The 57,671-nt window shown below is 54.7% G+C and carries 50 protein-coding genes (2 of these 50 cut by a window edge); 27 read left to right on the top strand and 23 right to left on the bottom strand.

The window, feature by feature from the left end:
* The 3 genes in view from mtnN to K5E19_RS13975 are tightly spaced (at most 30 nt apart) and all read left to right on the top strand, a layout consistent with a single transcriptional unit that may run on beyond the window.
* Positions 1-545: the 3' portion of a 5'-methylthioadenosine/S-adenosylhomocysteine nucleosidase gene (gene mtnN, locus K5E19_RS13985; protein ID WP_221551754.1), read on the top strand. 154 nt of this gene lie to the left of the window's left edge; the window shows 545 of its 699 coding nt (coding positions 155-699); its start codon lies beyond the left edge, outside the window; its stop codon occupies positions 543-545.
* Positions 538-1,338: a vitamin B12 ABC transporter substrate-binding protein BtuF gene (gene btuF / locus K5E19_RS13980; protein WP_221551753.1), complete on the top strand. Its 801-nt coding sequence runs from the start codon at positions 538-540 to the stop codon at positions 1,336-1,338. Before mtnN ends, btuF begins: the two co-directional genes overlap by 8 nt.
* A gap of 30 nt (positions 1,339-1,368) precedes the next feature.
* Positions 1,369-1,992, top strand: coding sequence for a TRIC cation channel family protein (locus K5E19_RS13975; RefSeq protein WP_221551750.1), 624 nt, complete (start codon positions 1,369-1,371; stop codon positions 1,990-1,992).
* 71 nt (positions 1,993-2,063) lie between these two features.
* On the opposite strand, the gene erpA is transcribed toward K5E19_RS13975, so the two are convergent.
* Both erpA and clcA read right to left on the bottom strand, forming a co-directional pair.
* Entirely contained in the window at positions 2,064-2,411 is a 348-nt protein-coding gene (gene erpA, locus K5E19_RS13970; RefSeq protein ID WP_010426752.1) for an iron-sulfur cluster insertion protein ErpA, read from the bottom strand.
* Between the two features lie 86 nt (positions 2,412-2,497).
* Positions 2,498-3,898 carry a H(+)/Cl(-) exchange transporter ClcA gene (clcA, locus tag K5E19_RS13965; protein ID WP_221551748.1) on the bottom strand — a complete coding sequence of 467 codons (1,401 nt, stop codon included), beginning with the start codon at positions 3,896-3,898 and terminating at the stop codon, positions 2,498-2,500.
* A 175-nt stretch (positions 3,899-4,073) separates the two neighbouring features.
* Between clcA and hemL the strand changes: the two genes are divergently transcribed.
* Positions 4,074-5,354 (top strand): glutamate-1-semialdehyde 2,1-aminomutase, encoded by a 1,281-nt coding sequence (gene hemL, locus K5E19_RS13960; protein ID WP_221551746.1) that lies wholly within the window; start codon positions 4,074-4,076, stop codon positions 5,352-5,354.
* Positions 5,355-5,447: 93 nt separating this feature from the next.
* Here the strand turns inward: hemL and fhuB are convergent, their stop codons facing one another.
* The 10 genes from fhuB to hrpB form a co-directional block, all read right to left on the bottom strand.
* Positions 5,448-7,430, bottom strand: a complete 1,983-nt coding sequence (gene fhuB / locus K5E19_RS13955; RefSeq protein ID WP_221551744.1) for a Fe(3+)-hydroxamate ABC transporter permease FhuB — start codon at positions 7,428-7,430, stop codon at positions 5,448-5,450.
* On the bottom strand, positions 7,427-8,317 hold the full coding sequence (gene fhuD, locus K5E19_RS13950) for a Fe(3+)-hydroxamate ABC transporter substrate-binding protein FhuD (RefSeq protein WP_221551743.1): 891 nt from the start codon (positions 8,315-8,317) through the stop codon (positions 7,427-7,429). The genes fhuB and fhuD overlap by 4 nt, the downstream gene beginning before the upstream one ends.
* Entirely contained in the window at positions 8,317-9,114 is a 798-nt protein-coding gene (gene fhuC, locus K5E19_RS13945) for a Fe3+-hydroxamate ABC transporter ATP-binding protein FhuC (RefSeq protein ID WP_221551742.1), read from the bottom strand. Before fhuC ends, fhuD begins: the two co-directional genes overlap by 1 nt.
* A gap of 50 nt (positions 9,115-9,164) precedes the next feature.
* Entirely contained in the window at positions 9,165-11,414 is a 2,250-nt protein-coding gene (gene fhuA / locus K5E19_RS13940; protein ID WP_221551741.1) for a ferrichrome porin FhuA, read from the bottom strand.
* A 203-nt stretch (positions 11,415-11,617) separates the two neighbouring features.
* Entirely contained in the window at positions 11,618-12,622 is a 1,005-nt protein-coding gene (locus K5E19_RS13935) for a fimbrial protein (protein WP_221551740.1), read from the bottom strand.
* A gap of 12 nt (positions 12,623-12,634) precedes the next feature.
* Positions 12,635-15,112: a fimbria/pilus outer membrane usher protein gene (locus K5E19_RS13930; protein ID WP_221551739.1), complete on the bottom strand. Its 2,478-nt coding sequence runs from the start codon at positions 15,110-15,112 to the stop codon at positions 12,635-12,637.
* Positions 15,113-15,132: 20 nt separating this feature from the next.
* Positions 15,133-15,846, bottom strand: coding sequence for a molecular chaperone (locus K5E19_RS13925; RefSeq protein WP_221551738.1), 714 nt, complete (start codon positions 15,844-15,846; stop codon positions 15,133-15,135).
* 42 nt (positions 15,847-15,888) lie between these two features.
* Entirely contained in the window at positions 15,889-16,461 is a 573-nt protein-coding gene (locus K5E19_RS13920; protein ID WP_221551736.1) for a fimbrial protein, read from the bottom strand.
* A gap of 344 nt (positions 16,462-16,805) precedes the next feature.
* Positions 16,806-19,328 (bottom strand): bifunctional glycosyl transferase/transpeptidase, encoded by a 2,523-nt coding sequence (mrcB, locus tag K5E19_RS13915; protein ID WP_211449817.1) that lies wholly within the window; start codon positions 19,326-19,328, stop codon positions 16,806-16,808.
* 189 nt (positions 19,329-19,517) lie between these two features.
* Positions 19,518-21,947, bottom strand: a complete 2,430-nt coding sequence (gene hrpB / locus K5E19_RS13910) for an ATP-dependent helicase HrpB (protein ID WP_221551734.1) — start codon at positions 21,945-21,947, stop codon at positions 19,518-19,520.
* Between the two features lie 73 nt (positions 21,948-22,020).
* Here hrpB and thpR point away from each other — a divergent pair, with 73 nt between their 5' ends.
* From thpR to K5E19_RS13830, 16 genes are all read left to right on the top strand, one after another.
* Entirely contained in the window at positions 22,021-22,575 is a 555-nt protein-coding gene (gene thpR / locus K5E19_RS13905; RefSeq protein ID WP_221551733.1) for an RNA 2',3'-cyclic phosphodiesterase, read from the top strand.
* Positions 22,565-23,269, top strand: coding sequence for a DNA/RNA nuclease SfsA (gene sfsA / locus K5E19_RS13900; RefSeq protein WP_221551732.1), 705 nt, complete (start codon positions 22,565-22,567; stop codon positions 23,267-23,269). The genes thpR and sfsA overlap by 11 nt, the downstream gene beginning before the upstream one ends.
* 176 nt (positions 23,270-23,445) lie before the next feature.
* Positions 23,446-23,901, top strand: a complete 456-nt coding sequence (gene dksA / locus K5E19_RS13895) for an RNA polymerase-binding protein DksA (protein WP_001155232.1) — start codon at positions 23,446-23,448, stop codon at positions 23,899-23,901.
* Between the two features lie 57 nt (positions 23,902-23,958).
* Complete coding sequence (gene gluQRS, locus K5E19_RS13890) at positions 23,959-24,849, top strand: tRNA glutamyl-Q(34) synthetase GluQRS (protein WP_221551731.1); 891 nt, start codon at positions 23,959-23,961, stop codon at positions 24,847-24,849.
* A gap of 42 nt (positions 24,850-24,891) precedes the next feature.
* The gene (pcnB, locus tag K5E19_RS13885) at positions 24,892-26,289 is read left to right on the top strand and encodes a polynucleotide adenylyltransferase PcnB (RefSeq protein WP_221551791.1); all 1,398 of its coding nucleotides are present in this window, start codon (positions 24,892-24,894) and stop codon (positions 26,287-26,289) included.
* Entirely contained in the window at positions 26,286-26,765 is a 480-nt protein-coding gene (gene folK, locus K5E19_RS13880) for a 2-amino-4-hydroxy-6-hydroxymethyldihydropteridine diphosphokinase (RefSeq protein ID WP_221551730.1), read from the top strand. Before pcnB ends, folK begins: the two co-directional genes overlap by 4 nt.
* 123 nt (positions 26,766-26,888) lie before the next feature.
* A complete protein-coding gene (gene panB / locus K5E19_RS13875; RefSeq protein WP_221551729.1) occupies positions 26,889-27,680 on the top strand; it encodes a 3-methyl-2-oxobutanoate hydroxymethyltransferase in 792 nt (263 codons plus the stop codon).
* A gap of 11 nt (positions 27,681-27,691) precedes the next feature.
* A complete protein-coding gene (gene panC / locus K5E19_RS13870; RefSeq protein ID WP_221551728.1) occupies positions 27,692-28,543 on the top strand; it encodes a pantoate--beta-alanine ligase in 852 nt (283 codons plus the stop codon).
* Positions 28,544-28,574: 31 nt separating this feature from the next.
* Complete coding sequence (gene panD / locus K5E19_RS13865; RefSeq protein ID WP_006810068.1) at positions 28,575-28,955, top strand: aspartate 1-decarboxylase; 381 nt, start codon at positions 28,575-28,577, stop codon at positions 28,953-28,955.
* A gap of 435 nt (positions 28,956-29,390) precedes the next feature.
* The gene (locus K5E19_RS13860) at positions 29,391-30,005 is read left to right on the top strand and encodes a fimbrial protein (RefSeq protein WP_221551727.1); all 615 of its coding nucleotides are present in this window, start codon (positions 29,391-29,393) and stop codon (positions 30,003-30,005) included.
* A gap of 85 nt (positions 30,006-30,090) precedes the next feature.
* Entirely contained in the window at positions 30,091-30,834 is a 744-nt protein-coding gene (locus tag K5E19_RS13855; RefSeq protein ID WP_221551726.1) for a fimbrial chaperone, read from the top strand.
* Between the two features lie 79 nt (positions 30,835-30,913).
* Entirely contained in the window at positions 30,914-33,508 is a 2,595-nt protein-coding gene (locus tag K5E19_RS13850; protein WP_221551724.1) for an outer membrane usher protein, read from the top strand.
* 39 nt (positions 33,509-33,547) lie between these two features.
* Positions 33,548-34,114: a fimbrial protein gene (locus K5E19_RS13845; protein WP_221551723.1), complete on the top strand. Its 567-nt coding sequence runs from the start codon at positions 33,548-33,550 to the stop codon at positions 34,112-34,114.
* A gap of 26 nt (positions 34,115-34,140) precedes the next feature.
* Complete coding sequence (locus K5E19_RS13840) at positions 34,141-34,707, top strand: fimbrial protein (protein ID WP_221551721.1); 567 nt, start codon at positions 34,141-34,143, stop codon at positions 34,705-34,707.
* A gap of 13 nt (positions 34,708-34,720) precedes the next feature.
* Positions 34,721-35,326, top strand: coding sequence for a fimbrial-like protein (locus tag K5E19_RS13835; protein ID WP_221551719.1), 606 nt, complete (start codon positions 34,721-34,723; stop codon positions 35,324-35,326).
* Positions 35,327-35,350: 24 nt separating this feature from the next.
* Positions 35,351-36,448 carry a fimbrial protein gene (locus K5E19_RS13830; RefSeq protein WP_260411800.1) on the top strand — a complete coding sequence of 366 codons (1,098 nt, stop codon included), beginning with the start codon at positions 35,351-35,353 and terminating at the stop codon, positions 36,446-36,448.
* A gap of 3 nt (positions 36,449-36,451) precedes the next feature.
* On the opposite strand, the gene K5E19_RS13825 is transcribed toward K5E19_RS13830, so the two are convergent.
* The 4 genes from K5E19_RS13825 to K5E19_RS13810 all read right to left on the bottom strand — a co-directional run bounded on the left by K5E19_RS13825 (position 36,452) and on the right by K5E19_RS13810 (position 40,002).
* Entirely contained in the window at positions 36,452-37,699 is a 1,248-nt protein-coding gene (locus K5E19_RS13825; protein ID WP_221551789.1) for a polysaccharide deacetylase family protein, read from the bottom strand.
* 63 nt (positions 37,700-37,762) lie between these two features.
* Positions 37,763-38,203 (bottom strand): PTS sugar transporter subunit IIA, encoded by a 441-nt coding sequence (locus K5E19_RS13820; protein WP_221551717.1) that lies wholly within the window; start codon positions 38,201-38,203, stop codon positions 37,763-37,765.
* A gap of 105 nt (positions 38,204-38,308) precedes the next feature.
* The gene (locus K5E19_RS13815; RefSeq protein ID WP_216358001.1) at positions 38,309-39,079 is read right to left on the bottom strand and encodes an ABC transporter permease; all 771 of its coding nucleotides are present in this window, start codon (positions 39,077-39,079) and stop codon (positions 38,309-38,311) included.
* Positions 39,076-40,002 (bottom strand): ABC transporter ATP-binding protein, encoded by a 927-nt coding sequence (locus K5E19_RS13810; protein ID WP_221551715.1) that lies wholly within the window; start codon positions 40,000-40,002, stop codon positions 39,076-39,078. The genes K5E19_RS13815 and K5E19_RS13810 overlap by 4 nt, the downstream gene beginning before the upstream one ends.
* A 107-nt stretch (positions 40,003-40,109) precedes the next feature.
* Between K5E19_RS13810 and can the strand changes: the two genes are divergently transcribed.
* On the top strand, positions 40,110-40,772 hold the full coding sequence (can, locus tag K5E19_RS13805; protein WP_010426907.1) for a carbonate dehydratase: 663 nt from the start codon (positions 40,110-40,112) through the stop codon (positions 40,770-40,772).
* A 100-nt stretch (positions 40,773-40,872) separates the two neighbouring features.
* Here can and hpt read toward each other — a convergent pair whose 3' ends face one another.
* Positions 40,873-41,409 (bottom strand): hypoxanthine phosphoribosyltransferase, encoded by a 537-nt coding sequence (hpt, locus tag K5E19_RS13800; protein WP_010426909.1) that lies wholly within the window; start codon positions 41,407-41,409, stop codon positions 40,873-40,875.
* 208 nt (positions 41,410-41,617) lie between these two features.
* On the opposite strand from hpt, the gene K5E19_RS13795 reads away from it, so the two are divergent.
* Positions 41,618-44,008 (top strand): glucose/quinate/shikimate family membrane-bound PQQ-dependent dehydrogenase, encoded by a 2,391-nt coding sequence (locus tag K5E19_RS13795; RefSeq protein ID WP_221551713.1) that lies wholly within the window; start codon positions 41,618-41,620, stop codon positions 44,006-44,008.
* Between the two features lie 85 nt (positions 44,009-44,093).
* Here the strand turns inward: K5E19_RS13795 and cueO are convergent, their stop codons facing one another.
* A complete protein-coding gene (gene cueO, locus K5E19_RS13790) occupies positions 44,094-45,662 on the bottom strand; it encodes a multicopper oxidase CueO (RefSeq protein WP_221551711.1) in 1,569 nt (522 codons plus the stop codon).
* A 145-nt stretch (positions 45,663-45,807) separates the two neighbouring features.
* Between cueO and K5E19_RS13785 the strand changes: the two genes are divergently transcribed.
* The 3 genes from K5E19_RS13785 (at position 45,808) to speD (ending at position 47,922) form a co-directional block, all read left to right on the top strand.
* Positions 45,808-46,155 (top strand): YacC family pilotin-like protein, encoded by a 348-nt coding sequence (locus K5E19_RS13785; RefSeq protein ID WP_010426912.1) that lies wholly within the window; start codon positions 45,808-45,810, stop codon positions 46,153-46,155.
* A gap of 102 nt (positions 46,156-46,257) precedes the next feature.
* A complete protein-coding gene (gene speE, locus K5E19_RS13780) occupies positions 46,258-47,127 on the top strand; it encodes a polyamine aminopropyltransferase (RefSeq protein ID WP_221551710.1) in 870 nt (289 codons plus the stop codon).
* Positions 47,128-47,922 (top strand): adenosylmethionine decarboxylase, encoded by a 795-nt coding sequence (gene speD, locus K5E19_RS13775; RefSeq protein ID WP_032649781.1) that lies wholly within the window; start codon positions 47,128-47,130, stop codon positions 47,920-47,922.
* 31 nt (positions 47,923-47,953) lie between these two features.
* On the opposite strand, the gene yacL is transcribed toward speD, so the two are convergent.
* Positions 47,954-48,316, bottom strand: a complete 363-nt coding sequence (gene yacL / locus K5E19_RS13770; protein WP_023310423.1) for a protein YacL — start codon at positions 48,314-48,316, stop codon at positions 47,954-47,956.
* A 176-nt stretch (positions 48,317-48,492) separates the two neighbouring features.
* Positions 48,493-51,090 carry a bifunctional aconitate hydratase 2/2-methylisocitrate dehydratase gene (gene acnB, locus K5E19_RS13765; protein WP_221551709.1) on the bottom strand — a complete coding sequence of 866 codons (2,598 nt, stop codon included), beginning with the start codon at positions 51,088-51,090 and terminating at the stop codon, positions 48,493-48,495.
* An 893-nt stretch (positions 51,091-51,983) separates the two neighbouring features.
* Between acnB and K5E19_RS13760 the strand changes: the two genes are divergently transcribed.
* Both K5E19_RS13760 and K5E19_RS13755 read left to right on the top strand, forming a co-directional pair.
* Entirely contained in the window at positions 51,984-53,525 is a 1,542-nt protein-coding gene (locus K5E19_RS13760) for a DUF3300 domain-containing protein (protein ID WP_221551708.1), read from the top strand.
* Between the two features lie 10 nt (positions 53,526-53,535).
* The gene (locus tag K5E19_RS13755) at positions 53,536-54,327 is read left to right on the top strand and encodes a DUF2950 family protein (protein WP_221551707.1); all 792 of its coding nucleotides are present in this window, start codon (positions 53,536-53,538) and stop codon (positions 54,325-54,327) included.
* A 44-nt stretch (positions 54,328-54,371) separates the two neighbouring features.
* Here the strand turns inward: K5E19_RS13755 and traT are convergent, their stop codons facing one another.
* From traT to aceF, 3 genes are all read right to left on the bottom strand, one after another.
* Positions 54,372-55,103, bottom strand: a complete 732-nt coding sequence (gene traT / locus K5E19_RS13750; protein WP_089599168.1) for a conjugal transfer complement resistance protein TraT — start codon at positions 55,101-55,103, stop codon at positions 54,372-54,374.
* 196 nt (positions 55,104-55,299) lie between these two features.
* Positions 55,300-56,724, bottom strand: a complete 1,425-nt coding sequence (lpdA, locus tag K5E19_RS13745) for a dihydrolipoyl dehydrogenase (protein WP_221551788.1) — start codon at positions 56,722-56,724, stop codon at positions 55,300-55,302.
* A 175-nt stretch (positions 56,725-56,899) separates the two neighbouring features.
* Positions 56,900-57,671, bottom strand: partial view of a pyruvate dehydrogenase complex dihydrolipoyllysine-residue acetyltransferase gene (gene aceF / locus K5E19_RS13740; RefSeq protein WP_221551706.1) — the end only. It continues 1,127 nt past the right edge of the window; 772 of the gene's 1,899 nt are visible here — the last part of the coding sequence; its start codon lies off the right edge, out of view; it ends in the stop codon at positions 56,900-56,902.

Genomic DNA, 57,671 nt, shown 5'->3' with positions numbered 1-57,671 from the left:
AAGTTGCGGCTGCGCTGGGTGCGACCCTGCTGCTCGAACGCTGCAAGCCGGACGTGATCGTTAACACTGGCTCTGCGGGCGGCCTGGCGCCGACGCTGAGCGTGGGTGATATCGTCGTTTCCGACGAAGCGCGTTACCACGATGCCGACGTCACCGCGTTCGGTTACGAGTACGGTCAGCTTCCGGGCTGCCCGGCCGGGTTTAAAGCCGACGACAACCTGATTGCCGCGGCAGAAAGCTGCATCGCAGAACTGAACCTCAATGCGGTACGCGGCCTGATTGTCAGCGGTGATGCGTTCATTAACGGCTCCGTGGGTCTGGCGAAAATCCGTCATAACTTCCCGCAGGCGGTTGCCGTTGAGATGGAAGCGACCGCGATTGCTCATGTTTGCCATAACTTCAGCGTACCGTTCGTGGTGGTTCGCGCGATCTCTGACGTGGCAGACCAGCAGTCCCACATTAGCTTTGACGAGTTCCTTGTTGTGGCGGCAAAACAGTCCACCGTCATGGTGGAGCGTCTGGTGCAGAAACTGGCTCGTGGCTAAACATATCGTCAGGGCGCTGGCCGCCCTGCTTCTCCTCGCACCGGCATGGCTTTTCGCCGCGCCGCGTGTGATTACTCTCTCCCCCGCGAATACCGAACTGGCCTTTGCTGCCGGTATCACCCCTGTTGGCGTGAGTAGCTTTTCGGATTATCCCCCCCAGGCCGCCAGCATTGAGCAGGTCGCGACCTGGCAAGGAATGAACCTCGAGCGTATTGTGGCCCTCAAGCCTGACCTCGTACTGGCCTGGCGTGGAGGCAATGCCGAGCGGCAGGTCAACCAACTGACCTCACTGGGTATTAAGGTCATGTGGGTTGACGCAGTCAGTATTGAGCAAATCGCCCAGACGCTGCGCGATTTGGCTCCTTTCAGCCCTACGCCCAAAAAAGCCGAGGACGCTGCGAAACAGATGCTCAGCGACTATGCGGCGCTGAAAACCCGGTACAGCACTCCCACCAAAAAACGTATCTTCCTGCAATTTGGTAGCCAGCCGTTGTTCACCACCGGAAAAGGTTCGATTCAGAATCAGGTGCTGGAAATCTGCGGCGGCGAAAATATCTTTGCAGCCAGCCGGGTACCCTGGCCTCAGGTCAGTCGTGAACAGGTGCTTGCACGCCAGCCGCAGGCCATCGTCGTGGTCGGAAATGCGAGCGAGATTCCTAAAGTTGAACAATTGTGGCAAAGCCAGCTTAAAATTCCGGTGATCCCGCTCAACGGTGACTGGTTTGAACGCGCCAGCCCGCGTATTATCCTCGCCGCAAAACAACTCTGTGCCGCGCTGGCAGAGAGTCACTAACATAGATAAATACTTTTCGAGGATTTAACGATGCTCGTGTATTGGCTGGATATTCTTGGCACAGCCGTTTTTGCTATCTCCGGCGTTTTACTCGCTGGAAAACTGCGCATGGATCCGTTTGGCGTGCTGGTGCTGGGCGTTGTGACCGCCGTGGGCGGCGGAACAATCCGCGATATGGCGCTGGCGAACGGCCCGGTATTTTGGGTAAAAGATCCCACCGATCTGGTGGTGGCAATGGTCACCTGCATGTTGACCATTCTACTGGTTCGTCAGCCCCGCAGATTACCCAAATGGATATTGCCGGTGCTCGACGCCGTCGGTCTGGCCGTGTTTGTCGGTATTGGCGTCAATAAGGCGTTTAATGCGGGTACCGGTCCGATGGTGGCGATCTGCATGGGTGTATTAACCGGCGTGGGCGGCGGGATCATTCGCGACATTCTGGCGCGTGAAGTGCCGATGATCCTGCGTACTGAAATTTACGCAACGGCATGTATCGTCGGTGGAATTGTTCACGCCACCGCGTATTACACCTTTGCGATCCCGCTGGAAAATGCCGCGATGCTGGGGATGGTCGTGACGCTGGTGATACGTTTAGCGGCGATACGCTGGCACCTGAAGCTGCCGACGTTTGCCCTGGATGAGAATGGAAGGTAAAAGCAAAACGGTAACCGCCAGGTTACCGTTTTTAGTGTTTTGCCGGGGAGAGGGCATCAGCCCGCCCCCTCTTAAATACTGAACGACGACCCACACCCACAGGTGCTTGTTGCGTTCGGGTTGGTCACTACAAAGCGCGAACCTTCCAGACCTTCGGTGTAATCAACCGAACCACCGACCAGGTATTGCAGGCTCATCGGGTCAACCACCAGCGCGACGCCCTGCTTCTCGATGGTCATATCGCCCTCGTTCACCTGGTCGTCAAAGGTAAAACCATACTGGAAGCCGCTGCAGCCACCACCGGTAATATAAACACGGAGTTTCAGTTCCGGATTGTCTTCATCGGCAATCAGGACTTTCACTTTTTTGGCTGCTGCTTCGGTAAATTCGAGCGGTACAGCTACTACGTCATCACTCATCTTATGCTCCCATGAATACTGCATACTGCTATTGGGTAAAAATCACCCAATTCTTTTTTTCATTATCTAATACCCTGGTAATTCATTCAAGTATTCTGCGTTGAGGCCCGTTCAGCCTCCTGTTTCGCCAGGGTCCTTGCAAGAATGGTGGAGTATAGCGGTTTTCCACCCAGGAATTGGGCTAATAGTGTCGCGCCGAGACAGGTAATGATCATTGGCAAAATGAGCTGGTAATTGTCCGTCATCTCAAGCACCAGCACGATCCCGGTCAGGGGGGCACGCAGGGACGCGGCGAGCAGCGCCCCCATTCCAGCGACGGCAAACGTGCCGGCTTCAAGATGATAGGCCGGGAAACCCACAGCCGCCGCCATGCCAAAAGCGGTTCCCAGCAGCGTGCCCAGCGCCAGCATCGGGGCGAAAATGCCGCCAGGCGCGCCGGAGGAGAAGCAGAGTACGGTGGTGATGACCCGCGAGATGAACATAAACAGCAAAAGACCAATGCTGAAATTTCCCGCCGCCGCAATGGGGATAAGCCCAAAGCCACCGCCTGCCGCGTTGGGTTCGATAAAGCCCAGAACCCCGCACGCGCCGCCGAGCAGACCGCCCACCAGCACCCATTTGGTCGTGTTGCCGCCGTGGATCCGCTGGAACATGTCCTGAGCACGTAAAATAAGGCTGTTAAACAGCGGGCCAACAATGCCAAAAACCATGCCGAGGATCAGATACAGCCACAGCGTATTGACCGGCGCATTGGTCAGTTTCCCGACCTCAATGACCGCCCCTTCGCCATTGAAAAGGCGAAAGACGATGCTCGACATGATCACCCCGGTAAACACCGCTTTTATCGAGATCAGGTTATAGCGGAACTGAGCGCGCATCTCTTCGATGATAAAGAGGATCCCCGCCAGCGGGGCATTAAACGCGGCGGAAAGCCCTGCGGCGGCACCGGTTGCCAGCAACGTATGGCGGGCTTCAGCACTGCGCATCCTGAACAGGTCGCTGACCATACGGCCAACGTTACCACCCAGCTGTACGGTCGGCCCTTCGCGCCCGAGCACCATTCCCGCACCAAGCGTGCCCAAGCCGCCGATAAACTTCACGGGCAGCACGCGCCACCAGCGGACCGGACGCAGCTCTTCAAGCGCCCCTTCTATTTCCGGGATCCCTGAACCGCCCGCTTCCGGAGCAAATTTCCGCACCAGAAAATAGCCCATCATGGCGAGCAGTGCAGATAAACCAAACGCCAGGATCCAGACCAGCCATTCACGATCGGCGTAACCCGCAACGGCACCAATACGCCAGTTGAGCACGCCATTGACAGCCCTCTCGAACGCGACGCCCACCAGCCCCGCCAGGGTTCCCACCACGGCAGCGCCCAGCAGAATAGCCAGCGGCGTCTTGTCGCGGTTGAGCAGTCGTCGGATGCTGATGCGGTGTCGCGCGCGCGCAAACTGTTGTTCTTCAAATGAGGGTGAATCTGCTTTCATTGCCTGTTCTTTTCGTCATACAAATCGCTGTCAGGATTTTACCAGAGACCGCCCCACCGTCTCCTGAAAATTACTTAACAAATCTTAAAGCATTACCAGGGTAAAAATTTCATAACCTTCCCGAATCACTTAGAATAGTGTGCTTAATCATTTTATACGAACCAGGAACGACGCCATGAGCAAGTCAGAAAACCTCTACAGTGCAGCCCGCGAGCTTATTCCGGGTGGTGTGAACTCACCTGTGCGCGCCTTTACCGGCGTGGGCGGCACGCCGCTGTTTATCGAACGTGCTGACGGCGCGTATCTGTATGATGTCGATGGCAAAGCCTATATCGATTACGTCGGCTCCTGGGGCCCGATGGTGCTGGGGCACAACCACCCTGCCATTCGTAACGCGGTGATTGAAGCGGCTCAGCGCGGCCTGAGCTTCGGTGCGCCAACCGAAATGGAATTGAAAATGGCGGAGCTGGTCACCGAACTGGTGCCGACCATGGACATGGTACGTATGGTGAACTCCGGCACCGAGGCCACCATGAGCGCCATCCGCCTGGCGCGCGGTTTTACGGGCCGCGATAAAATCATCAAATTCGAAGGCTGCTATCACGGCCACGCCGACTGTCTGCTGGTGAAAGCGGGCTCTGGCGCGCTGACGCTCGGCCAGCCAAACTCGCCGGGCGTACCGGCAGATTTCGCGAAGCACACCCTGACCTGCACCTACAACGATCTTGCTACCGTTCGCGCGGCGTTCGAGCAGTATCCGCAGGAGATCGCCTGCATTATCGTTGAACCGGTTGCGGGCAACATGAACTGCATCCCACCGCAGCCTGACTTCCTGCCGGGCCTGCGCGCCCTGTGCGACGAGTTCGGCGCGCTGCTGATCATCGATGAAGTGATGACCGGTTTCCGCGTAGCGCTGGCGGGTGCTCAGTCTTACTACGGCGTTGAGCCGGACCTGACCTGCCTCGGCAAAATCATCGGCGGCGGCATGCCTGTCGGCGCATTCGGGGGTCGTAAAGACGTCATGAAAGCGTTGGCACCAACCGGCCCGGTTTACCAGGCGGGCACGCTCTCCGGTAACCCTATCGCCATGGCGGCGGGCTTTGCCTGCCTGACCGAAGTGGCTCAGCCTGGCATTCACGAAACCCTGACTGACCTGACCACGCAGCTGGCAAACGGCCTGCTGGAAGCGGCAGAAGAGGCCGGTATCCCTCTGGTGGTTAACCACGTGGGCGGGATGTTCGGGATTTTCTTCACCGATGCGAAAACCGTGACCTGCTATCAGGACATGGTGAAGTGCGACGTTGAACGCTTCAAGCGCTTCTTCCACCTGATGCTGGACGAAGGCGTGTACCTGGCACCGTCAGCGTTCGAAGCGGGCTTTATGTCCGTGGCGCACAGCGAAGAAGATATCAATAACACCATCGACGCGGCACGTAAGGTGTTTGCGAAGCTGTAAGATGTGCGGCTTGATGCCCTCACCCCAACCCTCTCCCACGGGGAGAGGGAGCAAACACTAAAACGGCAATCTAAGGATTGCCGTTTACTTTTATTACCGGCTCTGCTTCCTCAACAGATAAATAAAGTACGGCGCACCAATAAAGGTCGAAAGCAGACCCGCCGGGATCTGATACGGGAATAGCACCATTCTTCCGCACCAGTCCGCGAACACCAGCATCACCCCGCCCGTCAGGGCCGACATGACGATATGCGGCATCGTCCGGCGGAAGCCCATCATTCTGGCAATGTGTGGTGCCATTAACCCCACAAAACTCAGCGGTCCAATCGTCATGGTTGCCGTCGCCGTCAGGCACGCCGCCAGCAGCAGCAGTGCCACGCGCGCTGGTGTCAGCGCCATCCCCACCGCACGCGCGGTTTCACCGCCGAGCGGCAGAATGGTCATCCAGCGGCGACACAGCGGAACCACCGCCAGCAGCACGATCATAACGCTCCCTGACCAGACAACCTGACTGCCGGTGGCATTGTAGGTTGAGCCGGAAATCCAGGTCAGGATCTTCGCCATACGCGGATCGCCGCTGGCCTGAAGCATCATCAGCAGCATCGTAAAGGCGGTGCTCAGCGCCATCCCGGCCAGCAGCATGCGGTGAGGTGAAAACCCGCCGCGACCGGCAGCTATCAGGATAATCATCAGCGTGACCGCCGCACCGATACTGCCAGCTGGCAGTAGCCAGCCAAACGCATTGCCCGGCACGAAGAACAGCATCAGCACCACGCCAAACGCCGCGCCAGAACTGATACCCAAGACTTCCGGGCTAGCCATCGGGTTGCCGGTGAGACGCTGAATAATGCACCCCGCGACCGCCAGCATCACACCGGCGATCAGCGCCGCGAAGATACGCGGCCAGCGCCACTGCAGCAGTTCGTTGAGTAAATCGCCCGTTGCCCAGTGCCAGCCCGAGGCATCGCGCCCGAAGGAGAGCGCCACGAACGAGGCGATGATCAGCACCGCCAGACCGGCAAGGCTAAACCACAGGACCGACTGCCGCTCAGCATGGATCTTATCACCCGCATCCATGGCGGGCGCGCTCATGCTGCGCAGGCGCGGCAGCAGCCACAGCAGCAGCGGCGCACCGACGAGTGCAGTCACCGACCCGGTAGAAACCTCCATCCAGACTCGCGCCAGCCAGAGAATGATTTGATCGGAAAGCCAGAGGATCAGCGCCCCAATGAGCGGGGCCAGCATCAGACGCGCCAGCAAACGACGCGCCCCGAGCATTTTCGCCAGCAGAGGCGCAAACAGGCCGATAAACCCGATGATGCCGACCGCGTTCACCAGCAAAGCGCTCAGCACAATCGCCAGCGCCAGCGCGCCCAGGCGGGCCAGCGACAGGGCAAGACCCAGATTGCGCGCCACGCCGTCGTCCAGCCCCATTAGGGTCAGCGGACGTAACAGCAGCAGCGTCAGTACCACGCCGCCAATCAACTGCGGCCACAGGCGCTGCACGATGCTCCAGTCGGTCTGGGTGAGCGTCCCGGTACTCCACATGAACATGCTTTGCAGCTGATCGTGATGGAACAGCACCAGCAACTGGTTGATTGCCCCGCAGTAGAGGCTGACCACCAGACCCGCGAGGATCAGCGTAACCGGTGAAAGACGTTTACCCCACGCCACGCCAAAGACCAGTGCGCCCACCACGCATGCCCCCGCGAGTGCTGCAAACTGCGAGGTTAACGCACCCGGCAGCGCCCACAGCGTAGTGATGGTGATCCCAAGCTGCGCACCGGTCGCGACGCCGAGCGTGGTTGGCTCTGCCAGCGGGTTACGTAAAACCTGCTGGAACAGCACGCCCACCAGCCCTAAACCAGCGCCGACTAAAAGGGAGATCGCCAGACGCGGCAGCAGGCTGTAGTGGAACAGCATTTGCTGAATATTATCGATATCCGGCGCGGCAAAGGCAGCGCCCCACTGCTCGCGCGGTAACGCGGTCGAGAGGTTGAACCAGGTTAACGCCAGCGCGACAAGGCAAAGCAGCGCCAGCAGAAGCGCCGGGAAACGGGCAATGCGCGTACTCATGCCTTGCCTCCCATCGCGGTGTCCAGCACGCGGGCAAAATGCATCGCTGACAGCGTCGCGCCGTAGAACCACACTGCTGGCGCGCGCAGGAAACGTTTCTCGCGTACGAACGGCATCGCCTGCCAGAGCGGGGTCGCCATCAGGGTTTGCATTTCGCGCTCGTTGCCGTGATCGAAGCACAGCACGTCCACATCGCGAAATGCAGCCAGGCGATCAATGCCAACGGCGGTACTGCCCCAGAAGGTCATCTCCCCTTCCCAGGCGTTGCGAATACCGAAGCTGTCGAGCACTTCCTGGAACAGGCAGTTATTACCGAAGACCAGCATATGCCGGGCATCCAGCAGCGTCACCATCAGTAAAGGACGGTCGCCCCGGCGAGCAAAACGCGGCTTCAGGGAATCAATCAGGGCATCAAATTCGTCGAGGTGTTTTTTGGCCTCCGCCTCGCGGTTGAGGAAATGCGCCATCTCGTTAATGGAGTTTTTTGCCATCGCGAGCGGTTTTTTACCGTCGCTGAAAGAGAATCCGCGTCCTGGCGCAATGCGCGCCATGGTCTCTTCTGACGGACCGTAGCCCGCAGACCAGAACAGGAACGACGGTTTCATCTGGGTAAGCAGTTCGAGGTTTGGCTCCGTTCGCAGGCCGATGTCGATTACCGAGTCCGGCAGCTTCGGCTCGTTAACCCAGAGGTTATAGTTAGGTATATCCGCCACGCCATAGGGCGTGACGCCGAGCGCCATCATCAGCTCGACCGGCAGCCATTCCAGCGCCACAATACGATGTGGATCTATCGCGGCGGCACGAGCGGTATTCATTTTTAACAGCAGCGGTGACAGCGCCATCGCCATGAGCAGGCGACGACGGCTCATTGAGATTGAATCCAGCATCAGTAGACGAAGCTCACCGGTGCAGCCCCGGCTGGGTGAGGCAAAATCCCCATCGGAATACCGTAAATGGTTTCCAGCGTTTCGCTACGCATCAGCTCAGACGGCGTTCCCTCAGCGATCATCTCTCCGCCGCGTAAGGCCACAAGATAATCGCAGTAGCGCGCTGCCATGTTGATATCATGCAGCACCGCAATCACCGTCAGACCACGCTGTTGGCTCAAGCGATGCACCAGCGCCAGGACATCGACCTGGTGGGCAATATCCAGCGCAGAGGTTGGTTCATCCAGCAGCAAACAGCGGCTGTCCTGCGCCACCAGCATCGCAATCCACGCGCGCTGACGCTCGCCGCCGGACAGGCTATCCACCAGACGATGCGCCAGCGGCTTTAACCCTACCAGCGCAATCGCCTCTTCCACTTTCTCTCTGTCGGCGACGCCGAAGCGCCCAAGCGCCCCGTGCCACGGATAACGGCCAATCGCCACCAGCTCACGCACCGTCATTCCTTCTGCCTGCGGTAACTGCTGCGGCAGATACGCCACCTTGCGGGCAAAGGCCTTGCTGTTCCAGCTCTCCAGCGGCTGACCGTCCAGCAGAATATCGCCTTCCGACGGCGGCTGATGGCGCCCCAGCATTTTGAGCAGCGTAGATTTACCGGAGCCATTGTGACCAATCAGGCCAGTAACTTTCCCCGCAGGAAAGGTCAGTGAGAGCGGATGCAGCAAGGTGCGTCCGGGTACGCGAAAGGAGAGATTACTGAGCGAAAAGGTGGTGTCGGATTGCGTTTGATTATCCTGCATATCAGCCAACTTAAATAAAAAGGGCACGGCGAACCGTGCCCAAAGAGAGATTAGAAGCGGAAGGTCGCGGTGGCAACAACCTGACGTTCAGCCCCCCAGAAGCAACCGTAGGTGTTAAAGCAGCTGGCAACGTATTCACGATCAAACAGGTTGTTCACGTGAAGCGCCACATTAGAGCCCGCCATGCCCACACGCGCCAGATCGTATCTCACCAGCGCATCAACCACGGTGTAGCTGCCCACCGTGAAGGTGTTCGCAGGATCGCCTTTGCTGGAGCCGGTGTAACGAACGCCGGTGCCCAGCGTCAGACCAGACAGCGCACCATCATACAGAGTGTAATCGCCCCACAGGGATGCCATGTGTTTAGGTACCTGCGCTGGTGTGTTGCCTTTGTAGTTGGTGTCGGTGGTGTATTCTGCATCAGTGTAGGTATAAGAACCGACAACGTTCACACTTGCAGAAAGTGCCGCTTTCGCTTCCACTTCGACACCACGGGCGCGGATCTCGCCGCCTTCAACGGAGAAGAATGTACCCGCTGGATCGGCCATCAAGTTGTTGGTTTTGGTCAGCTGATACACTGCACCGGTAACCACGATTGGACGGTCGTTCGGAACGTATTTCACGCCCGCTTCGTACTGTTTGCCTTTAGACGGAGAGAACAGTTTACCCTGTGCATCTGTCTGTGAGGCTGGTTCGAAAGACTCGCTGTAGCTGAAGTACGGGGTCACACCGTTATCAAACAGGTAGTTAACACCGCCACGCCATGTGAACTGTGTATCGTTACGCGTAGAAGTGGTATTTGCCACGCGGTTGTAGGATTCCTGATCGGCCCAGTCATAACGGCCGCCCAGAGTCACCAGCACCTTATCCCACTGCGCCTGATCCTGAACATACAGACCCGTTTGTTTCTGGCGATTGAGGATCTGATAAGGGCCAGAATTAGCCGGATTTTTTGAGCCAAAATCAAAATCGCTGTTCACCGGATTGTAGAGATCCAGCAGCGGTACAGAATCGTCATAGCCAAACCAGGAGTTGATGTCATTACGCATGCGCATAAAGTCAACGCCGGTCAGCAGGACGTGGTCCACCTCACCGGTAGAGAATTTGCTCTGCAACTGGGTATCAACGGTGAAGTTCTGCAGCTTTTCATTATCGACAACGTATTTACGCGCCAGATAATGCCCTTTGTCCGCTGGGGCCAAGGCAGCACACTGTTTGTTGCCACTGTTCGCCGGATCGGTACATACACCATAGCCGTAAACGCTGTTTTGCGAGGTTTTGTTCTCAGCAAAACGCAGGTTCTGACGCACGGTAAAGGTATCGTTGAATTCGTGGTCGAAGCTGTATCCCACCATTTTCTGGTTACGGGAATAGGTGTTGTTCTTCGCCCCTTCGTTGAAGTCCGTTGGCAGACGGTCGCCGTTTGGCAGAGGATCAACCGTTCCCTCTTTTGGTAACCAGCCGTAGTAGCCCGTTTCAGGCTCGTTCTGGAAGTAAGAGAGGAAAGTAAAGGTAGTCTTATCATCCGGACGCCATGAGAAAGATGGCGCGATGGCGTAACGCTGCTCTTCAGCACGCTCCTGCTGGGCATTGTTAGAACGCGCGACACCCGTTAAACGGTAAGAGTAAACACCGTCGTCATCAATTGCATCGCTAAAGTCAAAGCCGGTCTGGAACAGACTATCCGTGCCCACTTTGAACTGGATCTCTTTCAGCGGCTCGGTTGCTGGGCGCTTACTCACCATGTTCAGCAAACCACCAGGGCTGCTTTTTCCGTACAGAACGGAAACCGGTCCACGCATGATTTCAGCGCGCTCCAGCATATAAGGATCAATTACCGCGTCGTTATAGAAGTTCCCCTGCATCTTCATACCGTCGAGGTAATTATTCTGGCTCTGACCGTCGGCCGCAAAACCACGAATAACCAGGTAGTCATAAGTGTTGGACGCACCGCGTGTGCCTACCGCAACGCCCGGCGTGTAGCTCAGGGCTTCTTTCACCGAGCGAGGCTGATGCAGAGCCATCTCTTCTGCCGTCACTACCGAAATAGACTGGGGCACCTTTTGAATCGGGGTATCCGTTTTGGTCCCGGTAGCGGATTGCCGTGCTGCAATTGTCGCAGCAGGCCCCCAGGCACTTTCCTGCGCAGCAGGTGCGGCAGTAACGGTGATGGTTTCTTCTTTTTTCGGGGTTTCGGCCGCATGTGCGTAAGTAGACATGCCGGCAACCGCTGTGGCTACGACAACCGCGATTTTACGCAGCGACGTGTTAATTGGCTGAGCAGTATTGGAAAGCGCCATGTTTATCTCTGATGGAAAAGTGAATGATAACGTAAACGAGAATTATTATTATGACCGCAGAATAATATGCGAAACGCTGGCTGCATAGCAAGCAGTAAGCGCCCCTACAAGATTTAAGGGTTTAAGAATTAACCAGATGAAAAGAGAGGGTTAATGAGGTTAGCGAAATGATCGCTAAAGCCCGCCGAAACGGGCAGAGAGGATTAACGGTAAAACACCTCGAACGTGGCGACGGAGTCGACTTTGCCCGCTTTAACCTCCCCCGTTTTGACGTAGCGCGCCTTGAGGGGAATTTCGACAGGAACCTTGTCCTGGGTGCTGGTTATCGCCGTGTAGTTCTGGTCAAACTGCAGCACCGTATTGTTCTTGTCGAGAATTTGGATGCCGACACCCGCGGCGGCGGAATCTCCGGCAGCGATGCCGAGGATATTGCCGTTCGTCACCCCCGTCGAACCCGCGCTGGTGAACTGATAATCGACCTTTGTCCCCGCCGCGCAGTCGGTGATTTCAATCTTAAAACTGCCGTCGGTGAGAACGTCTGAGTATTGCCCGTCAAAATCCTGAGCGTTGACCGTTTTCAACGGCACATAAATGTTACGGTCGACCAGATTACAGGTATTGGTCGTAATGTGAACGCTGGTGGGGGAAAACCGCATTTCACCAATCACCGCGTTGCCCAGAATATCCACTGACGTTAATTGTGAAGTATCCAGATATCCCTCCTGGATATCGCCTGTGACGACCAACTGCGCGGCGGCGCGAAATACAGATGTACTCTGCGAAGAGCCGTGTATCGATCCCACATAATGCATGGGCCGGACAAGATCCTCCTCATTGTAGCTAGGGAACCGCTCGTTCGACGAAGCCGCACGGATGCCAATACCCGGTACGTTGGTTTGATAAAGCCCCGACATAACATCTTCGCGCGCATCGGTATCCGTCAAATACACATACCCGCGACGAACTTGCGCGTCACCGTAACAATCCACCTTAACTTCTTTACTCTCGACGCTGGCATCATAAATCACGGTGCCGACGGGCGTATCGGGCTCAACCACGATCATTGGCGGAAGTTGAAACGTCACCACGGCGTCTACGTCAGAGCTGCCGTTAAAGGTACAGTCCGCATGGGCTGAATGGAAAAAGGCGCCCGCGAGCAAGAACAGCAGTGGTGAAAGAAACGTTTTGGCTGAACAGCATTGACGCATGAAATACCTCTGTTAATGACAGTTGACCGTGGCTTTCACGATCCCTGCTGAACCCTGAGAGGGAAGATCCAGTACTCCCTGACACTGACGATCGCGTTCTTCCCCCCACTGCACGCTAAACGTTGTTTTGCCGGACAGCCCCGTGAGGTAAACCTCACCGTCATCCCCGACGATGGCGGAGGTACTCTCCAGCGCCACCACTGCTCCAAACGGAACGGGCTTGCCCGCATAGAGCAAGGTCACCAGAGCGCGTCGTCCAACGCGAGCGTCGAACGTAGCGTGCAGCGCCGCCCCTTTCGTCGGCACGAGATCGAGCGTTGCCGCATCGATATCAATATCTTCCCGGTCCTGGGTATTTACGGTGATGACGTTGTGCCGATAGGCCGTCAGAGAGGGCACAATGGCGTTACCAAAACGGTCTGTAGAGATGCCGCGTCCGTTTTGCACTTTGACGTTATCGCCATCCTTAATGTGCACAATGGCGAATGCGTCGCGTACGGGTTGCCCCAGCGTCACGCCATGCTCGTGGGCAACGATTGATCCCTGCGCGCTGTAGTTCCACTGTCTGTTATCGCCACCGTAGCTGTAGCCCATCCCAACCTCACCCGAAGCACCACGGTAACGCCCGGACAGGCTGCCGCCGTAGCCGGTGTTCTGATTGGCATAGCTCTGCTGGAGGTTGTAGCTCAGCTTATTGTCCTCCAGCGCGGTACCGCCGAGCCCGACCTGATGCGAGACAAACCCACCGCTGGCGGTGTTAGCGCTGTAGGTTGCCCAGGAGTCAGGCAGCCACTTTGAAAACGGAATGTTGACCGTCAACGCCATCTGCCGGTCAGTATCAGCGTCCGGCGTGCGGGTCAGGTTGTAGCTTATCGAAAAGGTGATATCGCGCCAGCTGGAGCTTAGCCCCGCGCTGACGCTACGCTCATGGCCGTCCATGTCCCAGTAATCCTGCTGATAGCCGTTGAGATACGCCGAGCCCCAGTCTGAAATGCGCTGGGACAGGTTTAACTGCATGCGGCTACGGCGGTTATTGGTTCTGCGGTAGGTATAGATACCGTCATCAATCTCGCTGTCCCGCTGATCGATAGCCTCCTGAAAGGTATAAAACCCCGAGGTGGAGTAGCGGTAGCTGGCAAGCGTGACGGTCGTATCCGTGTCAGGAATATCTTTTGAGTACTGGGCACGCCACGATAAACCGCTGGCATCGTCACGCCCGTCATCAAACGCGGTACGCGCAGCAGTGAGATCGACAGACGCGGAGCCGAAGCGCCCCAGGTCGGCACCAAGCCCCAGCAGCAGCGCATGATACAGTGACGCCCCCAGCGCGCCGGTATAGGCCGTGACGCCGTAAGGCAGACCATAGATGGCCGTACCTTGCGCAAAGATGGGTTCATCTTCACCTTCGTTACCGCGATAGCGCCCTGCTGCCAGCGAGTACTTAAAACCGCCTTCTCGCTGTAGCACCGGCACCGACGCGCTGGCCTGTATAAAGCTGTGTTCGCTGCCATCCGCCTCTTCGACGGTCACTTCCAGATCGGCACCGGATGTTACCTGGCTTAAGTCGCGGATCTCAAAAGGCCCCGGCGAGACGTTTGTTTGATAGATGGTGTAGCCGTTTTGCTTGATGGTGACTTTCGCGTCGCTATTAGCAATACCCCGCACGACAGGCGCAAAGCCTTGCTGGCTGACGGGCAACATAGCGGTGTCCGTTTCCAGCTTCACGCCGGTCATCTGGACGCTGTCAAAAAGCTCGCCATTGGTATACGTCTGCCCCATCTCAAGCTGGCTTTTCAACGTCTTGATGTCACGTTGTAAAGTCGTGGCGATGGCCTCCCAGCCAGAAGTGTCGCTCCAGGTGCTGTTATTACGCAGTCGCCACGCCCCCAGATTCATCCCCGACTCCAGCCCCAGCCAGGTTGAAGAGGTTTTGCCCGAACTGTAGTGCTGCTGAGAACCGCTGAGCTGATAGCTTGTCCAGGCGGCAGGCGCACCGTCATCCCAGAATTTCGGGTTAATCGCCCCGGCGGCGGTGCGATCGCGATAGATCTGCGGAATAACCAGTTTCAGAGTCTGGTTATCCTGATCGTAATCGTACCGTGCATTTTCGATGAAATGAGAGATGTCCCGAACGTAAGCCTCGTCGTCGAGCCCCTTTAAGTCCGGGATCGTGTCGACTTTCACGCCGTACTCGCGCAGGTCCGCTTTGGTCAGCCCCGGCAGCAGATGCTGTTTGTCGTCAGAAAGCACATAGGTGATCGTACGTGTATCCAGAACGTCGCGATCCCACATAATGGTCGTGGGGTAGCTCCCCGCAAGTAAGCCATTATCATTGATGAAATTTTTGAGCGTGGAGGTATTTTCGAGGGGGGTATCCAGTTCAAGGATCCGCAGGTTGAATTCGTCATCCGCACTTGCAGGCTGGATCGCGGCGAGCAGCGCCAGCGCGATCCCGGACAGTACCTGTTTGTGAAGTAAAGATGACGACATAACGTACCAACATGATCGTTTTAAAGAGCCTGCTTGCGTTGAGGGGTCTGGGCGCCGAAATCATTAATAGCCGTCCAGGTCACCGGGCCATTTGCCGCTTTGGGTAGCGCGAAACTCTGCTTGCTAAACGGCGCCACCATCATTGAAATGGCACCCGGCGTAGTTTTGGTCTCTTTCACCGGTACACTTTTCCCGCCAACGGCCAGTTCGCCAAAAGAGACGTAAAAAGGCGTAGGGTTGTTTGCGATTAACGTGCCACCCTCTCGATGGAACGTAATTTTTTCATACGCCCCCAGCGCATCGGCTTCCTTTAGCTGAGCAGGACGCCAGAAAAGCTTCAGGCGCGTTTTCATTGCGAACTGCAGCGTGTTTTTCTCTTTCAGATCGGGAGAGAGAGCAGAGACGGATTTCACGTTCGCCAGAAACAGTGATTCACGGTCTGCCGGCAGGCTGTTTTTATCGCCGGTAAAAATAACGTGTAACAGCGTCTGACGATTTTCCTGCAACTTATAGACAGGCGGCGTAATAATAAAGGGAGCCTTTGCATCATTGGGATAACTGACCCAGCTTTGCACCAGATAACGCGTATGAGGATCTTTATTTTTAAGTGCGATTTGTACTTCAGATTTATTCGATGGATAAATAATTCGCGTACCACCGAGAACAACGCTGGCCTGCACTGAACAGCAAGAAATAATTAAACAACCACATAACAATTTAAATAACGTCTTCATACAGCGTTCCAGAAGGCAGCCGTTCAGGCTGCCAATAATTGCTTAGCGATAGACAACCTCAAACGTGGCAGATGAGGAGTAATGACCCGCGGTTGGCGCGGTAGTACCTACCTGAATCACTTTCGCGGTGTAGTTAAAGACAGAAGCCGCTGCGCCCGTCGGGTCGTTTGTTACATCGGTTCCTGCATCCGGTACTGAGCCGTCGAAGACCACATCACCTTTGGTGCCGTTATCATTGCTGACAATGATGCCAACGTTGGCAGCATTACCTGCGCCGGAGAGATCGTTCTTCAAACGCTTGTACGCGGCATCTGTCGTTGTGCCGCTGAACTTGAGGTTCAGTTTGGCGACCAGCGGGTCACATTTTGTCACTTCAATCTTGAAGGCTTTAGATGTCCCTACGGTACCATCACCGCTATAGTCCGAAGGATAGGTATCCGCGAACGTGACGGTTGATGCGTTGGTGCCTGAGCCATCAACGTTAATTTCGCAGGTATCTGCAACAATTTTTCCGGCGAAGTTCACCGTACCGGAATCGTTCGATGCGAATACAGGCAGAGACACCGCAGCCATAAGGCTTCCGGCCAGGAAAGAAGAAACAACATATTTATTCATGATAATATCCTTATATACCAATGTAGACATCCATTCCCGCTAAATAACGAGCGTCAGAATGTTATGCAAATTTTTACGCCGCTCACAACAATATATCTACCAATGAGATATTCTATGAGCGCAATGAATTTCCTTGAGAGGATTAAATCAGATTATTCTTCAGTGTGTCCAGCGTGTACAAAGGGGAATAAAATACAATACATCCCAACTGTATGTTTTGCATGAGAAATACAATAACTTAAAAATTCTAAACTCTGGATTTAATTTTATTAATAAATTACAAATTGTAAAAAAACAAAAAAAAGCCGCTTTATAATAAAGCGGCTTTTTATTCAGGAAACTAATTAGTTCCCGCCAAACATATCCTTAATCCAACCCGCGACGCCATCGCTGTCTTTCTTCTCATTTTGCTGCTGCGGCTGTTGCTGCGGCTGCTGAGGTTGTGAAGACTGATCGAACGGATTGCCCGTTGGCTGTTCTGGCTGGCTCTGCTGGCACAGCGAGTCTGGATTGGTTGTCCAGACCGGCAGCGTGCGCATACCGCCGCCGCAGATAAAGTTACCGGATCCATCAACGCCCATATCAACGATATCTTCCGGCGCAACAAGGTTCAGCGGCACCGGGGACTGATTCGCCAGATAACGCTGGTAAATCGACATCGCCCCGCTCGCACCGTACAGTTTGGTCGGCTGGTTGTTATCGCGGCCTACCCAGGTGATCACCACTTCACGGCCATCAATGCCCGCAAACCAGGTATCGACGTTGTTGTTGGTGGTACCTGTTTTACCCGCCAGATGCAGACCCGGGTATTTCGCCCCCAGCTGACGCCCGGTACCACGCTGCACAACCTGCTGCATGGTCCATAGCGTCATATACGCCGCCTGCGCAGGAACAGCACGCTCCGCCTGCGGGAAGCTTTGATAAAGCACGGAACCGTCTTCGGCAATGACAGAGCGCAGCGCAGAAAGCTGTGCACGGTTACCGCCGCTGGCGATGGTCTGGAACGCCTGCGCCACTTCGATTGGCGTCAGGTTAAGCGCACCCAGAATCATCGCCGGGACCGGATGCAGCTGATCTTTCGGCACGCCCAGCTTCTGCCAGGTATCGGTGATAGCAGGCAGGCCCAGCGCCATGCCAAGGTTAACGGTTGGGACGTTCATGGAACGCGTTAACGCATCCACCAACATCACCTGACCGCTGAACTGTTTATCATCGTTCTGCGGAGACCACACCTGACCGTTTGGCTGGCGAAGGGAGATCGGTGCATCGGCGATCCAGGTATTCAGACGATACTGGTTCGGCTGGCTCAGCGCGGTGAGATAGGTCGCCGGTTTTGCCAGAGAACCAATTGAACGACGCGCCTGCATCGCACGGTTATAACCCGCAAACTGCGGCTCAGCGCCGCCCACCATGGCGCGTACTTCACCGGTGTTACGGTCAACCACCACCATCGCGGTTTCCAGATCGCTCAGCTTGCGCTGTTTCTTCAGCGCTGGAATGCCCTCAACGGCCGCTTTTTCCGCCGCGTCCTGCGCCACGGAGTCGAACGTGGTAAAGATCTTCACGCCGGAGAGATCTTTCACCTTATCACCGAGCTTAGACTGCAGCTCCTGACGTACCATCTGCATAAACGCAGGCTGCGGAGAGATTACGCCGCCGCGCGGCTGAACGCCGAGTGGACGCGCGCTCAGCATGTCGTACAGCTCCTGGTCGATCACCTGCTGTTGTTGCAGCAGACGCAACACCAGGTTACGACGCTCCAGCGCCAGTTTCGGGTTACGCCACGGGTTATAAATGGACGCCCCTTTCACCATGCCCACCAGCAGCGCCTGCTGGTCGAGACTCAGCTCTTCCACCGGACGGCCAAAGTAGTACAGGCTCGCCAGCGGGAAGCCGCGGATTTCGTTATCACCGCTCTGACCGAGGTACACCTCGTTCATGTACAGCTCCAGGATACGATCCTTGCTGTAACGGGCATCCATCAGCACGGCCATGTACGCTTCGTTGGCTTTACGCCAGTAGGAGCGCTCGCTGGAGAGGAACAGGTTCTTCACCAGCTGCTGGGTCAGGGTACTTGCCCCCTGCACGGTACGTCCGGCGGTCAGGTTCGCCAGCACCGCACGACCAATCGAGTAGAGGCTAATGCCGTCGTGCTCGTAGAAGTGACGGTCTTCGGTTGCCAGCAGGGTATCTACCAGCAGGTCCGGGAAGCCGTTACGCGCCACGAACAGACGCTGCTCGCCATTGGCCGACGAAAGCATGGTGATCAGACGTGGATCGAGGCGGAAGAAACCGAACTGGCGGTCGTTATCCATGTTCTCGATCGTTTCCAGACGATCGCCGTCGAAGGTCAGACGCGCGCGCACCTGCCCTTCTTTGCTGTCCGGGAAGTCAAACGGACGACGGATCATCTCAATGCTCTTCGCCTGCACCGTAAACTCGCCCGGGCGCGTCATCTTCGTGACCTGACGATACTGTGTGGCCTGCAGCAGTTTGACCATCTCGTTCTTGCTGATGGACATATCCGGCTCAAGGTTCACCATACGGCCATAGACTGCCGCAGGTAGCTGCCAGACTTTCCCGTCAATACGGCTGCGGATCTTCTGATCCAGATACACGCCGTAGATCGCGATCAGCACGACAAAAACAATAAACAGCTTCAGCAGCAGCCAGAACCAGCCGCGCTTACCACGAGGCTTCCGCCCTTTGCCTTTCCCTTTACGCGGCATTGGCTCATCATCCTCATAATCGTCTTCGTAGTCATCGTCATACTCCTCATCTCTGAGGCGACGACGGCTCACCTTTTCTTTCGCCGGACGCGTTGGCTTTCCCTTACGTCCTATTGGCTCGCGGTCATTCCCCGCCATGCTTTTTCTCCGCAACATTCAGGCGCAAAGGCCAGATTTTCTTATCTTTCACAGGTCTATGAAAGAAGAAATCTCTCAAAATAAACAGCAAGACTTTCCTTTCAGGAAAGTCTTTAGTGTTTTCTCCCTCTCCCTGTGGGAGAGGGCTGGGGTGAGGGCATCAGGCCGCACTCCCCTCTTTCACCTAACTCACGAATACTTCTTCGTCCGCCGTGTCGGCGCCGTATTTGCCGGGTCGTCCGGCCACACGTGTTTGGGATACCGCCCTTTCATCTCTTTTTGCACTTCACGGTAGCTCCCCGCCCAAAACGCCCCAAGGTCGCGAGTGATCTGCAACGGGCGATGCGCAGGGGACAGCAGTTCGAGCACCAGAGAAACGCGCCCTTCCGCAATGGACGGCGTGGTGGCCTCACCAAACATCTCCTGCATCCTTACCGCCAGCGCCGGAGGATTATCTTCGTGATAACGAATGGCAATCCGGCTTCCGGTCGGCACAGTGTAATGCCCTGGCAGTTCACTATCCAGACGTTGACGTAATGACCAGTCCAGTAAATTCTGTAACGCGGCCTTAACATCGAGCGCTTTCAGCGCCCTGAGGGAATGTACGCCACTCATTTGCGGCAGCAGCCAATCCTCCAGGGAAGCCAGCAGCGTCTCATCATCAACCGTCGGCCAGTCGTGCTCCGGCAGCCAGCATGCGGCACAGTGCAGCCGAATGCGGTACTGCTCGGCCTCCGGCGTCCAGTTCAAAACGCTTAGCCCTTTTTCCCGAATACCGTTCAGCATGGCCTGATGAAGTTCTTCTTCCGACGGCTTCGCCAGCGGCTTTGTACCTAACGTCAGCTTACCGATCTGGCTACGGCGAAACGCCTTCAGCGTGCCCTGGTTATCATCCCACTCAACGATATCAGACTGCTGGAGCAATTGCGGGCAGCTGCGCGTCAGGGCGTCAATATCAATGGCAATTGCCTGTAAAATACGCGCGTCCGGGGAATGGCTTCCCTGCAGTAATAGCGGTGCAACCAGCCATTCATGGCGCGTCAGGGCGTCATCGCTGTCCAGCATCGCCCCCATGCCGTTTGCCAGCTGATAGCGTCCGTCCAGTCCGCGACGGCGGGCGATCCGGTCCGGGTACGCCTGCGCAAGAAGAGAGGCGATATATTCAGTGTCAGGCGATCCTCCACGGCTATTGAGTCGCCGGCAAAGCTGCTGCGCCCGCTGCTGCCAGTTCCCCTGATTGCGCGAAAACGCCTGCGCCAGATCGCTGCTGCCACCGCGCGGCGGCTCCTCAAGAATAGCCGCCAGTTTTGCCGCCGTAGCAATTTCGTCGTCGCCCTGCGCCGACACCAGCATCGCAGCCAGGCGCGGATCGTTGCCCAGCGCCGCCATTTTCTGACCGCGCGCCGTCAGACGCTCGCCTTCCAGCGCGCCAAGCTGGGTCAGCAGGTTGCGCGCAGCGGTGAGGTTCACGACAGGCGGAGGATTAAGCCAGGTGAGCTGTTCAGGGTTCGGGCAGCCCCACAGCAGCAGATCCATCACCAGGCCAGACAAATCACTTTGTAAAATTTCCGGCGTACTTTGCTGCGCCGCGCGTTCCGCCTGCTCTGCGCTCGTTAAATGCAGGCAGATGCCCGGCTCAAGACGCCCCGCACGGCCCGCACGCTGCACCATCGATGCCTGGCTGACGCGCTGCGTAAGCAGTTTGGTGAGCCCGGTGCGCGGGTCAAAGCTTGCCACCCTCTCCTGCGCGCTATCGACCACCAGACGAATGCCTTCGATGGTCAAACTGGTTTCAGCAATGTTGGTTGCCAGCACCACCTTGCGCTGCCCCGTTGGCGCCGGAAGAATGGCTTTACGCTGCTCCTGTAGCGACAGTGCGCCGTAGAGCGGGCAAAGCAGCACATCGCCGCCTACGCGGGAGGAAAGCTGCTCCTGCACGCGCTGGATTTCACCGACGCCAGGCAAAAACAGCAGCAGCGAACCGGGTTCCTGGCGCAGCAGCTCTGCCGTCGCAATAGCGACGGCCTCATCAAAACGCTGATGGGCGGGAAGCGACTGATAGCGACGTGCAACCGGAAATGCGCGTCCTTCTGAGCTGATGACAGGAGCGTCGGGCAATACCTGCTGCAGCCGCTCGTTATCCAGCGTTGCGGACATAATCAGCAGCCGGAGATCGTCGCGCAGCCCCTGCTGCACGTCCAGCAGCAGCGCCAGCGCTAAATCTGCCTGCAGGCTGCGCTCGTGAAATTCATCCAGGATCACCAGCCCGATGCCCGTCAGCTCAGGATCGTTTTGCAGCATACGGGTGAGAATGCCCTCAGTCACCACTTCAAGGCGCGTCGCAGGGCCGACGCAGGTATCTGCACGCATCCGGTAGCCTACCGTCTCGCCCGGTTTTTCATTGAGCAGTTCCGCCAGGCGCTGCGCCACATTACGGGCAGCCAGTCGGCGCGGCTCAAGCAGGATAATTTTCCCGCTGATATTCCCCTCGTTGAGGATTTGCAGCGGCAGCCAGGTGGATTTACCCGCCCCCGTTGGGGCATTCAGCAAAACCTGCGGGGCATCGTTGAGGGCAGCGAGAAGCTCAGGAAGGACGGCGGCGACCGGCAATGAGGACACTAACAGCTCCAGAGGGTTAACATTAGTCGGCGTACATTGTAGCATCGGCGCATATCATTACCGAGTCCTCCGTATGTCTGAGTCGAAACGACTGTTTTTCGCCATTGAACTTCCCGCCACGCTTCAGCGGCAAATCGTCCGCTGGCGCGCGGAACACTTCCCTTCGGAGACCGGTCGTCCTGTTGCGGCGGCGAATATGCACCTGACGCTGGCCTTTCTGGGCGAGGTAAGCGCGGATAAACAGCGCGCGTTAGCCACGATGGCCGGACGCATTTCCCAGCCGGGGTTTACGCTGCATCTTGACGATGCCGGTCAGTGGTTACGCTCACGCGTGGTCTGGCTGGGCACGCGCCAGCCGCCGCGCGGGTTGTTACAGCTGGCAAATATGCTGCGCGCCCAGGCCGCACGCAGCGGCTGTTACCAAAGCCCGCAGCCGTTTCATCCACATATCACATTGCTGCGCGATGCCGGTCATGCCGTTGCCATTCCGCCACCGGGCTTTCACTGGGCCTTTCCGGTGACCGAATTTGCGCTTTATGAATCTGTCTTTGCACGGGGACGCACCCGCTACACGCCGCTACAGCGCTGGTCGTTGGGTGACGCACTAAGGAAATCTGATGAAGTTTAGTCCTGCTCTACAGCACGCCACGCTTGTCCAGCGTTACAAACGCTTTCTCGCCGACGTGATCACGCCCGAAGGTGAACAGCTCACCCTGCACTGCCCCAACACCGGTGCGATGACCGGTTGCGCGACGCCGGGTGACAAGGTCTGGTATTCCACATCAGAAAATACTAAACGCAAATATCCCCATACCTGGGAAATGACCGAGACGCAAAACGGGGCGTTTATATGCGTTAATACATTGCGTGCAAACCAATTAGTGAAGGAAGCGCTGACAAATAATGCCCTCCCTGAACTGGTAGGCTACAACGTGCAAAAAAGCGAAGTGAAGTATGGCGATGAAGGCAGCAGAATTGACTTTATGCTACAGGCGGAAGAACGGCCTGAGTGCTATATTGAAGTAAAATCAGTGACGTTAGCGGAACAGGAAAATGGCTACTTTCCGGATGCGGTAACGCTGCGTGGCCAGAAGCACCTGCGAGAGCTAATGAGTGTAGCGGCGGCGGGCAAACGCGCCGTGTTGCTGTTTGCGGTTTTGCATTCAGCCATTGAACGATTCTCCCCCGCCCGCCATATCGATCCTAAATACGCGCAATTGTTGAATGAGGCACAAAAGCAGGGGGTGGAGGTTTTCGCTTATAAAGCGGAACTTTCTGCCGATAATATGACTCTGAGATCCTCTCTTCCCATTGTCTTATAAGGGAATAGACGATTGACTATTATGTGTTCTGGCCGCGTGCGCAAATACGCTTTTCCTCACAGGCTTGTCAAGTGTTACGTTTAGATAATTGCCATACGGAAAAGCATCTGCTATTTATAGCGACCTGATTTTTCCCCCAACACGGGGATCGATAGTGCGTGTTAAGGAGAAGCAACATGCAAGAAGGGCAAAACCGTAAAACATCGTCCCTGAGTATTCTCGCCATCGCTGGGGTGGAGCCGTATCAAGAGAAACCGGGCGAAGAGTATATGAACGAAGCCCAGCTGTCGCACTTCAAGCGTATTCTTGAAGCATGGCGTAATCAACTCAGGGATGAAGTCGATCGCACCGTTACACATATGCAGGATGAAGCTGCAAACTTCCCGGATCCGGTAGACCGTGCCGCTCAGGAAGAAGAGTTCAGCCTCGAACTGCGTAACCGTGACCGCGAACGCAAACTGATCAAAAAGATCGAGAAAACGCTGAAAAAAGTCGAAGACGAAGATTTTGGCTACTGCGAATCCTGCGGTGTTGAAATCGGCATTCGTCGCCTGGAAGCGCGTCCAACCGCCGATCTGTGTATCGACTGTAAAACGCTGGCCGAAATCCGCGAAAAACAGATGGCTGGCTAATGCCACCCCTCTAACTACTACAAAGGCGGGAGTCTCTCCCGCCTTGTTACTGTTGATATGTCTGAATCACACTATATTGGGCGCTTCGCGCCATCTCCCTCCGGTGAATTACACTTCGGCTCGTTAATTGCCGCGCTCGGCAGCTACCTGCAGGCTCGCGCCCGCCAGGGAAAATGGCTCGTTCGCATTGAAGATATTGATCCTCCGCGTGAAGTTCCCGGTGCAGCAGAAACGATTCTGCGTCAGCTGGAACATTACGGTCTTCACTGGGACGACGAAGTGCTTTGGCAGTCACAACGCCATGATGCCTATCGGGAACGTCTGGCGTGGCTCTATGAACAAGGGCTGTCTTATTACTGTACCTGCACCCGCGCGCGTATCCAGAGCGTAGGTGGCGTCTACGACGGCCACTGCCGCACGCTGAACCACGGTCCGGAAAATGCCGCCGTGCGTATACGGCAGCGTTCCCCGGTGACGCGCTTTACCGATCTCCTCTCCGGAGAGATTCATGCTGATGAACGTCTGGCATGTGAGGATTTTATTATTCACCGCCGTGACGGCCTGTTTGCCTATAACCTGGCGGTGGTCGTCGACGATCATTTCCAGGGCGTGACGGAAATTGTGCGCGGGGCAGACCTGGTTGAACCGACCGTGCGACAAATATCGCTTTATCACCAGTTTGGCTGGACGACACCGGACTACATTCATCTGCCGCTGGCGGTCAATGCGCAGGGCTTTAAATTGTCAAAGCAGAACCACGCGCCCGCCCTTCCAGACGGCGATCCGCGCCCTGTTTTGATCGACGCGCTGCGGTTTCTCAACCAAAATGTAACCAACGAATGGCAGGATCTGCGTATTGACGAACTGCTGGATCTGGCCGTCGCCCACTGGACGCTCGAGGCCGTGCCAAAAATCCAGCATTCTCAAATGCGTTGCGCTGAGCTATGATTAGCCGCTTTTTTCATAACAAAACACACTACGAGGTGTACTATTTTTACCCGAGTCGCTAATTTTTGCCGTAAAGTGCTAAGCCGCGAAGAGAGCATGGCTAACGACGCTATTGCGCAAAACCGCATGTCGGTTATTCCGCGTGAGCAGCACACTATTTCCCGCAAAGATATCAGTGAAAATGCCCTCAAGGTGCTCTATCGTCTGAATAAAGCAGGCTACGAGGCCTATCTCGTTGGCGGTGGGGTGCGTGATTTACTGCTGGGCAAAAAACCGAAAGATTTCGACGTGACGACCAGCGCCACGCCAGAGCAGGTACGCAAATTATTCCGTAACTGCCGTCTTGTTGGCCGCCGTTTCCGCCTTGCGCACGTCATGTTTGGTCCGGAAATCATCGAAGTGGCGACATTCCGTGGCCATCACGAAGCGGGCGTATCCGATCGCACGACGTCCCAGCAGGGCCAGAACGGCATGCTGCTGCGTGATAACATCTTCGGATCCATTGAAGAAGATGCCCAGCGCCGCGATTTCACCATCAACAGCCTTTACTACAGCGTGGCGGATTTCACCGTACGGGATTACGTTGGCGGTATGCAGGACCTGAAAGAAGGCCTGATTCGCCTGATTGGCACGCCGGAAACCCGCTACCGCGAAGACCCTGTGCGTATGCTTCGCGCCGTGCGTTTCGCGGCCAAATTAAATATGCGCATCAGCCCGGAAACCGCCGAGCCGATCCCGCGTCTGGCCACCCTGATCAACGACGTTCCACCTGCTCGCCTGTTTGAAGAGGCGCTGAAGCTGCTGCAGGCGGGTTACGGATATGAAACCTACACCCTGCTGCGCGAATACAGCCTGTTCCAGCCCCTCTTCCCGACCATTACGCGCTGCTTCACCGAAAACGGTGACAGCCCGATGGAACGCATCATTGCGCAGGTGCTGAAGAATACCGACACCCGCATCCAGAATGACATGCGTGTGAACCCGGCATTCCTATTTGCCGCAATGTTCTGGTATCCCCTGCTGGAAGCAGCGCAGAGGATCGCGCAGGAAAGCGGTCTGGCCTATTACGATGCCTTTGCGCTGGCGGCAAACGACGTGCTGGATGAAGCCTGTCGTACGCTCGCGATCCCAAAACGTATCACCACGCTGGTGCGCGACATCTGGCAGCTTCAGCTGCGCATGTCCCGTCGCCAGGGCAAACGCGCCTGGAAGCTGATGGAGCATCCGAAATTCCGCGCCGCGTTCGACCTGCTGGCACTGCGCGCTGAAATTGAAAAGAACCAGGAACTGCAGCGTCTGGCGCAGTGGTGGGGTGAATTCCAGGTTTCAGCACCGCCCGAGCAAAAAGGAATGCTGACCAATCTGGATGAAGAGCCAGAACCGCGTCGTCGTCACCGTCGCCCGCGCAAACGCGCACCGCGTCGCGAAGGCTCAGCGTGACCCTCGCCTATATCGCCATCGGCAGCAATCTGGCCTCTCCGCTGGAGCAGGTTAACGCTGCCGTTCAGGCACTGGGGGAGATCCCGCAAAGCCGCGTCGTGGCGGTCTCCTCTTTCTACCGCACGCCACCGCTGGGCCCGCAGGATCAGCCTGATTACCTGAACGCCGCCGTTGTGCTCGACACGACCCTGGATGCCGAAACGCTGCTGGATAATACCCAGCGTATTGAGCTGCAGCAGGGTCGCGTACGCAAAGCCGAACGCTGGGGGCCGCGCACGCTCGACCTCGACCTGATGCTGTTTGGCAACGAGATAATCAATACCGAACGCCTCACCGTTCCGCATTACGACATGAAAAACCGCGGTTTTATGCTCTGGCCGCTGTTTGAAGTTGCCCCCGATCTTATCTTCCCCGACGGCCTCTCTCTGAAGGCCGTGCTGGAAAGCATCCGCGCGGAAAAACCCGCCTGCTGGTAAACCTGTTTTATTGCCGATTAACCATCAAATAATTATGGTTAATCGGTTACCTAAAATCATTGTTCCCTCCAATGTTACTGTTAGAATGCGCAAAGATTCGTTTTTGGGTTACCAGGAAACAGTATGAAACCAACCACCATCTCCTTACTGCAGAAATGCAAACAGGAAAAAAAACGCTTCGCCACCATCACCGCGTACGACTACAGCTTCGCCAAATTGTTTGCTGAAGAAGGTATCAACGTCATGCTGGTCGGGGACTCGTTAGGGATGACGGTACAAGGACATGATTCCACGCTGCCAGTGACGGTCGACGATATTGCCTACCACACCCGCGCCGTGCGCCGGGGTGCGCCTGCCTGCCTGCTGCTTTCCGATCTGCCGTTCATGGCTTACGCCACGCCCGAGCAGGCCTTCGACAATGCGGCGGCGGTGATGCGTGCCGGGGCCAATATGGTCAAAATCGAAGGTGGTGCCTGGCTTGTGGAGACGGTGAAAATGCTCACCGAGCGCGCAGTGCCGGTCTGCGGACACCTGGGTCTTACGCCACAGTCAGTGAACATCTTTGGCGGCTATAAGGTGCAGGGCCGCGGTGACGCCGCCCAGACGCTGTTTGATGATGCCCTGGCGCTGGAAGCCGCAGGCGCGCAGCTGTTGGTGCTGGAGTGCGTCCCGGTTGAACTGGCGGAACGCATCACCGAAGCCCTCTCCATTCCTGTGATTGGTATTGGCGCGGGTAACGTCACTGATGGTCAGATTCTGGTGATGCATGACGCCTTTGGTATTACCGGCGGGCACATTCCTAAATTTGCCAAAAATTTCCTGACTGAAGCAGGCGACATGCGTGCTGCGGTGCGGCAGTATATTGCCGAGGTTGAGTCCGGCGTATATCCGGGCGAAGAACACAGTTTCCATTAAGGAGTCTTGTTGTGCTAATCATTGAAACCCTGCCGCTGCTGCGCCAGCACATCCGTCGTGCGCGTCAGGAAGGTAAACGTATTGCTCTGGTTCCCACCATGGGCAACCTGCACGATGGCCACATGAAGCTGGTCGACGAAGCGAGAGCGCGTGCAGATATCGTGGTGGTCAGTATCTTCGTTAACCCAATGCAGTTTGACCGCGCAGACGATCTGGCGCGCTACCCGCGCACCCTGCAGGAAGACTGCGAGAAGCTCAAAAAGCGCCATGCGGATATCGTCTTCTCTCCTGCCCCGGCGGATGTCTACCCGCAGGGCACAGACGAAGCAACGTACGTGGATGTTCCCAGTATTTCGACCATGCTGGAAGGGGCCAGCCGCCCAGGACACTTCCGTGGCGTTTCAACCATCGTCAGCAAGCTGTTCAACCTGGTGCAGCCGGACGTTGCCTGCTTCGGTGAGAAAGATTTCCAGCAGCTGGCGCTGATCCGCAAGATGGTCGCCGATATGGGCTATGACATCGAGATCGTCGGCGTGCCGATTGTGCGAGCCAAAGATGGCCTGGCGCTCAGCTCCCGTAATGGCTACCTGACCGCTGACCAGCGTAAAATCGCGCCGGGCTTAAGCAAGGTTATGAACACGATGGCGGAGCAGCTTCTGGCAAAAGAGTTAACGGCGGAAGAGATTATTGCTCTTGCTGAACAGGCGCTGAACGACAAAGGTTTCCGCGCTGATGATATACAAATCCGAGATGCAGACACGCTTCTGGAGCTTTCAGAGACCAGTAAACGTGCGGTCATTCTGGTGGCGGCATGGCTTGGTCAGGCTCGTCTGATAGATAATAAAGTGGTTGAGCTGGCGTAGTTTTCGCCCTTGATAATTGAAGGTAAACGTAATGATTCGCAAAATGCTGCAAGGTAAGCTTCACCGTGTGAAAGTCACTCAGGCAGACCTGCACTACGAAGGCTCCTGCGCGATCGATCAGGATTTTCTCGACGCGGCGGGTATTCTGGAAAACGAAGCCATTGATATCTGGAACGTGAATAACGGCAAGCGCTTCTCAACCTATGCGATTGCCGCCGAGCGCGGTTCTAAAATCATCTCTGTTAACGGCGCGGCGGCGCACTGCGCTGACGTGGGCGATATTGTCATCATCGCCAGCTTCGTCATGATGTCCGACGAAGAAGCGCGTCGCTGGCAGCCAAAAGTCGCCTACTTTGAAGGCGACAACGACATGAAACGTACCGCTAAGGCAATTCCTGTTCAGGTTGCCTGATACTTCAGGGGTTGTTTGCGCCAGCAACAGCCCCTCCTCCCGATGTTCTTATCATTATTATCTTTTCATGCGCCCTTAATAATTATTTATACATACATATTAGTATAAATAACCAGCCTTCATTCACTCCATCATATAAATAATATAAACCCTGATTTTTTCATAGAATCACAATAAATAATATTGTTTTATTACTTTTCCTGAAGATTTAAAAATTATACCTAAGACAAGTAATTTCGTCCAGTTACGGTTATTTCAAAACCTGCACACGCTGAACTTAACATGCTGTTTTTAAACCAAAAAACAACAAGTTTTAGTTATCTTACAAAATAGATTAATGACAAATTGTTATACAGAAAAATAAAACTAAATATAGTTAGTCTCGTTTCATTGAAACACGACTTCATTTAAAAACTTCATTAAAATGGATTTAAAATGTTTAAGAAAACGCTTCTAACTGCTTCTATTATCTTTATGGCAACAGGTTCAATTTCAGCAATGGCAGCCGACCCTGTTCCTTCTGATACAGGTACTGTAACTTTCCACGGTATGGTTTCTAACAATACCTGTAAAGTGTCTCTGGATCAGAAAATTGACCAGGATGGTAATGATTTCGACGTTAACCTGGACACCGTATTTGTTAAAGATTTCGCCGCTGAACTGGGCACCACCAGCACCCTGGGCGAAAAGAAATTCGCTCTGACGCTGACTGGCTGTGATCCTCTTACCGTTAAGAAAGCGTCTGCTCAGTTCGATTCATGGGCGGGTTCTACTTCAACTTCCGGCGGCCTGCTGGTTCCACCAGCAAACACCCAGGGCGCAGCTAAAAACGTCAACCTGGTGCTGTCAAACGATGGCAACTCCGCTACCGATCAGATCAAACTGGATCAGGCGAACAACACTCAGAGAGCCACTGTTGACGCAACTGGCGCAGGCGCATTGTACTACCGTGTAGCTTATACCCAGGGTCAGAACTGGAATACAACCACCAACCCGGTATCTGCTGGTGTTGTTCAGGCTCAAGCAGCCTTCACTATGATTTACGAATAATTTTAAGTTCATAGTTTGAATACATAGTCCATCCCCTGACGTCTGTCGGGGGATTATCAAATATCATTCCAGTGGAAATGGAAAAATGTTAAGCAAGGCATTGTATAAAGGAATAAAAGCAGCATGTCTTTCTGCCGCTGTTTTCACGTCATTTCAGGCAAGTGCTGATATCGTTATTTCCGGGACGCGTATTGTTTATGAGCAGTCGCAGAAAGATGTCATTGTCTCTTTAGACAACCGCGGTAAAAAACCACTGCTGGTACAATCATGGCTTGATGATGGTCGTGATAATACCAACCCACAAGAATTAAAGTTACCGTTTATTATTACGCCACCCGTATCCAGAATCGATCCACAAAAAGGTCAGTCCGTTCGCATCTCCTATTTGGGCGGCGCATTACCGCAAGATCGTGAATCTTTATTCTGGTTCAACGTACTTGAAATCCCACCAAAATCAAAACTAAAAGAGGGGGAAAGCCCAAACCAGCTCCAGCTGGCATTCCGTACACGCATTAAGCTTTTTTTCCGTCCTGATGGCCTAAAAGGTACGCCAGGGGATGCAGCATCTAAAGTCATGTGGTCACAGCAGAAACAAGGTAATGCCTATAATCTTGTTGCCCGTAACGACTCACCTTATAACGTCTCTATTTCGAACGTCACGCTGAAATCAGGTGGGAAAGTATATCAGGTTGAACATAAATCCATTTTACCGTTTAGCACTCAGGCTATGCCGGTAAAAGGATTAAATACTGCTGCTGCCGGTTCTGTCTCCTACGAAACCATTAATGACAATGGCGGTTCAGATACTTTCGAAGCCAAAGTTAATTAATAGCCACAACACAACCATATTATAAATATAAACGTTTGGATGTTTTAAGCATTTAAACGACGATTTATTTGGATGACGTATGCTATTTCAACGCTCACTCTTGTGTCTCGCTATCTGTGCAGCATTACCTCTGCATGCCAGTGAGAATGGAAAAAAAACAGTAGACACCACTTCCGAATCAGAATTGGCCATTGAATTTAACGATCAATTTCTTATCGATAATGGTGGAGGTATCAACGTTGAGCGTTATGCTTACGGCAACCCTGTTCTGCCGGGTACTTACCGCGTAAAAGTGAACTTGAATGGTAATTCCAAGTCCACAGTTGAAATGACGTTTATTGACAATAAAACGCCGCGTGCTTCAGCATGCCTGACGAAACTCATACTGAATCAATCGGGCATAGACACCCGTATGTTAGATGATGACGTCAAGAACGATGAAAACGCCTGTGTGGATATTAAGAAATTTTATCCAGGCGCATCTGCCAATTTCGATAGTAACAAGCTGGAGATGGATCTTAATTTCCCGCAGATTTACGTGCTTAAGCTACCGGCAGGATATGTTGATCCTTCTTTATGGGACAATGGCGTTCCCGCCGGATTGCTGTCATACGATCTCAACGCCTGGCACAGCGAATCTGATGGCTCTGATTCTAATACCGCTTATGCGGGGCTGCGTTATGGTCTGAATATGGGTCCGTGGCGTTTACGTTCTCGCGGCAGTTTGAACTGGGATCAGGATAACGGCTCACACTACTCAAGCCAGGATATTTATCTTCAGCGTGATATTACACCGCTTAATGCGCAACTGGTCTTTGGTGACTCCTTCACGCGCGGCGACACCTTTGACTCGGTCAATCTGCGCGGCGCACGTATGTACAACGACGATCGCATGCTCCCGCAAGGGTCTTCTGGCTATGCCCCCGTGATTCGCGGTGTAGCAAACAGCAACGCCAAAGTCAGCGTAATGCAAAGCGGCAACAAAATTTATGAAACTACCGTGCCACCCGGCGCATTTGAGATCGACGATCTCAGCACGACGGGCTACGGCAACGATTTGATTGTCACCGTTGAAGAAGCTGACGGAAGCAAACGCACCTTTACCGTGCCTTTTTCGTCGGTAACCCAAATGCTGCGTCCGGGCTCGACACGTTGGGATATGGGGGTCGGCGAGCTGAACGATGACTCCCTGCGCGAGAAACCCAACGTAGGCTATGCCACCTTTGCATATGGATTAAACAATACCTTTACGGGCTACACCGGCGTGCAATACACAGATATGGATTTCTATGCGGGTCTTATTGGCCTGGCAATGAATACCCCTGTTGGTGCGTTCGCATTCGATGTCACCCAATCCTATGCCGATATCGACGGTCTGGATACGCTTAAAGGGCAGAGTTATCGACTGACTTACAGCAAGATGCTGGAAACGACGAATACCTCCTTTAACGTGGCAGCTTATCGGTTCTCAACCGAAGATTACCTCAGCCTGAATGATGCAGCGTCTTTGCAGGACAGCATCCATCGTGAGGAATACGGCAATAGATCCTATGACAGCAACGCTGAACTTTATGCCGACTATCAGCGAACCAAAAACCAGGTTCAGATCAGCCTTAACCAGCCGTTGAAGTTTAACGGAGAAGATAAGGGTTCACTTTATATCACCGGCACATGGCAGGATTACTGGAACGACACCAGTTCAACATCCGACTACAGCGTAGGCTACAACAATAGCTTTGATTACGGCAGCTACAGCGTGTCAGTGCAGCGTACCTACACGGAATCCGGTGAAAAAGACGACAGCGTTTATCTTAACGTTAGCATCCCATTCAGCGTCTTCGATCGTGACAAAACGCTTTCTGGTGGCTTTAACAATATCAACATGAGCATGCGCTCAGATTTAAAAGGCGGCAGCAGCTTCAACTCAACGGCGAGCGGAAGCGCTAAAAATAGCGACCTGAGCTATTCCGTTAGCGCATCGTCAAGCAGCGGAAATTACGGAAACCTGAACCAGGTCAGCGGCTTTAGCTCATGGAATAGCCCTTACGGCCCTCTTGGGCTTTCAGCATCCTTTGGTGATGACAATAGCAGACAGTATTCCGCGAGTTACAGCGGCGGACTGGTAGCCCACTCCGGCGGTATCGTAATGACCTCCGGCAGTATTGGTGAAACGGATTCACTGGCGCTGGTAAAAGCAAGTGGCGCAAAGGGGGCTCGCCTGGGCTATGGCCAGAACCGTATTAACAGCTCTGGATACGGCGTTATGCCCTATATGTCCGCCTACAGAGAAAACCGCGTCTCTCTTGATATCAGCACACTGGAAACGGATGTCGAAATTAAAAGTACGAGTGCAGTCGCCGTGCCGCGCAATGGCTCAGTGGTATTAGTTAATTTTGAAACGGACGAAGGCCGCTCGCTTGTTCTGGAACTGGAACGTTCTGACAAAGGCTTCATTCCGTTGGGCGCAGACGTACTGAATGAGAAAAACGATCCAATCGGAACGGTGGGCCAAGCCGGACAAGCTTATGTTCGCGGCGTCGAAGAGAAAGGCGTTCTTCGCGTGGTTTGGGGTAACGACAGTGCAAGTGCTTGTACCGTGCATTATCAGATCCCGGCGAATGCGAAAAAAGCGGGTCTGACGACCATTCTTAGTAATCAGCAATGTCAAATGTAACGGTATTTACAACAGGGAATTATGCTCATGGGAAATAAGATGAAGAAACAACATTGCGGATATTCATTATTCGCATTTGCGATGCTGGCAATATCAGCGTCTGCTTCGGCAACGGATTTGAACGTTAATTTCACTGCCAATATTCGCGAAACCACGTGCGATATGAAACTGATGGGTGGTACAGGTTCAGATACGGATCAAACGCTGACCCTGGGTACAAATGGTCAGGTGCGAATGGATGATATCAAGACGGGTAACATTACTGCACCATTTAAAATTATTTTGGTTGAATGCCCATCATCTTTGAAATCTCTGAAAACGACAGTGAAAGGTACGCCGGTAGGTATTTTACCGACGGCGCTGACTAACCAGTTAATTTCAAGCGGCGGTGCAAACTGGACCGGCGTACAAATTTCACGCGTATCAGCACCAGATGCACCATTTACGATTAACTCAACGGAAGATGCCAAACGTCTTGTCTGGACATCAACAGAATTAGCAAATAAAGAAGTGTCGCTTGTTGCCAAAATGCTTGAAACCAATACCGGTGAAATGACACCGGGTGCATTCAAGACTGTCGCTACCTTTGAATTTACTTACGAATGATCCAAGCAGGAAAACGGAGCAATATTATGAAATTTAACTCAGCTTTTATGGCCCTGTCCGTTTCTGCCTTTTTATTCTCTGGAATGGCAAGTGCAATTACGGGTACCGACAGCGTTAAGATGACATTTGAAACGACGGTTACATCAGGTACATGTACAGCAAAACTGGTTAACGGCGCTGGCACGGAAACGACGGAAATTGGCTTTGGCGACGTATTCAAATCCGATTTGCAAAACAAAACTCGCGTTGAACCGCTCAAAATTACCTTCAGCAACTGTTCAGGTGTATCCAAAGCCACCGTATCTGCTGCAAAAGGAAGTGGCGGAGCATGTACTGGAAGTCCTACTGCAAATGGTGATTCCTATTCTGGTGGTTTGGCAACGGGCTTCGAAATCTGGTCAGGCGTTGTTGATACTGGCCTGCTGATGAGCTGTAACACGCCGCCATCGGCACAGGACGTAACAATCTCGGCTGAAGGTACGGGAGAGTTCCCGATGAGTTCACGTATCGTGATTGCAAAAGACAAAACTATTAACGATGTTGACGCTGGCGCGGTTACAGCACCGGTAACCTTTACCATCGCTTATCCATAATTCAGGGATAATCATGCAACTATCAGCATTTAAATTACACCAGCACGGTCTGATGTTGCTTATCGGTCTGGCTGGTAACGTTCTGCCTGGCATCAGCCAGGCAGAGTCTGGGCTTGACGTAAACCTGACAGCCAACATAGTTAACAGCACCTGTAAATTAAGCATTGAAAATAGTGGTGAAATCTATCTTCCGAACGTAATGCGTAGCTGGTTTTACAATACGGACGGCAGCGATCGCTTCACCGCCACCGATGATGCAGGCGGAACCCCCTTTAAGATCCACGTTGATGATTGCTACGGAGATAGCACCAGCACGGCTAAAAAGCTGAATTTTAGCTTCTCCCCACAATCAGGTTTCTGGCCGGGACAAAACCAGGTGTTCAAAAGCGAGGATACCGCTGCTGGCTCAGCGAAAAATGTCGGCATTGTGGTTTTCTCAGAGAAAAACAAAACCAACGTCTTAAACAGTGATGGGACGTCAAAAGTCATTTATGACGTGAGTGGTCAGGGTGCCGCCTTTTTAACGGATTATCAGTTCTATGCCAGGTACCAAAATATTGGCGTAGTCGCTGGCGGTATTGTCACCAGTAAAGTGCTGGTTGATGTCACTTACGAATAATAAACAGAACAGGAAAAGGATGAAATGTTCAAATATTTAACACATCGAATGACGGTGAGCAGATCGGCGGGTTTAGCACTCACGAGCCTGTTATTATCACTGAGCCAAACATGCTGGGCGGACGAATGTCACTTTGGCTGGTATGGCGAGGGGGGGACCACAACGCTGGTCAATGGCCAATGGACAAAAGGCCCGGTGCGACTTCCTCCGGCGGGCAGTACATATAACGCTGTCGGTAATGGTGGAACGAGAGTGCCAATATCACCGGGTATTCAGGTTAAGTGTGATGCGGGAACGGATGGCGACAGCTTTTATACGCAGACAGCGCCAGGCCTCATGGTCGGTAATGAACATGGACACGCGGTCTTTGAAACAAACATCCCGGGTATCGGCTATTCGGTATACGTTCATACTGATGAAGTTAACGGAGGCTATGGGGGATATTTTGGAACGAATACCACCGGCTGGCAAGACCAAACCGGCGGCTTTCCCGTGTCGAACTGGGCAGATAAATGGATGACAGCAACGATCTATCTCTTTGCTGGCCCAAGCTATAAAGGTAACCCAAATAAAGAAACGGTGATAAAACCTAAAGCCGGGACACTGGGTAAGATGGGAGTTGGCGATCCCAACGCCAGCGATCATAAGCCCTGGACATTTATGGTGGATGAAAACTCATTCCAGATCCCTATCGTTCTACCGACCTGTGACACTGCGATGATAACAGGTGGCTCCAACACGGTTAATCTGGGCGATTATTTTGCTTCCGACATTAAGAATAACAAGGTTAAAGATGTTCCTTTTGCCATTGAATTAAGCGACTGCACCAGCGCGGCAAAATTCACCACGAAGCTCACGACCACGAAAGCGACAGGCACAAACAATGATCTTCTGGGAAATACGCTTTCGTCGGAAGCTGAGGGGGCCGGTGTAAAAATACTGTATAACAACGGAACGTCTCAACTCATTCCAAATAACTCAAACTCATCCTATGTCATCACTGATGACAACGTTCCAGACTGGAAGCAAATTGATTTTATTGCCCAGCTGGTTGCAAATGGCAGCACAGTGAAGCCCGGCGCGTTTAAAGCCACCGGAACCTTCACCCTTTCTTACGATTAGGTCTTACCCCTGCGGCTGATTGCTAATCAGCCGCGACATGGTCTCCAGCGAATCCGTTCTTAAAATATACAAGCGCTTCAGCAAGAACGGATTATCTCCCGGCTTCACCTTCCCTTTCACCGTCGTCACCGCAAGATGGAAACCGGCGTCATTCGCCGCCTTGATCGCTTTATTGTCGTAGCCGCCAAACGGATAAGAGACATACAGCACGCGCGGGTTGAACTGCGCCAGCGCGCGTCGCGAGCGTTCAAAATCAAACAGGATCACGTGATAGCTGCGGCTCAGTAAGATCGGGTGTTTGTATCCGTCAACGCGATGCAGGAAATGGGTGTGAGACTGAATATCAAACACATCCTGAATGTCCTTTATCTCCTGCACGCTCATAAACTGCAGCGATTTCGGGTCCCACTTCTGGGGATGCCCTTTTATTCGGGAGGAGATAATAAACGCCGTGGCGTTAAAGCCGTACTCTTTCAGAATGGGATACGCATAGCGGCTGACGGATTTCAGGCCATCATCAAAGGTGATCACCACCGCCTTCGCGGGCAGGTTCATCTTGTTACGCACATACCCTTCCAGCTGGTACATCGATAGCGTGGTGTAACCCTGGTCGCGAAGCCACGCCATCTGGTTGTTGAACGCGCGGACGCTGGTGGTCGTGGAAGTATGGCGAAAACGCGTGTTCTCTTCATCACGCAGGATATGGTGATAGGTCAGAACCGGAAGGCCGTTATCTTCCTGAGCATCCAGGCTGCTGACCCACGCCAGGCGGTTGCCGATGCGGATCTGAAACCAGGTCTGGTTCAGACGGTCTTTTAGCTTGTTCAGAATCGGATAGCGCAGGTTGGCGCTGAGGGTGCCAAAGGGCGCGCTTCCGCTGCTGGGAGCATTATAAACGGCCGTGTCTTTCCAGGTGATGAGGTTCTGGTTACTGAGCGGCTTGTTCAGGTCACCCAGGCTGTCCTCAACGCGCTGCTTGCCCTGCACTTTCTCAAGATGGTCTTTATCAATAAAGCCGGTACCGAACCCGAAGCGAAATTCGTAGTAATCCGCTGCAGCCGGAAAAACGGCAAGGATCTGCCCGGCGCGGACATTGCCCACGTTTACCACAGTATCACCCACCTGCGCCCAGATGGCCGCATCTTCAGTGGTTTGCATATATTGAGCAGGCAGACCTTGCTGGCCCGTCAGGCTGGCAGACGCCCCGCCGGAAACCAGCAGCAAAAGGATAAAGATAAAGCGCATGAGCATGGGATATAAATCGATACGGAAAATCAGTCGCCATTGTAACAAATGCGACATCAATACCAACGTTTAATGCTTATACAGATCGTGAAGCAGGACGAAAGGCGGGTTTTTCTGCTGCTGATGCCACAGGCTACTTACGCCCGGAACCTGCATATTAACAAGGGTATTGCGAAATTCAGCGCTGGTTAAGGTTTCACGTTGTGGGTACATCGCTTCCAGCAGCGCATAGTTGATGCCGGAAATGACTTCGCAGTTTTCGTGCTTATGGCTTAACAACGCGGCGGAACGATAAGGCGCCGCGCCGGATTTATCGGTCAGAAAGATAACGCCATCGCCCGTGTCGGTTTCATGCAGCGCATCGCACATCATCCGGCTGAGCATATTGGTGCTTAAACCGCGCCAATAATTCACCGCTCGGCACTGTGCCAGCGGACCAAATTTAGCTTCAAGCTTATCCAGCATATCCTGCGCGTGTTCATCGTGGCAGGTGATAACCCATCCCAGCATGCGTCTCTCCTTAGCAGGCGAGTAGTTTAGCGTAGGGAAGGTTTGCTTACGGTGATAACTGTCAAAGAAAAGTGCCCGGCAAACAGAATGTCGCCGGGCCGAAGGTTAGCTACGCAGCCCACGCCCGCGCTGGATCAGATACCAGCACAGCAGGTAGAAGGCGATGATAAACACCACCAGCACCGCCACCGTAGTGAACAGCGGCACATCGGTAATACCGAGGAAGCCAAAGCGGAAGCCGCTGATCATGTAGACAATCGGGTTCAGATGGGACAGCGCTTGCCAGAAAGGCGGCAGCAGCGACAGGGAGTAGAACACCCCGCCCAGATAGGTCAGCGGCGTCAGCACGAAGGTCGGGATCAGGCTGATGTCGTCAAACGTTTTGGCGAATACCGCGTTCAGCAATCCGGCCAGCGAGAACAGGATCGCGGTCAGCAGCAACGTCAGCGCGACAAACAACCACGAATGGACCTGGAACGGCACGAAGAACAGCGAAATCGCCGTCACCAGAATGCCTACGCACAAACCGCGCGCCACGCCGCCGCCCACGTAACCGGCAATAATGACGTGCGTTGGCACCGGCGCCACCAGCAGCTCTTCAATATTGCGCTGGAACTTGGCGCTAAAGAATGACGACGCCACGTTGGCATAGGCGTTGGTGATCACCGCCATCATGATCAGCCCCGGCACGATAAACTGCATATAGGTAAAGCCGTGCATCTCACCAATCCGGGAACCAATCAGGTTACCGAAGATGATGAAGTAGAGCGTCATGGTGATGACCGGCGGCACCAGGGTTTGCACCCAGATGCGCATAAAGCGGTTGATCTCTTTCGCCCAGATGCTCTTCAGCGCGACCCAGTAAAGATGCGTCATGCCTTGTCTCCTTGTTTTTCATGCACCAGAGAGACAAACAGCTCTTCCAGTCGGTTCGCTTTGTTACGCATACTCAATACCTGAATGCCCTGCGCGCTCAACTGTGAGAAGACGCTGTTGATGCCCTGCTCGCGCAGCACTTCCACTTCCAGCGTTGAAGTATCCACCAGACGATAGTTGTACCCTTCAAGTTTTGGCAGCGCGCTTTTTGCCGCCAGATCGAGAATAAAGGTTTCGGATTTCAGCTTAGAAAGCAGATCCTTCATCGACGTGTTTTCCACCAGCTCACCGTGCTGAATGATGCCGATATTGCGGCACAGCATTTCCGCTTCTTCAAGATAGTGTGTGGTCAGAATAATGGTGGTGCCTTTATCGTTGAGATCTTTCAGGAAGCCCCACATGGAACGGCGCAGTTCAATATCCACGCCCGCAGTCGGTTCATCGAGGATAAGCAGCTTTGGCTCGTGCATCAGCGCGCGGGCAATCATCAGGCGGCGCTTCATGCCACCGGACAACATGCGCGCACGTTCGTTACGTTTTTCCCATAAATCGAGCTGTTTAAGGTACTTTTCGCTACGCGCAATCGCTTCTTTATACTCAACGCCGTAGTAACCCGCCTGCTGGACGACAATCTGCTGCACCGTCTCGAACGGGTTGAAGTTGAACTCCTGCGGTACCAGCCCCAGCTGGCGCTTGGCGTTGACCACATCTTTTTGCAGATCGTAGCCAAAGACGCTCACGCGACCAGAGGTTTTGTTCACCAGCGAACTGATAATGCCGATAGTGGTGGATTTCCCCGCCCCGTTCGGTCCCAGAAGCGCATAGAAATCCCCCGCCTCTACTTTGAGATCTATCCCGCGTAGCGCCTGAACGCCGCCCGGATAGGTTTTTTTAAGCTGCTCAAGCTCCAGTGCAATTGCCATGAATTAAACTTACCTTCAGTTCTTACACACCTTGTGTGGTTTCATTAAAAGTCGGGTTACCCTATAGTAGCGCAACGCAATTACCAGGTTACAGGCCGTTAACGTCCATGAATAACATAGATACACTCATCAGCAACAATGCACTATGGTCAAAGATGCTGGTTGAAGAAGACCCCGGATTTTTCGGGAAGCTGGCGCAAGCGCAAAACCCACGCTTTCTATGGATTGGATGTTCCGACAGCCGCGTCCCGGCAGAACGCCTGACCGGTCTCGAACCTGGCGAACTTTTTGTTCACCGTAACGTAGCCAACCTTGTTATTCATACCGATCTCAATTGCCTTTCTGTCGTTCAGTATGCCGTTGACGTACTGGAAGTCGAGCACATCATCATTTGCGGCCACTACGGCTGCGGCGGCGTACAGGCGGCGGTTGAAAATACAGAGCTGGGATTAATCGATAACTGGCTGCTGCACATCCGCGATATCTGGTTCAAACATAGCTCACTGTTGGGTGAGATGCCGCAGGAACGTCGACTGGATACCCTTTGCGAGCTGAACGTGATGGAGCAGGTGTATAACCTGGGCCACTCAACGATTATGCAGTCCGCGTGGAAACGTGGGCAGAAGGTTTCCATCCACGGTTGGGCATACGGCATTCACGATGGCCTGCTGCGCAATCTGGAAGTGACCGCCACCAACCGCGAAACGCTGGAGCAGCGTTACCGTTCGGGGATTGCCAACCTCAAGCTTAAGCATGTGAACCATAAATAAGTGCACGTTAAAAAGCCGGGTGGCGGCTGCGCCTTACCCGGCCTACATGTGCCCATTTGTAGGCCCGGATCGCTGCGCGCCACCGGGCAACAAACCGCAACTACTCGTCAAGAATCACGACTTTTCCAACATACGGCAGATGGCGATAGCGCTGCGCGTAGTCAATGCCGTAGCCCACCACGAACTCGTCCGGAATCGAGAAGCCAACAAACTCCACCGGCACCTGCACTTCACGACGATCTGGCTTATCCAGCAGCGTACAAATCGCCAGCGATTTAGGCTGACGCAGGCTCAGGATCTCGCGCACTTTTGACAGCGTGTTGCCGGAGTCAATAATGTCTTCAACGATCAACACATCTTTGCCACGAATATCTTCATCCAGATCTTTCAGGATTTTCACATCACGGGTTGTGGACATGCCGCTGCCGTAGCTGGAGGCGGTCATAAAATCGACCTCATGGGACACCTGCACTTCACGGCACAGGTCTGCCATGAACATGAAAGAGCCACGTAAAAGACCGACCAGCACCATTTCGCTGCCGCTGTCCTTGTAATGTTCGGTGATTTGACGACCCAGTTCGGCGATACGCGCTTTGATCTCGGCTTCCGGGATCATCACTTCAACAGTATGTTTCATATTACTAACCATATGATTTTAATGAAAATCTCTCAATGCAGGCGAATGTATTTCCGGCATCGATACGCAAGCCAGCCATTATACCAGCAAATGGATAACCCTGGCGTATGAGTTATAAAAAGCAAATATTGTGATTCCGATCACACTTGTTAATACCTATAATTAGTTGCTAGCAAATTATTAACAAAAACTGACGAGTACACTTTCTATGGCTGAAACAAACTCTAAACAGCCGCGTCTACTGGTGACATTAACAGCCGCGTTCGCAGCCTTCTGCGCGCTGTATCTGTTAATCGGTGGCGTCTGGCTGGTCGCTTTAGGCGGCTCCTGGTACTACCCGATTGCGGGTCTGGTTATGGTTGCCGTAACCGTCCTGCTGTTGCGTAGAAAACAATCCGCACTGTGGCTGTATGCCGCACTCCTCCTTGCCACCATGATCTGGGGCGTCTGGGAGGTCGGGTTCGACTTCTGGGCACTGACGCCGCGCAGCGACATCCTGGTCTTCTTCGGTATCTGGCTGATCCTGCCGTTCGTCTGGCGCCGCCTGATTGTGCCTTCCAGCGGCGCGGTGGCCGGTCTGGTCGTTGCCCTGCTGATTACCGGCGGCATTCTGACCTGGGCCGGGTTCAACGACCCACAGGAGATCAACGGTACGCTGAACACGGAATCCACGCCTGCTGCGGCCATCTCTCAGGTGGCTGACGGCGACTGGCCTGCGTATGGTCGTAACCAGGAAGGTCAACGCTACTCTCCGCTGAAGCAGATCAACGCGGACAACGTGAAGAACCTGAAGGAAGCCTGGGTATTCCGTACCGGCGACCTGAAGATGCCGAACGATCCGGGTGAGCTGACCAACGAAGTCACCCCGATCAAAGTGGGCAACATGCTCTACCTGTGTACGGCGCACCAGCGTCTGTTCGCGCTCGACGCGGCCACCGGTAAAGAGAAATGGCACTTCGATCCGCAGCTGAACTCCAACCCGTCCTTCCAGCACATCACCTGTCGCGGCGTCTCTTACCACGAAGCGCGTGCCGATAATGCCAGCCCGGAAGTCATTGCCGACTGTCCTCGCCGCATTATGCTGCCGGTGAACGATGGCCGTCTGTTCGCCATCAACGCCGAAACGGGCAAGCTGTGCGAAACCTTTGCCAACAAAGGTATCCTGAACCTGCAGACCAACATGCCGGACACCACGCCGGGTCTGTATGAGCCAACCTCACCGCCAATCATCACCGATAAAACTATCGTGATTGCCGGTTCGGTAACGGATAACTTCTCCACGCGTGAAACCTCCGGCGTTATCCGTGGTTTCGACGTGAACACCGGTAAACTGCTGTGGGCCTTCGACCCGGGCGCGAAAGATCCAAACGCGATCCCGTCAGACGAGCACACCTTTACCTTTAACTCGCCAAACTCCTGGGCACCGGCGGCGTATGACGCGAAGCTGGACTTGGTCTACCTGCCGATGGGCGTAACCACCCCGGATATCTGGGGCGGTAACCGCACGCCGGAGCAGGAGCGTTATGCGAGCGCTATCGTAGCGCTGAACGCGACCACCGGTAAGCTGGCGTGGAGCTATCAGACCGTTCACCACGATCTGTGGGATATGGATATGCCGTCTCAGCCGACGCTGGCGGACATTACCGTTGATGGCAAAACCGTGCCGGTGATTTACGCTCCGGCCAAGACGGGCAACATCTTCGTCCTGGATCGCAGCAACGGGAAGCTGGTTGTGCCTGCACCGGAAAAACCGGTTCCTCAAGGCGCGGCTAAAGGCGACTACGTCAGCAAAACCCAGCCGTTCTCTGACCTGAGCTTCCGTCCGAAGAAAGACCTCAGCGGTGCAGACATGTGGGGTGCCACCATGTTTGACCAGCTGGTGTGCCGCGTGATGTTCCATCAGCTGCGCTATGAAGGCATCTTCACGCCGCCTTCTGAGCAGGGCACGCTTGTCTTCCCGGGTAACCTGGGGATGTTCGAGTGGGGCGGTATCTCTGTTGACCCGAACCGTCAGGTGGCAATTGCCAACCCAATGGCGTTGCCGTTCGTTTCCCGTCTGATCCCACGCGGTCCGGGCAACCCAATGGAGCAGCCGAAAGACGCGAAAGGCAGCGGCACCGAAGCCGGTATTCAGCCGCAGTACGGCGTACCGTTTGGCGTGACGCTGAACCCGTTCCTGTCTCCGTTTGGTCTGCCGTGTAAACAGCCTGCCTGGGGTTACATCTCCGGTCTGGATCTGAAAACTAACCAGATCGTATGGAAAAAACGTATTGGTACGCCACAGGACAGCATGCCGTTCCCGATGCCGGTTCCGGTGCCGTTCAATATGGGTATGCCGATGCTGGGTGGCCCAATCTCCACCGCCGGTAACGTGCTGTTCATCGCGGCAACCGCAGATAACTACCTGCGCGCGTACAACATGACCAACGGTGAAAAACTGTGGCAGGGTCGTCTGCCGGCAGGTGGACAGGCCACGCCGATGACCTATGAAGTGAACGGCAAGCAGTACGTTGTCATCTCTGCGGGTGGTCACGGTTCGTTTGGCACGAAGATGGGCGACTATATTGTCGCGTATGCGTTGCCTGACGAAAACAAGTAACTGAAAAGCCCGGTGGCGCTACGCTTACCGGGCCTACGGGTGCCCTATGTAGGCCGGGTAAGGCGAAGCCGCCACCCGGCTTTTTTTATACGGTAAAGCCGAGCATCATCCCCGTATCCTCATGCTCCAACAGATGGCAGTGCGCCATATAGGCAAACTCCTTCGGCGCATCGTGGTCAAACTTCACCAGCACCTCGCTGATGCCACCTTCCACTCTCACCGTATCTTTCCAGCCCGCGCGGTGCGCATCCGGCGCTTTGCCGTTCTCAGAAAGAATGCGGAACTGAGTGCCGTGGATGTGGAACGGGTGCAGCATCATGTCCCCTTCGCCTGAAATCACCCAGCGCTCGAACTGACCCTTTGTCGCAGCAAACATCGGCGTGTTCATGTCGAACGCTTTGCCGTTGATCATATTGGCGTTGTGGAAATCAAAGCCATGGTCGCCGTTACTCATGTTCCCCATGCCGCCCATTTTGCCGTGGTCCATATTCATATGGCCCATCATCTGCCCGTGGTGCATCCCCGCCATCGCCTGATCGCCATATTTCGCCATCAGCGCCTGCATGCCCATCATGTCGAGCATCGGGTTCATGGAGAGCTGCAGCTTGCGCTGCGTAAGCCCGTCAAGCGACGGGAGCGGTGGCAGGGTGGTTAACGTATCCGGCAACGTGCCGGAAGCGGTCACCAGCAAAGGCTGAATACGCAGCACCGGATGCGGCTTATCAAATGGCGCAACCGCCATCCCCATCTGGCTGACCGGCAGGGTCACCAGATCAAACGCCTTGCCGTCGCTGATGTCTACCAGCACCTCGAAGCGCTCGCCCATCAGCATCGGCAGCTCGTTCACTTTTACCGGCTCCGGCAGCAGTCCACCGTCGCTTGCCACCACGTACAGCGGGCGCTTATCGCTGGCGGCGAAGTTCAGCGAACGGGCGTTACAGCCGTTAAGCAGACGTAAACGCAGCCAGCCTTTCGGCGCGGCGTGCTGAGGGTAGATCGCGCCGTTGGTCAGCAGCGTGTCGCCAAACCAACCCACCGCCGCACTCATCACGTCCAGCTGGTAGTCAATTTGCCCGTCAGCGTTGAATTTCTTGTCCTGTACAATCACCGGAACGTCGTCGATGCCCCACTGTTTCGGCAGGCGCAGCAGGCGGCTTTCGTCGTCTTCAATCAGCACCAGCCCCGCCAGCCCCATCGCCACCTGATGGCCCGTTTTGCCGTGCTGGTGTGGGTGGAACCAGCAGGTCGCCGCACGTTGCTCAGAGGTAAAGGTCACGCTGCGCTTGCCACCAGCCTTGATAACGCCCTGCGGTCCACCGTCCACTTCGCCCGGCACTTCCAGCCCGTGCCAGTGCAGCGTGGTCTCTTCCGACAGCGTGTTATGGATATCGACGGTAACGGTTTTTCCTTTGCGCAGCTGGAGCGCCGGGCCAAGGAGGTTGCCGTTATAGCCCCAGGTTGTGGCGGTATTTGTACCAAAGGTCGTTTTGCCCGATTGCACCACAAGCTGGAGACGACTGCGGGCATCCGCAGTCAGTAATTCAGGAATGGGTAAGGCGGGTCTGTCAGCCGCGAAAACAGCGCGACTCCAGAGAGGTAATGCGCTGGCAGCCCCCAGCGCAGCGGAATATTTTAAAAAATCACGACGTTGCATGTTCATTTCCTTATTTCCAGCCGGCGATCTTTTGAGCATAAACCCTCCCCTTACCGGAAGGTCAAGTAAAGCGGCAATAATAAAGGTCGTCGGCCTGGCATCAAGTATGCTAACGTTAATTTTCCGTGATGCAGTGGTAGAAGCAATGAAGACGTTTTTCAGAACAATTTTGTTCAGTGGCCTGATGGCGATGTGTGCGAACAGTTACGCGCTGAGTGAAAACGAAGCAGAAGATATGGCCGATCTAACGGCGGTGTTTGTGTTTCTGAAAAACGATTGTGGTTACCAGAATTTACCCAACGGGCAGATTCGTCGCGCACTGGTCTTTTTTGCCCAGCAGAACCAATGGGATCTCAGCAACTACGACAGCTTCGACATGAAGGCGCTCGGTGAAGACAGCTACCGCGATTTGAGCGGTATCGGTATTCCCACTGCTAAAAAATGCAAAGCGCTGGCTCGTGATTCACTCAGCCTGCTCGCCTACGTGAAGTAACCTTCCCGACGCCCCTTGTTGACTCGCTAACCGCTTCACGGCGGTGATGTGTTGCGCCCCTTCTGCTGATTGTCAGGATGTAAACGATGGAGAGGACAGCCCATGACCGAGAAAACGGTATGGCAAGAAACGCTGCACGATCAGTTTGGTCAGTACTTTGCCGTTGATAACGTGCTTTATCACGAGAAGACCGATCATCAGGATCTGATCATCTTCGAGAACGCTGCTTTTGGCCGCGTCATGGCGCTGGACGGCGTGGTGCAAACCACCGAGCGCGATGAGTTTATTTATCATGAGATGATGACCCACGTTCCGCTGCTGGCGCACGGCCACGCAAAGCACGTCCTGATTATTGGCGGCGGCGACGGTGCAATGCTGCGTGAAGTTTCCCGCCATCAGTCCGTCGAAACCATCACGATGGTGGAAATCGACGCGGGTGTGGTTTCGTTCTGCCGTCAGTACCTGCCCAACCATAATGCCGGTAGCTACGACGATCCGCGCTTTAATCTGGTTATCGACGACGGCGTCAATTTTGTTAACCAGACCGCGCAAACGTTTGATGTGATTATCTCTGACTGCACCGATCCGATCGGGCCTGGCGCGTCGCTGTTTACCTCCTCATTCTACGAAGGCTGTAAGCGCTGCCTGAATCCCGGCGGGATCTTCGTCGCGCAAAACGGCGTCTGCTTCCTGCAGCAGGATGAAGCCCTCGACAGCCACCGCAAGCTGAGCACCTACTTTAGCGACGTCAGCTTCTACCAGGCCGCGATCCCGACCTATTACGGTGGGATCATGACCTTCGCGTGGGCGACCGACAACGAGGTGCTGCGTCATCTCTCTACCGAAATCATTCAGGCGCGCTTCCACCAGGCGGGTCTTAAATGTCGTTATTACAACCCGGCCGTCCATACCGCGGCGTTTGCCTTGCCACAATATCTGCAAGACGCACTGTCCTCAAAGGGGGTGAGCTAATTGAAAAAGCTGAAACTGCATGGCTTTAACAACCTGACGAAAAGCCTGAGTTTTTGTATTTACGATATCTGCTATGCCAAAACAGCGGAAGAACGCGATGGTTACATCGCCTATATCGATGAACTCTACAACGCCAACCGCCTGACGGAGATCCTGTCAGAAACCTGCTCGATCATTGGCGCCAATATCCTGAACATCGCGCGTCAGGATTATGAACCTCAGGGCGCGAGCGTGACGATTCTGGTGAGCGAAGAGCCGGTCGATCCGAAGCTTATCGACAAAACCGAGCATCCGGGCCCGCTGCCGGAAGTGGTCGTCGCGCACCTCGATAAGAGTCACATCTGCGTACACACCTACCCGGAAAGCCACCCGGAAGGCGGGCTATGCACCTTCCGCGCGGACATCGAAGTGTCGACCTGCGGCGTGATCTCCCCGCTGAACGCGCTGAACTATTTAATTCACCAGCTGGAATCGGACATCGTCACCATTGATTATCGCGTGCGTGGTTTTACCCGCGATATCAACGGCATGAAGCACTTCATCGACCACGAAATCAACTCTATTCAGAACTTTATGTCTGAAGACATGAAATCGCTGTACGACATGATGGACGTGAATGTGTACCAGGAAAACATCTTCCATACCAAGATGTTACTTAAGGAGTTCGACCTTAAGCACTATATGTTCCACACGAAGCCGGAAGATTTGAGCGAAGAAGAGCGTAAGGCAATTACTGACCTGCTCTGGAAAGAGATGCGCGAGATCTACTACGGCCGCAATATTCCGGCCGTGTAAGAGCAAGCCGGAGCAGGGATGCTCCGGCCTGTTATTTCTGTTTCATAAAGTCGCGATAGGCATTTACCACCTGAAGGAAATCCTCTACGCCGCACATCGACAGGCTCTCTTCGTCGTAGTAGCTCATCCCCTCTTCCATCTCGTCACCTGAAAATTCGAGCTGGTTGGCGCGCACCATGACCTCTTCACCGTCCATCCACAGGGTATATTCATGCCCGGCACGCTGCCAGGAGCGTTCACTGCCTTTCACCGTATTTGCCGCCTGTTCAACCTCATCAAGAAGTGCGAGATTTTCTTTCACCTCTTCGTTAAACCAGTGTCCAACGGCTTCGTGGCCCATCGACATACGCACTTTCACCACTCCGGTGATGTCGCGCAGAAATTCGTAATCCATAGTGTTTTCCTCTGCAAAGCCATTAGGGTAATTATCGCAGCAGAGAGGAAGAAAAAAAGCGTGGGAGGCGGGAGGAATGAAAATAAAAAAGCCCCTAACCCTCTCCCCAAAGGGGAGAGGGAACTGGACTCCCCTCGCCCCTTCGGGGAGAGGGGCTGGGGGTGAGGGGTTGGTTTTTATACCGCGGTCTGGAAGATAACCCCGTCAGCCTTCTCGGTGTACTGAGAGAGCTGGTCGAAGTTCAGATAGCGATAGGTGTCTACCGCGGTCTTATCCACCTGAGCCACAAAGGTCTGGTACTCTTCCGGCGTTGGCAGTTTGCCAATCAGCGCCGCAACCGCCGCCAGCTCCGCAGAGGCCAGGAAGACGTTCGCACCGGTACCTAAACGGTTCGGGAAGTTACGGGTAGAGGTAGAAACCACCGTCGCACCGTCAGCCACGCGCGCCTGGTTACCCATACAGAGGGAACAGCCAGGGATTTCAATACGCGCACCGCTCTTACCAAACACGCTGTAGTAGCCCTCTTCGGTCAGCTGCGCCGCGTCCATACGAGTTGGCGGTGCCACCCACAGACGGGTTGGCAGCTGGCCTTTGTGGGTATCCAGCAGCTTACCGGCAGCGCGGAAGTGACCGATGTTGGTCATGCAGGAACCGATGAACACTTCGTCGATCTTCTCGCCCTGCACTTCAGACAGTGGACGCGCGTCGTCCGGATCGTTCGGCGCACACAGGATCGGCTCTTTGATATCCGCCAGATCGATGTCGATCACCGCCGCGTACTCTGCGTCAGCATCGGCTTCCAGCAGCTGCGGATCCGCCAGCCATTTCTCCATGCCCTGAATACGACGCTCCAGCGTACGACGGTCGCCGTAGCCTTCCGCAATCATCCACTTCAGCAGCACGATGTTGGAGGTCAGGTACTCTTCGATTGGCGCCTGATTCAGCTTGATGGTACAGCCAGCAGCAGAACGCTCGGCGGAGGCATCCGTCAGCTCGAACGCCTGCTCCACTTTCAGATCCGGCAGACCTTCAATTTCCAGGATGCGGCCAGAGAAGATGTTTTTCTTCCCTTTCTTCTCAACGGTCAGCAGGCCCTGTTTAATCGCATACAGCGGGATCGCGTGAACCAGGTCGCGCAGGGTGATACCCGGCTGCATTTTACCTTTGAAGCGCACCAGCACCGATTCCGGCATATCCAGCGGCATCACGCCGGTCGCAGCAGCAAACGCCACCAGACCAGAGCCCGCCGGGAAGGAGATACCGATTGGGAAACGGGTGTGAGAGTCGCCGCCAGTACCCACGGTATCCGGCAGCAGCATGCGGTTCAGCCAGGAGTGGATGACGCCGTCACCCGGACGCAGAGACACGCCGCCACGGTTCATGATGAAGTCTGGCAGCGTGTGGTGCGTGGTCACGTCAACCGGCTTCGGATACGCCGCAGTGTGGCAGAAGGACTGCATCACCAGGTCAGACGAGAAGCCCAGGCACGCCAGGTCTTTCAGTTCGTCACGGGTCATTGGACCGGTGGTGTCCTGAGAGCCAACGGAGGTCATCTTCGGCTCGCAGTACGCGCCCGGACGCACGCCCGCTACGCCGCACGCGCGGCCAACCATTTTCTGCGCCAGAGAGTAACCGCGGTTGCTTTCCGCCACATCTTTCGCCTGACGGAACACGTCGCTGTGCGGCAGACCCAGCGCTTCACGCGCTTTGGTAGTCAGGCCACGACCGATGATCAGCGGGATACGGCCACCGGCGCGCACTTCGTCGATCAGCACGTCGGTTTTCAGCTCGAAGCTTGCCAGCAGTTCGTTGGTTTCGTGGTTGCGCACTTCGCCCTTGAACGGGTAAACGTCAATCACGTCGCCCATGTTCAGGTTGGACACATCCACTTCAATCGGCAGCGCGCCCGCATCTTCCATGGTGTTGAAGAAGATCGGCGCAATTTTGCCGCCGAGGCACAGACCACCGCCGCGCTTGTTAGGCACGTGAGGAATATCGTCGCCCATGAACCACAGCACGGAGTTGGTTGCGGATTTACGGGAAGAACCGGTACCCACAACATCGCCCACGTAAGCCAGCGGGAAACCTTTTTTCTGCAGGGCTTCGATCTGTTTGATCGGGCCGACAGCGCCCGGCTGATCCGGCTCAATGCCTTCACGGGCGTTTTTCAGCATCGCCAGGGCGTGCAGTGGGATATCCGGGCGAGACCACGCGTCCGGTGCCGGAGAGAGGTCATCAGTGTTGGTTTCACCGGTCACTTTAAAAACGGTCACGGTGATTTTTTCCGCCAGAGCAGGACGGTTCAGGAACCATTCGGCATCCGCCCAGGACTGCATCACCTGCTTCGCATAGACGTTGCCTGCTTTGGCTTTTTCTTCTACGTCGTAGAAGTTATCGAACATCAGCAGCGTGGAAGAGAGCGCTTTAGCGGCAATCGGTGCCAGCTTGTCGTTATCCAGCGCATCAATCAGCGGATGAATGTTATAACCACCCTGCATGGTGCCGAGCAGTTCAATGGCTTTTTCAGGAGTAACCAGTGGGGAGGTGGCTTCGCCTTTGGCGATAGCAGCAAGGAATCCGGCTTTTACGTAGGCAGCTTCATCTACGCCAGGCGGTACGCGGTTGATCAGCAGATCTAACAGGAATTCTTCTTCGCCCTTGGGCGGGTTCTTCAGCAGCTCGACGAGCGCGGCCATTTGGGTTGCATCTAAAGGTTTGGGTACAATTCCCTCGGCGGCACGTTCTGCTACGTGCTTACGGTATTCTTCTAGCACGACGGTTCTCCTCGCTCTCATTGTCATATGCGGCGGGCGTTCTCTTCACGCTCCTGTGAGACAGCAGTTTGTAGGGTAAATGCCCGATACCGCGTCGGGCAGCATAGCAGGATTTCTGCACAGTGTTAATCCGTTTACAAAAAAGCAACATTAAAAAATTTGCTGAATCGTTAAGCATGGTGTAGCGGGGAGGCGAGACGAATTTTGGGTACAAAAAAACCGCCTGATAGCGGTTTATTTGTTGCCTTGCGGTGGTAGCACACCGTGTTGGCAGATTTGCGGCAATGCACTCGGCATAAATAATGCTCCTGAGTATGCGGATCCGCAAGCACATATTTTGTGTTTACGAGCCTCCATCCAGTTTCGAATGAAAAAGGATGAAACTGCATTTCACCTCTTTTCAGTCCATTTCGGCTGTAATACTGTTGCCCCCGGCCTGCTTCGCTGGTGTAGCAACCAGTCACCGGGCCCGGAAGCAGTTCCGTAACCTACGCGGCAATGTACTCATTTGCCTGGTTCTGCCTTTCCCGGTGAAGAATGAACCCGCGTAGCCTGTACAGGAACGCACGCAATGGAGATGCGAATCACTGCGCTGATCGTTGTGACCGGTTTATTGCTAACCGCGCTGCACGGTGGCTGGAACATATCCGACATCACGGTGCTGTTTGTCGTCAACCTCGGCAACTAGCTGCTGGCCGCTCGCAAGAGCGGCCTTCTGAATTTCCTGCGGTTTTTCCCGCATCGCATATAATTGTGTAATAAATGCACACACTCTTTATCCGGACGCTTCGGTGGTTTCCCAAGAAAAGTCAAAACTGTCATACACGCGTGAATAATACTCGCGGCAACAAGAACGCCTCACGGCACAGCGCTTGTCTCGTTGGAGTCATTTTATGAAGTTGCCCTTTAAGCCACACCTGCTTGTCCTTCTCTGCAGTGCCGGGCTGTTTGCCGCCTCAGGCGTTATGTTTGTCAAAAGCCGGGCAACGGAGCCGGTCGTCCCTGCTCCTGTCGCGCAACAACCTTCCGCAGCCCAGCCCGCCCCTGTTGTCGCGCCAACCTACACCGCCGCGCAAATCGATCAATGGGTTGCTCCCATCGCGCTCTACCCGGATGCCCTGCTGTCGCAGATTTTAATGGCCTCTACCTACCCGTCCAACGTTATTCAGGCTGCACAGTGGTCAAAAGATAATCCCAAAATGCAGGGCGATGCCGCCATTCAGGCCGTTGCAGGTCAGCCGTGGGATCCGAGCGTAAAGTCGCTGGTGGCGTTTCCTCAGTTGATGTCGCTGATGGGTGAAAACCCGCCCTGGGTACAAAATCTGGGAGACGCCTTCCTCGCCCAGCCGAAAGACGTGATGGATTCCGTGCAACGCCTGCGCCTGCTGGCGCAACAAACCGGTGCATTGCAATCAACGCCACAGCAGACGGTCACGACCGTGACGAAACCTGCCCCTGCAAAAACCGCCACCAGCGAGTCAACAAACACCACCACCACAAACCCGACGGTGATAAAGATTGAATCCGCCGATCCACAGGTGGTTTACGTTCCGACCTATAACCCAAATACGGTTTACGGTACCTGGCCAAATGCGGCCTATCCGCCAACCTATTTACCGCCTTCCCCCGGGGAGCAATTCACCGACAGTCTGGTCAAGGGTCTCGGCTTCAGTCTGGGAGTGGCAACAACCTACGCAATCTTCAGCAACATTGACTGGGATGACGACGATGACTGGGACCACCACCATCACGATGATGACTGGGATAATCATGGCGGCTACAACCGCAACGGCGATAACAACATCAATATCAACGTTGATAACTTCAATAAAATCAGCGGGCAGCGCCTGACGGACGCCAACCGCACCTGGCAGCACAACCCTGCTTATCGTGAAGGTGTGCCGTACCCGACCAACCAGCTCAATACCCGTTTCCACTCCACGAATGCGGCAACAGGGCTCAGTGCGACGCAGCAAAAACCGGTCAATCGGGACACCCAGCGTCAGGCCGCATTGAGTCAAATGGAAAAATCGACAGGAAAAACGTTCCCTCAGACGACGCGCCCGGCAACCAGAGATGCGCAGCGCCAGGCCTCCAGCCAGCAGCTGAAGCAGATTTCACAGCGCAATAACTACCGCGGCTACGACACCAAACCGCAAATCACGAAGCGAACTGAGAACAACCGTACAGCCACACAACGGCAGGAAAAACGGGTATCGCAACCCTCACAGCAGCGCACGGCCCAGCAGAGAAATCTGCAGCAGCGTACCAGCCAGCATCGCGCTAATGCGCTGAGCGGCAACGACAGCCGCTCCGCCAACTGGCAAGCCCAGCAACGTCGGGGCGAGCAGAGCAGACAAGTCGCTGCCCGCCATCAGCAGCCCCGTCAGGCCTCAGCCGGACGCGCAGAACACCGTGAATTCCGTCACCGTTAAGGGAGCCGACATGAAAAGTAAACTACTCTGTGGAATGGCGTTATTCATGCTTTCAGCCACCGCGATGGCACAGCAATCGTTCAGCACGCCAGGCCAGGCAACCGATGCGCTGGTGAGCGCCATCAGTGAGCACGATGAAAGTGCAATGAGCAACCTGCTCGGGGAGAACTGGCGCGACTTCCTGCCGCCTGAAGGGGTCGACCCGGATGCCGTTGATCGTTTTCTGAGGGACTGGAACGTTCGCCATGATACCGCCATCGAGGGCGATGTGGCGCATCTGGTTGTGGGAGAGAGCCACTGGCAGTTGCCGATCCCGGTGATAAAAACCGCTGCCGGCTGGCAATTTGACATAAAAGCAGGCGCCGAAGCGATCCTCACGCGCGAGATTGGGCGTAACGAACTCGGTGCCATTGAGGCGCTGCATGCCTATGTCGATGCTCAGCAGAGCTATTTTGCGCTGAACCAGAAGTATGCGCAGAAAATTGTCAGCTCCAAGGGGAAAAAGGACGGTCTGTACTGGCCCGTCTCGCCAGGCGAAGCGCCAAGCCCACTTGGTCCGGCGTTCAGTCCGAAAGAGCCTGGAGCAGGCTACCACGGCTATCGTTTCCGCATTCTGCCGGATAATAACGGCTTCGCAATGATCGCCTGGCCAGTTACTTACGGTCAGACGGGCGTGATGAGCTTCGTGATTAATCAGGACGACAAGGTGTACCAGAGCGATCTCGGCAGTGATTCAGCGCAGAAAGCAAATGCCCTGAGCGCATACCACCTGGATAAGACCTGGCAACCCGTCGCCCCGTAATGCAGGCAGGCCGGGCAAGGCGACATCGCTGCCCGGCTTTTTTCTTACAGAATATTCGCGACCGATTTTGCCAGCTGCGCTTCCAGAACCGGCTTCGCTTCTTCGAATTTCAGGTTTACCTTGTTGGCGTTAGACACCACGCGGGTCTGATACTTCGCACGATCGCCCTGCTCGGTGCTGGTCTGCAGCTTCACGCCGGAAGTCCCCTGACGCAGGGCAGCGATGTTATCGGTTGTGACTTTTGCTTTGCTGCGCTCAGAGATCTGCAGGTCGGTCACCATGGTGTAGTTTACGTCTTCCACCATGGCGTCTGCCGCCATGCCGATCAGGCCCGCCGCCAGACCCACGCCCAGCGCTGCGCCGGAAGAGTTGCTGTTATAAGCGGTGATCCCGGCACCCAGTGCAGCGCCCACAGCCGCACCTTCATACCCGGTTTTCAGGTAGCCCTGCGCTTCACGCAGGTCCATTTTGTCCGCTTTCAGGACGTTTGCCTGTACCCAGTAATATGCGCCGTCAGGGGAGCTGGTCACTTTATAGCCCTTGGCAATCAGGTCGTTCGCCAGCAGGGTTTGCAGGTTGCTCATGTCTTTATCGGAGGTGTTTTTAACCTGAATGTAGACCGTTTTCTCGTTGGATGGCTCAAGCCAGACGGTTTCGCTCATCTGGGTTTTCACTTCCAGGTTGCGTTTCTTCACCGCCGTCGTTACCGCGCCGCACCCAGTCAGCGTCAGCGCTGCCGCCACTAAGCCAATTACCGCGACTTTCTTCAAAGACATGTATTTTCCTTTTTTCGTGTAATAAAAGAGTCCAGAACCCCTAAACCGCGTGGCCAGTAGCCACATAATGGTGAAAAAAGTATCGGCAGAAGAAGGAAAATTTTTAGCGGAAATATCAATAGGATGACTACTAAATCAGGTAGTTACAGGCAAAAAAAAACGCCTCCGGAGAGGCGTTTATCAAGCGTAGAGAAACTTATTTCTTCTTCGCTTTCGCGTTTGGCAGGTCGGTGATGCTGCCTTCAAACACTTCTGCCGCCAGGCCAACTGACTCGTGCAGAGTCGGGTGAGCGTGGATGGTCAGCGCGATGTCTTCAGCGTCACAGCCCATTTCGATAGCCAGACCGATTTCACCCAGCAGCTCGCCGCCGTTGGTACCGACAATCGCACCACCGATGACGCGGTGAGTCTCTTTGTCGAAGATCAGTTTGGTCATACCGTCAGCGCAGTCGGACGCGATAGCACGGCCAGAAGCAGCCCACGGGAAGGTGGCGGTTTCGTAGCTGATGCCTTTCTCTTTCGCTTCTTTCTCGGTCAGACCCACCCAGGCAACTTCTGGCTCGGTGTACGCGATAGATGGGATCACTTTCGGATCGAAGTAGTGCTTCATGCCGGCGATAACTTCAGCGGCAACGTGACCTTCGTGAACACCTTTGTGCGCCAGCATCGGCTGACCGACGATGTCGCCGATAGCAAAGATGTGCGGCACGTTGGTGCGCAGCTGCTTGTCAACGCGGATAAAGCCACGGTCGTCCACTTCCACGCCAGCTGCGCCAGCATTGAGGTTTTTACCGTTCGGCACGCGGCCGATAGCCACCAGCACGGCGTCGTAACGCTGCGCTTCTGCAGGGGCTTTTTTGCCTTCCATGGAAACGTAAATACCGTCTTCTTTCGCTTCAACGGCAGTCACTTTGGTTTCCAGCATCAGGTTGAATTTCTTGCTGATGCGTTTGGTGAAGACTTTAACGATGTCTTTGTCGGCAGCCGGGATAACCTGGTCGAACATTTCAACCACGTCGATCTCTGAACCCAGCGCATGGTACACGGTACCCATTTCCAGACCGATGATACCGCCGCCCATGACCAGGAGACGCTTAGGAACGGTTTTCAGCTCCAGGGCATCGGTGGAATCCCACACGCGCGGATCTTCATGCGGAATGAATGGCAGTTCGATTGGGCGAGAGCCTGCCGCGATGATCGCGTTGTCGAAGTTGATCACGGTTTTGCCGTTTTCGCCTTCCACTTCCAGGGTGTTCGCACCAGTAAATTTACCCAGACCGTTTACCACTTTCACCTTACGGCCTTTGGCCATACCCGCCAGACCGCCGGTCAGCTGAGTGATAACTTTCTCTTTCCAGGTACGAATTTTGTCGATATCGGTTTTCGGCTCGCCGAAGACGATACCGTGTTCAGCCAGCGCTTTGGCTTCTTCGATAACTTTCGCTACGTGCAGCAGCGCTTTAGAAGGGATACAGCCGACGTTCAGACAAACACCGCCGAGGGTGCTGTAACGTTCTACGATGACGGTTTCCAGACCTAAATCCGCTGCACGGAATGCTGCGGAGTAACCTGCCGGGCCTGCCCCAAGTACTACGACCTGAGTTTTGATTTCTGTGCTCATCATGACCTCTTAATTTATACCCGTCGTCCACCGGGTCGTTCTATCCGCCCGCAGTTTACAAAATTGTTAACAATTTTGAAACAACAAACGGCTCACGAATTGTCGCTTTCGCCAATAACCTCACAAACACCATGAGATTATCAGAAAAAAGCCGGCCGACTGGCCGGCTTTTCGATTACATCACCAGGCGGCGAATGTCGCTCAGGGTGTTGTTGATGATGGTGATGAAGCGCGCACCATCAGCACCGTCGATCACGCGGTGGTCGAAGGACAGAGAGATTGGCATCATCAGACGCGGCACGAACTCTTTGCCATTCCACACCGGCTCCATCGCGGATTTAGACACACCGAGGATAGCCACTTCCGGCGCATTCACAATCGGCGCGAAGTGGGTGGTACCCAGGCCGCCGATGCTGGAGATAGTGAAGCAGCCGCCCTGCATTTCGCCGGCAGTCAGCTTACCATCACGCGCTTTTTTGGAGATGGTGGTCAGTTCACGGGACAGCTCAGTGATGCTCTTCTTGTTCACGTCTTTGAAGACCGGAACAACCAGACCATTTGGCGTATCAACCGCAACACCGATGTTGATGTATTTCTTCAGCGTCAGCTTCTGACCGTCTTCGGACAGGGAGCTGTTGAAGCGTGGCATCTGCTCAAGGGCAGCGGCAACGGCTTTCATGATGAAGACCACTGGAGTGAATTTCACGTCCAGTTTGCGCTTCTCAGCTTCGGCGTTCTGCTGTTTACGGAACGCTTCCAGATCGGTGATATCGGTCTTATCGAAGTGCGTAACGTGCGGGATCATCACCCAGTTACGGCTCAGGTTAGCACCAGAGATTTTCTGGATGCGGCCCAGCTCCACTTCTTCGATTTCGCCGAACTTGCTGAAGTCCACTTTCGGCCATGGCAGCATGCCCGGGATACCGCCACCGGCGGCTGCAGCTGGT

Origin of the sequence: Enterobacter sp. RIT637 (assembly GCF_019718755.1) — a bacterium.
Taxonomy (GTDB): Bacteria; Pseudomonadota; Gammaproteobacteria; order Enterobacterales; family Enterobacteriaceae; genus Enterobacter.
The sequence above is the reverse complement of the archived record's forward strand: the minus strand, read 5'-3'. Positions and strand labels throughout refer to the sequence as shown.

Bases quoted from the DNA above. Each gene is read 5' to 3' on its own strand.
- K5E19_RS13975 (WP_221551750.1), top strand. From the start codon at position 1,369: ATGCTCGTGTATTGGCTGGATATTCTTGGCACAGCCGTTTTTGCTATC.
- erpA (WP_010426752.1), bottom strand. From the start codon at position 2,411: ATGAGTGATGACGTAGTAGCTGTACCGCTCGAATTTACCGAAGCAGCA.
- clcA (WP_221551748.1), bottom strand. From the start codon at position 3,898: ATGAAAGCAGATTCACCCTCATTTGAAGAACAACAGTTTGCGCGCGCG.
- hemL (WP_221551746.1), top strand. From the start codon at position 4,074: ATGAGCAAGTCAGAAAACCTCTACAGTGCAGCCCGCGAGCTTATTCCG.
- fhuB (WP_221551744.1), bottom strand. From the start codon at position 7,430: ATGAGTACGCGCATTGCCCGTTTCCCGGCGCTTCTGCTGGCGCTGCTT.
- fhuD (WP_221551743.1), bottom strand. From the start codon at position 8,317: ATGCTGGATTCAATCTCAATGAGCCGTCGTCGCCTGCTCATGGCGATG.
- fhuC (WP_221551742.1), bottom strand. From the start codon at position 9,114: ATGCAGGATAATCAAACGCAATCCGACACCACCTTTTCGCTCAGTAAT.
- fhuA (WP_221551741.1), bottom strand. From the start codon at position 11,414: ATGGCGCTTTCCAATACTGCTCAGCCAATTAACACGTCGCTGCGTAAA.
- K5E19_RS13935 (WP_221551740.1), bottom strand. From the start codon at position 12,622: ATGCGTCAATGCTGTTCAGCCAAAACGTTTCTTTCACCACTGCTGTTC.
- K5E19_RS13930 (WP_221551739.1), bottom strand. From the start codon at position 15,112: ATGTCGTCATCTTTACTTCACAAACAGGTACTGTCCGGGATCGCGCTG.
- K5E19_RS13925 (WP_221551738.1), bottom strand. From the start codon at position 15,846: ATGAAGACGTTATTTAAATTGTTATGTGGTTGTTTAATTATTTCTTGC.
- K5E19_RS13920 (WP_221551736.1), bottom strand. From the start codon at position 16,461: ATGAATAAATATGTTGTTTCTTCTTTCCTGGCCGGAAGCCTTATGGCT.
- mrcB (WP_211449817.1), bottom strand. From the start codon at position 19,328: ATGGCGGGGAATGACCGCGAGCCAATAGGACGTAAGGGAAAGCCAACG.
- thpR (WP_221551733.1), top strand. From the start codon at position 22,021: ATGTCTGAGTCGAAACGACTGTTTTTCGCCATTGAACTTCCCGCCACG.
- sfsA (WP_221551732.1), top strand. From the start codon at position 22,565: ATGAAGTTTAGTCCTGCTCTACAGCACGCCACGCTTGTCCAGCGTTAC.
- dksA (WP_001155232.1), top strand. From the start codon at position 23,446: ATGCAAGAAGGGCAAAACCGTAAAACATCGTCCCTGAGTATTCTCGCC.
- gluQRS (WP_221551731.1), top strand. From the start codon at position 23,959: ATGTCTGAATCACACTATATTGGGCGCTTCGCGCCATCTCCCTCCGGT.
- panB (WP_221551729.1), top strand. From the start codon at position 26,889: ATGAAACCAACCACCATCTCCTTACTGCAGAAATGCAAACAGGAAAAA.
- panD (WP_006810068.1), top strand. From the start codon at position 28,575: ATGATTCGCAAAATGCTGCAAGGTAAGCTTCACCGTGTGAAAGTCACT.
- K5E19_RS13860 (WP_221551727.1), top strand. From the start codon at position 29,391: ATGTTTAAGAAAACGCTTCTAACTGCTTCTATTATCTTTATGGCAACA.
- K5E19_RS13855 (WP_221551726.1), top strand. From the start codon at position 30,091: ATGTTAAGCAAGGCATTGTATAAAGGAATAAAAGCAGCATGTCTTTCT.
- K5E19_RS13850 (WP_221551724.1), top strand. From the start codon at position 30,914: ATGCTATTTCAACGCTCACTCTTGTGTCTCGCTATCTGTGCAGCATTA.
- K5E19_RS13845 (WP_221551723.1), top strand. From the start codon at position 33,548: ATGAAGAAACAACATTGCGGATATTCATTATTCGCATTTGCGATGCTG.
- K5E19_RS13840 (WP_221551721.1), top strand. From the start codon at position 34,141: ATGAAATTTAACTCAGCTTTTATGGCCCTGTCCGTTTCTGCCTTTTTA.
- K5E19_RS13835 (WP_221551719.1), top strand. From the start codon at position 34,721: ATGCAACTATCAGCATTTAAATTACACCAGCACGGTCTGATGTTGCTT.
- K5E19_RS13830 (WP_260411800.1), top strand. From the start codon at position 35,351: ATGTTCAAATATTTAACACATCGAATGACGGTGAGCAGATCGGCGGGT.
- K5E19_RS13825 (WP_221551789.1), bottom strand. From the start codon at position 37,699: ATGCTCATGCGCTTTATCTTTATCCTTTTGCTGCTGGTTTCCGGCGGG.
- K5E19_RS13820 (WP_221551717.1), bottom strand. From the start codon at position 38,203: ATGCTGGGATGGGTTATCACCTGCCACGATGAACACGCGCAGGATATG.
- K5E19_RS13815 (WP_216358001.1), bottom strand. From the start codon at position 39,079: ATGACGCATCTTTACTGGGTCGCGCTGAAGAGCATCTGGGCGAAAGAG.
- K5E19_RS13810 (WP_221551715.1), bottom strand. From the start codon at position 40,002: ATGGCAATTGCACTGGAGCTTGAGCAGCTTAAAAAAACCTATCCGGGC.
- can (WP_010426907.1), top strand. From the start codon at position 40,110: ATGAATAACATAGATACACTCATCAGCAACAATGCACTATGGTCAAAG.
- hpt (WP_010426909.1), bottom strand. From the start codon at position 41,409: ATGAAACATACTGTTGAAGTGATGATCCCGGAAGCCGAGATCAAAGCG.
- K5E19_RS13795 (WP_221551713.1), top strand. From the start codon at position 41,618: ATGGCTGAAACAAACTCTAAACAGCCGCGTCTACTGGTGACATTAACA.
- cueO (WP_221551711.1), bottom strand. From the start codon at position 45,662: ATGCAACGTCGTGATTTTTTAAAATATTCCGCTGCGCTGGGGGCTGCC.
- K5E19_RS13785 (WP_010426912.1), top strand. From the start codon at position 45,808: ATGAAGACGTTTTTCAGAACAATTTTGTTCAGTGGCCTGATGGCGATG.
- speE (WP_221551710.1), top strand. From the start codon at position 46,258: ATGACCGAGAAAACGGTATGGCAAGAAACGCTGCACGATCAGTTTGGT.
- yacL (WP_023310423.1), bottom strand. From the start codon at position 48,316: ATGGATTACGAATTTCTGCGCGACATCACCGGAGTGGTGAAAGTGCGT.
- K5E19_RS13760 (WP_221551708.1), top strand. From the start codon at position 51,984: ATGAAGTTGCCCTTTAAGCCACACCTGCTTGTCCTTCTCTGCAGTGCC.
- K5E19_RS13755 (WP_221551707.1), top strand. From the start codon at position 53,536: ATGAAAAGTAAACTACTCTGTGGAATGGCGTTATTCATGCTTTCAGCC.
- traT (WP_089599168.1), bottom strand. From the start codon at position 55,103: ATGTCTTTGAAGAAAGTCGCGGTAATTGGCTTAGTGGCGGCAGCGCTG.
- lpdA (WP_221551788.1), bottom strand. From the start codon at position 56,724: ATGAGCACAGAAATCAAAACTCAGGTCGTAGTACTTGGGGCAGGCCCG.